Origin of the sequence: Ramlibacter alkalitolerans (assembly GCF_016722765.1) — a bacterium.
Taxonomy (GTDB): domain Bacteria; phylum Pseudomonadota; class Gammaproteobacteria; order Burkholderiales; family Burkholderiaceae_C; genus Ramlibacter; species Ramlibacter alkalitolerans.
In genome coordinates this window covers 1-56,279 of the sequence record NZ_JAEQND010000001.1, presented here as the reverse complement: position 1 = coordinate 56,279, position 56,279 = coordinate 1, and the positions used below count along the sequence as shown (strand labels likewise).

General features: G+C 71.4%; 52 protein-coding genes and 1 pseudogene (1 of these 53 running past the window's edge). 35 read left to right on the top strand and 18 right to left on the bottom strand.

From position 1 onward, the window contains the following. The 4 genes from JI746_RS00270 to JI746_RS00255 form a co-directional block, all read left to right on the top strand. Positions 1-408: the 3' portion of a LeuD/DmdB family oxidoreductase small subunit gene (locus JI746_RS00270; protein ID WP_201686780.1), read on the top strand. Its footprint begins 126 nt before the window's first position; 408 of the gene's 534 nt are visible here — the last part of the coding sequence; its start codon lies off the left edge, out of view; its stop codon occupies positions 406-408. A gap of 636 nt (positions 409-1,044) precedes the next feature. Continuing rightward, a complete protein-coding gene (locus tag JI746_RS00265; RefSeq protein WP_201686779.1) occupies positions 1,045-4,989 on the top strand; it encodes a CHASE domain-containing hybrid sensor histidine kinase/response regulator in 3,945 nt (1,314 codons plus the stop codon). Beyond that, on the top strand, positions 4,986-5,807 hold the full coding sequence (locus JI746_RS00260; protein ID WP_201686778.1) for a YhjD/YihY/BrkB family envelope integrity protein: 822 nt from the start codon (positions 4,986-4,988) through the stop codon (positions 5,805-5,807). The genes JI746_RS00265 and JI746_RS00260 overlap by 4 nt, the downstream gene beginning before the upstream one ends. A gap of 158 nt (positions 5,808-5,965) precedes the next feature. Beyond that, a complete protein-coding gene (locus JI746_RS00255) occupies positions 5,966-6,277 on the top strand; it encodes a hypothetical protein (RefSeq protein WP_201686777.1) in 312 nt (103 codons plus the stop codon). Here the strand turns inward: JI746_RS00255 and JI746_RS00250 are convergent. The 4 genes from JI746_RS00250 to JI746_RS00235 all read right to left on the bottom strand — a co-directional run bounded on the left by JI746_RS00250 (position 6,264) and on the right by JI746_RS00235 (position 8,811). Beyond that, a complete protein-coding gene (locus JI746_RS00250; RefSeq protein ID WP_201686776.1) occupies positions 6,264-7,019 on the bottom strand; it encodes a spermine/spermidine synthase domain-containing protein in 756 nt (251 codons plus the stop codon). The genes JI746_RS00255 and JI746_RS00250 overlap by 14 nt on opposite strands. A gap of 29 nt (positions 7,020-7,048) precedes the next feature. After that, positions 7,049-7,507, bottom strand: coding sequence for a hypothetical protein (locus JI746_RS00245; RefSeq protein WP_201686775.1), 459 nt, complete (start codon positions 7,505-7,507; stop codon positions 7,049-7,051). A 225-nt stretch (positions 7,508-7,732) separates the two neighbouring features. Further along, complete coding sequence (locus tag JI746_RS00240) at positions 7,733-8,506, bottom strand: YecA/YgfB family protein (protein ID WP_408004071.1); 774 nt, start codon at positions 8,504-8,506, stop codon at positions 7,733-7,735. Between the two features lie 98 nt (positions 8,507-8,604). After that, complete coding sequence (locus JI746_RS00235) at positions 8,605-8,811, bottom strand: hypothetical protein (RefSeq protein WP_201686774.1); 207 nt, start codon at positions 8,809-8,811, stop codon at positions 8,605-8,607. 229 nt (positions 8,812-9,040) lie between these two features. Between JI746_RS00235 and JI746_RS00230 the strand changes: the two genes are divergently transcribed. Next, a complete protein-coding gene (locus tag JI746_RS00230; RefSeq protein ID WP_201686773.1) occupies positions 9,041-9,415 on the top strand; it encodes a response regulator in 375 nt (124 codons plus the stop codon). Positions 9,416-9,437: 22 nt separating this feature from the next. Here the strand turns inward: JI746_RS00230 and JI746_RS00225 are convergent, their stop codons facing one another. Continuing rightward, positions 9,438-10,949: a protein adenylyltransferase SelO gene (locus JI746_RS00225; protein ID WP_201686772.1), complete on the bottom strand. Its 1,512-nt coding sequence runs from the start codon at positions 10,947-10,949 to the stop codon at positions 9,438-9,440. A 146-nt stretch (positions 10,950-11,095) separates the two neighbouring features. Here JI746_RS00225 and JI746_RS00220 point away from each other — a divergent pair, with 146 nt between their 5' ends. Then, a complete protein-coding gene (locus tag JI746_RS00220; protein ID WP_201686771.1) occupies positions 11,096-11,344 on the top strand; it encodes a hypothetical protein in 249 nt (82 codons plus the stop codon). Positions 11,345-11,363: 19 nt separating this feature from the next. On the opposite strand, the gene JI746_RS00215 is transcribed toward JI746_RS00220, so the two are convergent. Continuing rightward, positions 11,364-12,170: an N-acyl homoserine lactonase family protein gene (locus tag JI746_RS00215; protein ID WP_201686770.1), complete on the bottom strand. Its 807-nt coding sequence runs from the start codon at positions 12,168-12,170 to the stop codon at positions 11,364-11,366. Between the two features lie 103 nt (positions 12,171-12,273). On the opposite strand from JI746_RS00215, the gene JI746_RS00210 reads away from it, so the two are divergent. Then, a complete protein-coding gene (locus JI746_RS00210; protein WP_201686769.1) occupies positions 12,274-13,491 on the top strand; it encodes a helix-turn-helix domain-containing protein in 1,218 nt (405 codons plus the stop codon). 49 nt (positions 13,492-13,540) lie between these two features. Continuing rightward, a complete protein-coding gene (locus tag JI746_RS00205) occupies positions 13,541-14,242 on the top strand; it encodes a Vgb family protein (RefSeq protein ID WP_201686768.1) in 702 nt (233 codons plus the stop codon). Positions 14,243-14,531: 289 nt separating this feature from the next. On the opposite strand, the gene JI746_RS00200 is transcribed toward JI746_RS00205, so the two are convergent. Continuing rightward, positions 14,532-14,957: a YciI family protein gene (locus tag JI746_RS00200; protein WP_201686767.1), complete on the bottom strand. Its 426-nt coding sequence runs from the start codon at positions 14,955-14,957 to the stop codon at positions 14,532-14,534. A 282-nt stretch (positions 14,958-15,239) separates the two neighbouring features. Here JI746_RS00200 and JI746_RS00195 point away from each other — a divergent pair, with 282 nt between their 5' ends. From JI746_RS00195 to JI746_RS00180, 4 genes are read left to right on the top strand one after another with little or no spacing between them, the layout of a single operon-like run. Continuing rightward, entirely contained in the window at positions 15,240-15,539 is a 300-nt protein-coding gene (locus JI746_RS00195; RefSeq protein WP_201686766.1) for a hypothetical protein, read from the top strand. Beyond that, positions 15,536-16,516 (top strand): DUF2272 domain-containing protein, encoded by a 981-nt coding sequence (locus JI746_RS00190; RefSeq protein WP_201686765.1) that lies wholly within the window; start codon positions 15,536-15,538, stop codon positions 16,514-16,516. The genes JI746_RS00195 and JI746_RS00190 overlap by 4 nt, the downstream gene beginning before the upstream one ends. A 49-nt stretch (positions 16,517-16,565) precedes the next feature. Then, positions 16,566-17,045: a VOC family protein gene (locus JI746_RS00185; RefSeq protein WP_201686764.1), complete on the top strand. Its 480-nt coding sequence runs from the start codon at positions 16,566-16,568 to the stop codon at positions 17,043-17,045. Between the two features lie 41 nt (positions 17,046-17,086). Then, positions 17,087-17,800, top strand: a complete 714-nt coding sequence (locus JI746_RS00180; RefSeq protein ID WP_201686763.1) for an SOS response-associated peptidase — start codon at positions 17,087-17,089, stop codon at positions 17,798-17,800. Here JI746_RS00180 and JI746_RS00175 read toward each other — a convergent pair. The 4 genes from JI746_RS00175 to JI746_RS00160 form a co-directional block, all read right to left on the bottom strand. Continuing rightward, positions 17,797-18,534 (bottom strand): RNA pseudouridine synthase, encoded by a 738-nt coding sequence (locus JI746_RS00175; RefSeq protein WP_201686762.1) that lies wholly within the window; start codon positions 18,532-18,534, stop codon positions 17,797-17,799. The genes JI746_RS00180 and JI746_RS00175 overlap by 4 nt on opposite strands. 73 nt (positions 18,535-18,607) lie before the next feature. Beyond that, a complete protein-coding gene (locus JI746_RS00170) occupies positions 18,608-19,996 on the bottom strand; it encodes an MATE family efflux transporter (RefSeq protein WP_201686761.1) in 1,389 nt (462 codons plus the stop codon). Then, the gene (locus tag JI746_RS00165; protein ID WP_201686760.1) at positions 19,993-20,694 is read right to left on the bottom strand and encodes an SDR family oxidoreductase; all 702 of its coding nucleotides are present in this window, start codon (positions 20,692-20,694) and stop codon (positions 19,993-19,995) included. Before JI746_RS00165 ends, JI746_RS00170 begins: the two co-directional genes overlap by 4 nt. Positions 20,695-20,767: 73 nt before the next feature. After that, entirely contained in the window at positions 20,768-21,364 is a 597-nt protein-coding gene (locus JI746_RS00160) for a TetR/AcrR family transcriptional regulator (protein WP_201686759.1), read from the bottom strand. A 211-nt stretch (positions 21,365-21,575) separates the two neighbouring features. On the opposite strand from JI746_RS00160, the gene JI746_RS00155 reads away from it, so the two are divergent. The 3 genes from JI746_RS00155 (at position 21,576) to JI746_RS00145 (ending at position 24,513) form a co-directional block, all read left to right on the top strand. Next, positions 21,576-23,267 (top strand): AMP-binding protein, encoded by a 1,692-nt coding sequence (locus tag JI746_RS00155; RefSeq protein ID WP_201686758.1) that lies wholly within the window; start codon positions 21,576-21,578, stop codon positions 23,265-23,267. 109 nt (positions 23,268-23,376) lie between these two features. Beyond that, positions 23,377-24,054 carry a DUF2306 domain-containing protein gene (locus JI746_RS00150; RefSeq protein WP_201686757.1) on the top strand — a complete coding sequence of 226 codons (678 nt, stop codon included), beginning with the start codon at positions 23,377-23,379 and terminating at the stop codon, positions 24,052-24,054. A gap of 99 nt (positions 24,055-24,153) precedes the next feature. Continuing rightward, complete coding sequence (locus JI746_RS00145) at positions 24,154-24,513, top strand: hypothetical protein (protein WP_201686756.1); 360 nt, start codon at positions 24,154-24,156, stop codon at positions 24,511-24,513. 40 nt (positions 24,514-24,553) lie between these two features. On the opposite strand, the pseudogene JI746_RS00140 reads toward JI746_RS00145, so the two are convergent. Next, positions 24,554-24,853 (bottom strand): annotated as a pseudogene (locus JI746_RS00140) (DUF2277 domain-containing protein). A 210-nt stretch (positions 24,854-25,063) separates the two neighbouring features. On the opposite strand from JI746_RS00140, the gene JI746_RS00135 reads away from it, so the two are divergent. After that, positions 25,064-25,348 carry an HU family DNA-binding protein gene (locus JI746_RS00135; protein ID WP_201686755.1) on the top strand — a complete coding sequence of 95 codons (285 nt, stop codon included), beginning with the start codon at positions 25,064-25,066 and terminating at the stop codon, positions 25,346-25,348. Positions 25,349-25,606: 258 nt separating this feature from the next. Here the strand turns inward: JI746_RS00135 and JI746_RS00125 are convergent, their stop codons facing one another. From JI746_RS00125 to JI746_RS00115, 3 genes are all read right to left on the bottom strand, one after another. Then, positions 25,607-26,380, bottom strand: coding sequence for a ParA family protein (locus JI746_RS00125; RefSeq protein ID WP_201686753.1), 774 nt, complete (start codon positions 26,378-26,380; stop codon positions 25,607-25,609). A 65-nt stretch (positions 26,381-26,445) separates the two neighbouring features. Continuing rightward, on the bottom strand, positions 26,446-27,975 hold the full coding sequence (locus JI746_RS00120) for a PAS domain S-box protein (protein ID WP_201686752.1): 1,530 nt from the start codon (positions 27,973-27,975) through the stop codon (positions 26,446-26,448). Positions 27,976-28,099: 124 nt separating this feature from the next. Beyond that, the gene (locus JI746_RS00115) at positions 28,100-29,188 is read right to left on the bottom strand and encodes a hypothetical protein (protein WP_201686751.1); all 1,089 of its coding nucleotides are present in this window, start codon (positions 29,186-29,188) and stop codon (positions 28,100-28,102) included. A 317-nt stretch (positions 29,189-29,505) separates the two neighbouring features. Between JI746_RS00115 and JI746_RS00110 the strand changes: the two genes are divergently transcribed. From JI746_RS00110 to JI746_RS00045, 14 genes are all read left to right on the top strand, one after another. After that, a complete protein-coding gene (locus JI746_RS00110; RefSeq protein WP_201686750.1) occupies positions 29,506-30,336 on the top strand; it encodes a cytochrome c3 family protein in 831 nt (276 codons plus the stop codon). Positions 30,337-30,606: 270 nt separating this feature from the next. Then, a complete protein-coding gene (locus JI746_RS00105; RefSeq protein ID WP_201686749.1) occupies positions 30,607-31,875 on the top strand; it encodes a glycosyltransferase family protein in 1,269 nt (422 codons plus the stop codon). Positions 31,876-31,890: 15 nt separating this feature from the next. Beyond that, complete coding sequence (locus JI746_RS00100; RefSeq protein ID WP_201686748.1) at positions 31,891-33,138, top strand: glycosyltransferase; 1,248 nt, start codon at positions 31,891-31,893, stop codon at positions 33,136-33,138. Further along, complete coding sequence (locus tag JI746_RS00095; protein ID WP_201686747.1) at positions 33,135-34,490, top strand: glycosyltransferase family 4 protein; 1,356 nt, start codon at positions 33,135-33,137, stop codon at positions 34,488-34,490. Before JI746_RS00100 ends, JI746_RS00095 begins: the two co-directional genes overlap by 4 nt. Then, a complete protein-coding gene (locus JI746_RS00090; protein WP_201686746.1) occupies positions 34,487-36,550 on the top strand; it encodes a heparinase II/III domain-containing protein in 2,064 nt (687 codons plus the stop codon). Before JI746_RS00095 ends, JI746_RS00090 begins: the two co-directional genes overlap by 4 nt. Continuing rightward, positions 36,547-37,908, top strand: coding sequence for a phosphotransferase (locus tag JI746_RS00085; protein WP_201686745.1), 1,362 nt, complete (start codon positions 36,547-36,549; stop codon positions 37,906-37,908). Before JI746_RS00090 ends, JI746_RS00085 begins: the two co-directional genes overlap by 4 nt. Next, positions 37,902-39,158 carry an aminoglycoside phosphotransferase family protein gene (locus tag JI746_RS00080; protein ID WP_201686744.1) on the top strand — a complete coding sequence of 419 codons (1,257 nt, stop codon included), beginning with the start codon at positions 37,902-37,904 and terminating at the stop codon, positions 39,156-39,158. The genes JI746_RS00085 and JI746_RS00080 overlap by 7 nt, the downstream gene beginning before the upstream one ends. Continuing rightward, positions 39,155-40,906 (top strand): ABC transporter ATP-binding protein, encoded by a 1,752-nt coding sequence (locus tag JI746_RS00075; protein ID WP_201686743.1) that lies wholly within the window; start codon positions 39,155-39,157, stop codon positions 40,904-40,906. Before JI746_RS00080 ends, JI746_RS00075 begins: the two co-directional genes overlap by 4 nt. Further along, on the top strand, positions 40,903-42,093 hold the full coding sequence (locus JI746_RS00070) for a glycosyltransferase family protein (protein WP_201686742.1): 1,191 nt from the start codon (positions 40,903-40,905) through the stop codon (positions 42,091-42,093). Before JI746_RS00075 ends, JI746_RS00070 begins: the two co-directional genes overlap by 4 nt. Then, on the top strand, positions 42,078-42,845 hold the full coding sequence (locus JI746_RS00065; protein WP_201686741.1) for a polysaccharide deacetylase family protein: 768 nt from the start codon (positions 42,078-42,080) through the stop codon (positions 42,843-42,845). The genes JI746_RS00070 and JI746_RS00065 overlap by 16 nt, the downstream gene beginning before the upstream one ends. Continuing rightward, positions 42,827-44,251, top strand: coding sequence for an alginate export family protein (locus JI746_RS00060; protein WP_201686740.1), 1,425 nt, complete (start codon positions 42,827-42,829; stop codon positions 44,249-44,251). Before JI746_RS00065 ends, JI746_RS00060 begins: the two co-directional genes overlap by 19 nt. Before the next feature lie 15 nt (positions 44,252-44,266). Next, a complete protein-coding gene (locus JI746_RS00055) occupies positions 44,267-45,631 on the top strand; it encodes a UDP-glucose dehydrogenase family protein (protein ID WP_201686739.1) in 1,365 nt (454 codons plus the stop codon). Continuing rightward, complete coding sequence (locus JI746_RS00050) at positions 45,628-46,653, top strand: SDR family NAD(P)-dependent oxidoreductase (RefSeq protein ID WP_201686738.1); 1,026 nt, start codon at positions 45,628-45,630, stop codon at positions 46,651-46,653. The genes JI746_RS00055 and JI746_RS00050 overlap by 4 nt, the downstream gene beginning before the upstream one ends. Beyond that, positions 46,643-47,920, top strand: coding sequence for a nucleotide sugar dehydrogenase (locus JI746_RS00045; RefSeq protein ID WP_201686737.1), 1,278 nt, complete (start codon positions 46,643-46,645; stop codon positions 47,918-47,920). The genes JI746_RS00050 and JI746_RS00045 overlap by 11 nt, the downstream gene beginning before the upstream one ends. A 13-nt stretch (positions 47,921-47,933) precedes the next feature. On the opposite strand, the gene JI746_RS00040 is transcribed toward JI746_RS00045, so the two are convergent. The 3 genes from JI746_RS00040 to JI746_RS00030 form a co-directional block, all read right to left on the bottom strand. After that, positions 47,934-48,680 carry a response regulator gene (locus JI746_RS00040; protein ID WP_201686736.1) on the bottom strand — a complete coding sequence of 249 codons (747 nt, stop codon included), beginning with the start codon at positions 48,678-48,680 and terminating at the stop codon, positions 47,934-47,936. 81 nt (positions 48,681-48,761) lie between these two features. Next, a complete protein-coding gene (locus JI746_RS00035) occupies positions 48,762-51,068 on the bottom strand; it encodes a hybrid sensor histidine kinase/response regulator (RefSeq protein WP_201686735.1) in 2,307 nt (768 codons plus the stop codon). Between the two features lie 99 nt (positions 51,069-51,167). Then, on the bottom strand, positions 51,168-51,560 hold the full coding sequence (locus JI746_RS00030) for a hypothetical protein (RefSeq protein ID WP_201686734.1): 393 nt from the start codon (positions 51,558-51,560) through the stop codon (positions 51,168-51,170). Between the two features lie 374 nt (positions 51,561-51,934). Here JI746_RS00030 and JI746_RS00025 point away from each other — a divergent pair, with 374 nt between their 5' ends. The 5 genes from JI746_RS00025 (at position 51,935) to JI746_RS00005 (ending at position 55,983) form a co-directional block, all read left to right on the top strand. Continuing rightward, positions 51,935-52,207, top strand: a complete 273-nt coding sequence (locus JI746_RS00025) for a DUF4242 domain-containing protein (protein ID WP_201686733.1) — start codon at positions 51,935-51,937, stop codon at positions 52,205-52,207. Between the two features lie 110 nt (positions 52,208-52,317). Continuing rightward, positions 52,318-53,061 (top strand): glutathione peroxidase, encoded by a 744-nt coding sequence (locus JI746_RS00020; protein ID WP_201686732.1) that lies wholly within the window; start codon positions 52,318-52,320, stop codon positions 53,059-53,061. Between the two features lie 41 nt (positions 53,062-53,102). Beyond that, on the top strand, positions 53,103-53,891 hold the full coding sequence (locus JI746_RS00015) for a creatininase family protein (RefSeq protein ID WP_330892663.1): 789 nt from the start codon (positions 53,103-53,105) through the stop codon (positions 53,889-53,891). 20 nt (positions 53,892-53,911) lie between these two features. Continuing rightward, the gene (locus JI746_RS00010) at positions 53,912-55,183 is read left to right on the top strand and encodes a YncE family protein (RefSeq protein WP_408004067.1); all 1,272 of its coding nucleotides are present in this window, start codon (positions 53,912-53,914) and stop codon (positions 55,181-55,183) included. 101 nt (positions 55,184-55,284) lie between these two features. Beyond that, positions 55,285-55,983, top strand: a complete 699-nt coding sequence (locus JI746_RS00005) for a DUF1294 domain-containing protein (RefSeq protein WP_236599458.1) — start codon at positions 55,285-55,287, stop codon at positions 55,981-55,983. The last annotated feature ends 296 nt before the right edge of the window (positions 55,984-56,279 follow it).

Here is a 56,279-nt window from a genome sequence, read left to right as displayed (position 1 = left end):
GCCGACCTCGATCCCTCCTTCTCCGCCCGTTCGCTGGCCGGCGAGTACGGCATCGTGGTCGCCGGGGTGAACTTCGGCGGTGGCGGCAAGACGGTGGAAGGGCCGGTGTTCGCGCTGCGCGGGGCCGGCGTGAAGCTGGTGATCGCCGAATCGTTCGCCCGCTACTTCCTGCGCAACGCGATCAACAACGGCTTCCCCATCCTGGTGTGCGCGGGCATCGCGCAGGCAGTGCAGACCGGCCAGCAACTCTCGGTGGACCTGGGCGCGGCCCGCATCACCAACCTGGCGACCGGCCAGGTGCTGCAGGCCACGCCGCTGTCGTCCACGGCGCTGGAAATCCTGGCCGTCGGCGGCCTCGTGCCGTATGCCCGGCGCAAGCTGGCGCAGCGGGCGGTCGAGGCCGCGTAGTCCTCACGCCCACCGGGTCGGTTTCGCGGCCCAGGTTTGGAAACCCTGCGCCCGCTTCGAAGTGCGGGGTCCGTCGCGGCAGGCGCTGCGCGGTGCGGGCCCGCGGAGCATCGGTCGGCGGCTTCGCGCGCCGACTTCCCTGAAAGGATGCTGCCGGCGGCGTCGCGCACCACAACTCGCCTGAAGTCGGACCGCTCGCGGTCCGACTTCAGACTCAGACAAGTGGTGCGAAAAGCTAGAGACGTACGCGGGCTCGCATCGCTGCGCTGCGTAGCCCGCTCCGCCGCCGGCAGCATCCGTTCAGGCGAAAAGCTCCTGATCGCGGGCCCACACCGCGCAGCGCCTGCCTCGACGCGCAAGCGTGCGGCTCCTGCGACGCTCGCAGGGGGCGGCCGTCTCCCGCCCGCACGCCGCAGGACCAGGACGGGTCCCTGTCCGACTCGGCGACATAAAGGCGGAGGCGCGGGCGCGGCGCCAGCACGGGCCACGCGGCTCACCCGCGCCGGGGGACAGTCGCTGAGGCGGAAAGGGACCCGTCCTGGGCCGGCCCGGAGGCACCGGACATCTCCTGCGACGCGTGCGGTCGACGTCCGGCAGGGGAATCCCGAAGTGCTACGCTCCGGTGCTCCAAGCCGCATGTCGTCCCTCCCGATTCCTGACAACGCGCCGCCGCCGGGCCGCACCGATGCGCCCGCCGTCGAGGCGCCGCCGCCTGCCGAGGCGCCGCACAAGCTGCTGCGGCCCTTCGGCCTGGTCACGCTGGTCATGGTGGTGGGGCTGCTGGTCACGCTGCTGTCGTGGGACGTGGCGCGCGACCTGTCGCGGCGGGCCGAAGCGCGTCGCTTCGAATACCGCACCAGCCGCATCCTGACCGACCTCCGGCACGGCCTGCAGGCCGACGAGATCCTGCTGCGCTCGGTGGCGGGCCTGTTCAGCGTCGGCGGCGGCATCGCGCGCCAGCAATGGCTCGACTACTTCGACGCGATGGAAAGCGGCACCCGCTCGCCGGGGCGCCTCTGGCTGGGCTTCGCGCAACGCGTTCCGGCACGCGAGCGGGAGGCGCACGAACGGCAGGTCCGATCCGAGGGAGTGCCCGCCTACGGGGTGCGCGCCACACAGGAGCGGGCGTTCTACTATCCGCTGGCGTACTATCGTGCCTTCGGCACGCCGGACCGCCGGCCGCTGGGCCTGGACCTGCAGGAGGATCCGCTGGCGCAGGAAGCGATGAACCGCGCCGTGCAGGCCGGCAGCATGACCGTGACCGGGCCGCTGACGCTGCCCACGCCCAAGGGCCACGGCGGCCAGGTCTGGGCGATGCTGGTGCCGGTGTATGCCGGCGGTGCCGTGCCCGGGACGGCGGTGGCCCGGCAGCAGTCCGTGCTGGGCTTCCTGGTCGAGGCCTTCGACACCATGCAGCTGGTGGAAGGCGCGCTCGGGCCCGACGCCGGCGTCCTCGCCGTCCGCGTGCGCGATGGGACCGTGCCGGTCTTCACCAGCCCCGAACTGGCGGCGAACGGGCTCGTGAAGTCCGGCATGCAGCGCAGCGCCGAACTCGATTTCGGCCTGCGCCGCTGGAACCTGGAATTCGCGGCCCTGCCACGCTTCGAGGCCAGCGTCGGGGGCGACCAGTCCTGGGTGATCCTGGTGCTGGGCGTCGTGATCAGCGGCCTGATGGCGGGCCTGCTGGGCCTGCAGGCGAGCCTGCGGGCCCGGGCGCTGGCGCAGGTGGAGCAGCGCACGGCGGCCTTGCGCAGCGCGCTGACCCAGCGCGCGGAGAGCGAGGCACGCCTGCGCGCCGTGTTCGACCACGCGCTCGACGCCATCATCACCATCGACAGCCGCGGCACGATCCAGAGCTTCAATCCGGCGGCCGAGAGGATCTTCGGCTGGCGCGGGGACGAGGTGATCGGCCAGAACGTGCGCATGCTGATGCCCTCGCCGGACCGGGACCGGCACGACTCCTACCTCGACAACTACCTGCGGGGCGGCGCGCCCAAGATCATCGGCATCGGCCGCCTGGTGACCGGGCTGCGCAAGGACGGCAGCACCTTCCCGCTGGACCTGGGCGTCAGCGAGATGCCGGTCGACGGCCAGCGCCTGTTCTGCGGCATCGTGCGCGACGTGACCGAGCGCCTGGCCAGCGAGGACGCGCTGCGCCAGAGCGAGCGCAAGCTGCGTTCCTACATCGAGCAGTCGCTGGACGGCGTGGCGGTGGTGGATGGCCAGGGCCACTACCTGGAGGTGAATCCGGCCGGGGCGCAGATGCTCGGTTATTCCGAACGCGAACTGCTGCACATGGCGATCCCCGACGTGCTTTCGAGCGTCGATGCCGAGCGCCGCCAGGGGCTGGCGCACTTCGAGCAGGTGCAGCGCGAGGGCCGCGGCAGCGGTGAGGTGGTGCTGCGGCGGCGGGACGGCGAGACGCTGATCGCCGAGATCAACGCGGTCGACCTCGGCGGCGATCGCTACCTGAGCCTGTTCCGCGACGTCACCCAGCGCCGGCGGGCCGAGCAGGCGCTGCAGCAGGAGCGCGCGATGCTGGAGCAACGCGTGGCCGAACGCACCGCGGTGCTGACCGAGACCAACGCCGCCTTGCAGGAGGAGATCGTCGAGCGCAAGCGCATCGAATCGGAGCTGGTGGCCGCGCGCGAGCAGGCGCTGCAGGCGGCCGAGGCGAAGGCCTCGTTCCTGGCCAACATGAGCCACGAGATCCGCACGCCGATGAACGCGGTGATCGGCATGACGGCGCTGCTGGAGGACACGCAGCTCGATGGCGAGCAGCGCTCCTACGTGCAGACCATCCACACCAGCGGCGACGCGCTGCTCTCCACCATCAACGACATCCTCGATTTCTCCAAGGCCGAATCGGGCATGCTCGAACTGGAGCGGCGGCCGTTCGAGATCGGCGTGTGCATCGAGGAAGCCTTCGACATGCTGGCGCCGCGCGCGGCCGACAAGGGCATCGACCTGCTGTACGAGATCACGGACAACGTGCCGCACTGGCTGGAGGGCGATTCGACGCGGCTGCGCCAGGTGCTGGTCAACCTGCTGTCGAATGCCGTCAAGTTCACCGACAAGGGAGAGGTCTGCCTCACCGCCAGCGTGCTGCGGCGCGACGCCGAGGAGGTGCAACTGCGCTTCGCCGTGCGCGACACCGGCATCGGCATCCCGCCGCAGCACATGGAAAGCCTGTTCAAGGCCTTCTCGCAGGGCGATACGTCGACCACGCGCAAGTACGGCGGCACCGGCCTGGGCCTGGCGATCAGCGCCCGGCTGGTGCGCATGATGGGCGGCGACATCAAGGTCGAGAGCGAGGAGCACCACGGCTCCACCTTCTCCTTCACCATGCGCGCCGGCATCGCGCAGAACGTGCCGACCGCGCAGTACCGCACCGGCCGCTCGCCCGAACTGGCCGGGCGCAAGGTGCTGCTGGTGGACGACAACCCGACCAACCTGCACATCCTCAAGACGCAGTGCACGCGCTGGGGCATGGAGGTGGAATGCGCGACGCGCGGCACGCACGCACTGGCGCTGCTGGAAGCGGAGGGGCCGTTCGACGTCGCGGTGCTGGACCTGCACATGCCCAACATGGACGGCCTGCAGCTGGCGCGCGCGATCGTGGCGCAAAGGGGCGCCGCCGCGCCGCCGCTGGTGCTGCTGTCGTCCTCGCCGGGGCGCAGCCGCGACTTCTCGGCGATGAAGCTGTTCGCCGCCACGCTGGCCAAGCCGGTGAAGCATTCCAAGCTGTTCGCCGTGCTCGACGAGGTGATCCACGACCGGCGCGCACCGCCGCCCGCGGCCGCCGCGCAGATGATCGACCACACCCTGGCCCGGCGGCTGCCGATGCAGATCCTCGTCGTGGAGGACAGCGACATCAACCGCAAGCTGGCGCTGGGCATGCTGCGCAAGTTCGGCTACGCGCCCGACGTGGCGCAGGACGGCGCCGAGGCGGTGGAGATGGTGCGGCACCAGCGCTACGACCTCGTCTTCATGGACCTGCAGATGCCCGTGATGGACGGCCTGGAGGCGACGCGGCAGATCGCCGCCATGCTGCCCCCGCAGCGCCGCCCGCGCATCGTCGCGATGACCGCCAACGCGCTGCCGGCGGACCGCCAGCGCTGCATCGATGCGGGCATGGACGACTACATCGCCAAGCCGATCCTGCCGGTCTCGGTGCAGCAGCTGATCGAGCGCTGGGCGCCGCAGCGCGGCGCGGCGGCGGGCGAGGTCGCGGACACGCTGATCGACGACGCGATCCTCAAGGAGCTCTCCGCGCTCGACGAGCCGGGATCGCCGTCCGTCGTGCGCGGGTTGATCACCGACTACCTGAACGAGGCGCCCGCGGCGCTCAGCGCAATGAAGCAGCACCTGCACCACGCGGACATGGACGAACTGCGCCGCCGCGCCCACAAGCTCGCGGGCACCAGCGCCAGCCTGGGCGCCAAGGGCGTGGCGGAGGTCTGCTACCGCATCGAGCACAGCGTGGCCGCGGGCGAGACCTCGGTGCTGCCCGGCCTGGTGGAGGAGGTCGAGATGTGCTTCACGCGCACGCGCTCCCTGATGCAGCAGCGGCTGGGATGAGCGGCTTCGTCGGTGTCGTCCTGCGGCGCGGCCGCGAGGAACGCCTGGCCCAGGGCGCCGGTGGCCTGACCTTCACCACGCTGCTGTCGCTGGTCCCCCTGCTGGTGGTGAGCTTCGCGCTCTTCACCCGCATTCCCGCGCTGCGCACCGCGGGCGAAACGGTGCGCGAGCACCTCCTGCGCGGCCTGCTGCCGCCCGAGATCGCCCGCACGGTGGCCAGGTACCTGGCCCGCTTCGCCTTCAATGCCGGCGGCCTCACGCTGGCCGGTTCGCTGTTCCTGGTGGTGTCGGCGCTGGCGCTCGTGCTGAGCGTGGAGAACGCGCTCAACCGGATCTGGCAGGTGAAGAAGCCGCGTCCGATCCCGCACCGGCTGGCCCTGTGCGCGGCGCTGCTGCTGGCCGGGCCGGTGGCCCTGGGCGCCAGCCTGTGGGCCACCTCGCTGCTGCTGGCCGCCACCGGTCCGCTGGTGGCCACGAGCCCGCCCTGGATGCGCCACGCGATCGAGGCCGCGCCGGTGGTGCTGGGCGCCGTCTCCTTCGCCTGCCTGTTCCGCTTCGTGCCGCATGCGCCCGTGCGGCGGCGCGACGCGATCGCCGGCGGCCTGCTGGCCGCGCTCGCATTCGAACTGGGCAAGCGCGGCTTCGCGATGTACCTGGCGCACGTGCCGACCTACCGCACGGTGTACGGCGCCTTCGCCCCGCTGCTCGCCTTCCTGGTGTGGGTCTACTACTCGTGGTGGGTGACGCTGGCGGCGGCGCTGGTCAGCGCCAGCCTGTCGCCGGGCGGCAAGTCCCGGGCGCGCCGGCTGGCCGGCTGATCCGGCGCCCGTTTGCCGTCCCGTACCCCGGCCGCGCGACGCTGCTGGCCTGGGACCAAGCCGAAAGAGCGGATGAGCGTGTCGACTTGTGGGGCGGACGGGCCCAACTCCGCGCCGCGCGACGGCCGGGCGTGCTAGCCTCTGCCGAGGAGAACGCCATGTTGCAATTCATGCGTGTGAAGGCCGACGCCCAGGACGGCCTGCTCGAGAAGTACGCGGCCAATGTCGATTACGGAAGCGAGGAAATGGTGCTGGCGGAGGCCGACGCGCTGCAGCAATGGGTGCGCGCCAACTGTGCCGGCATCGCGTGGGTCGAGTTGATCCGGCACGTCGAGTACCGCGCCCTGAAGGACGCCGGCTTCGCCGCGGACGAAGAGGACTGGGAGCTCTCGATCCTCTTCAACGATCCCGCCGATGCGGAGAAGTTCGGGCAGGCCTTCACCGTGGTCGACAGGTTCAGCGCCGAATAGCCTCCGGCGGGGAGTGGCCCGGTGAGCGCCGGGCCATCGCCAGCCACGACGGCGCGGGCAGCTCCCAGCGCGCCTCGATCGCGCTCGCGCGCGCCGCCAGCACGTCTTCCGGCGGCAGCCCGCCGCAGTGCGCGACCACGACCACGTTGCCGGCCTGCGTCGGCGGGAACTGCCAGATCGCCCGCGGCTGCAGGCCTGCGCGCAGCCGCGCCACGCTGGCGCGCACGTCGAGCGCACGGCCGATGAGGTTCGCCGCCAGCGTGCCGCCTTCGCGCAGGCAGCTGCGGCAGTCGGCATAGAACGCTTGCGAGTCCAGCGCCGGCCGTTCCACCGACGCGTCGTACGCGTCCACCTGCAGCACGTCGCAGCTGCGCGCGTTGGCAGGGTCGGCGACGAATGCGGCTGCGTCCGCGTGCACGATGCGCAGGCCGTCACCATCGCGCGGCAGCAGGAAGTGCGTGCGGCAGGCGTCGATCACGCGCGCGTCGATCTCCACCGCGGTCGTCCGCATCCCGAGCACGCGGTGCGCGAAACGGGTGAGGGAGCCCGCCCCCAGCCCCAGCGTCACCAGGTGCTTGCCCGCCAGGCCGGCGCTGTCGTGGAACAGCAGCCAGGCGAACATGCGCACGGCATACGCGAGCTCCAGCCGGTCCGGGTCGGCCATGCGCATCGCGCCCTGGCACCAGGAGGTGCCGAACTGCAGCAGGCGCAGGCCCTCGGCCTCGGTGATGACGATGTCCATCCGCGCCAGCCTAACGCAGCCGGCCGCGCTCACTGGACCAGGGATTCGGCGATCTCGAAGCGGCCCCAGGCGTGCGCCATCGCGTGGAACAGGAAGGCCTGGCGCTGCTCGTAGGCGAAGGGGCTTTCGCCGGGCGCCGGCTCCATGCCCGTCAGCGCCTTCTCGAAGGCTCCGTGGTATTCGCGCAGGGCGGCCACGCAGGAGCCGTCGTCGAGGCTGCGCAGGGCGGCTTCGAACTGGGGGGAGACGACGCTGTAGGCCTGGACGACGCAGGCACGGTACTGGCCGATCGCGCGCGCCGGGGTCACCGGGGGCCGCTGCGGCGCGAAGGGGCTGCCGCAGGCGATCAGCGCGTGCTGCGTGGTGCTGCGGTAGGTGTGCAGCGGCCGCGGCAGGCCATCCGCCTCCCGTACCACCGCCTGTGCCAGTGCCGGACCCGCGCACAGGCAGGCCAGGAACATGGCCGTCGCTCCCAGTCTCATTGTCATGGTGCCCATCCCCAACGCCCCGCACTGCTCCCCTTGCATCGCAAGGCGGCGTGCTGTCGTGGGCCCGTGGGATCGCCGCAGGCGATCGCCGGGCGTGGTCGCACTTGCCGCCATGCCGATCGGCACCCTTGAAGGTGCCAGCTCGAGCATGGTGGCGCGGCAGAGCTTGGACCGGAAGGCACCTTGGTGCCAGTTTGCTGGCACGCGGGTCGGTTTCTCAGTCGCTCAGCCGGCGCCGTGGCACTTCTTGTATTTCTTCCCGCTGCCGCAGGGACAGGGATCGTTGCGCCCGGGCTCGGGCTCCTTGCGCAGCGGTTCGGTGCGCGGCCCGATGCTGCGCCAGGCCTGGCGCAAGGCATAGACGCCCCAGATGGCAGCGGCCACGGCGTCGAGGCGCTCGTTGCTCACGCTGGCCGGGCCATCCTCGCTGTACATGGAAATCGCCGGCTCGCCGGCATCGGCTTGCGCGAGGGCGGCGATGTCCTCCAGCGCGGCCTCGATCATCTCGGCCGCCTCGGGGTCGCGCGGCGGCTGCCAGTCTTCGGGCCAGCTCTCCACGGCGGCCAGGAAGCCGATCGCCCACAGCTGCGCGTAGGCGGGCAGGTTCTCGAGGTCGCCGTCGAGGCGATCTTCCGGCGGCAGCGCCAGGATGGCGCCGCGCGCGTCGAGCGCCTCGGGATGGTAGGTGCGCTCGTCCTCCAGCAGTTCCACCGGCTGGTCGAGGGCGAAGGCGATCTCCTCCCAGCGGCGCCGCCAGCGCCAGACGAACTCCATGTGCGCCATCGGCCGGAAGTCCGGGCCCAGCAGCACGGGCCAGTATTCCTCCGGCGCCACGGCGCGGCGCATGCACACCAGGGCCGCGAGAAAGCCCTCGCAGAACTCCCACTCGGGAATCTCCTCGTCCTGCTCGCGCATCAGGTCGAGTTCGGCCTCGAGCGCGTCGAAGTCTTCGGGGGTGAGCGGGCCGGGTGGGGCGGCGGGAGTGTGGGTCAAGGCGATGCCGGGAGAGGAGGGGATCGGGAGCGGGGATTATCCGCCGCACCGAACGAGCGGCCTTCGGCCCGAGCCCGCTGTCCGGCCGGTGGCCGCCACCCCGGTCACGGGGCCGGGTCCTGCCTCCTGCGCCGTTCCTCGATCTCCTTCTGGATGGCCATGCGCTTGTTGCGCAGCTCCTCGACGCGCCGCATCACGTCGGCATAGTCCGGGTAGCTCGCGCGGGATGCGACCAGCCGCGCCGCCTCCTGCAGGGCCTGCGCCTCTTCGCGGAGCGCCTGGTCCAGCTGGGGCCTGAGGGATTGCGGCACGGCGACTTTCCTTGGGGAGGGCGCAGTCTAGGGGGACGACCGCGCTCCCTGCGCAGAGGTCATCCATCAGGAGGATCCATCCGGCGCCGGCCGGGCCTGGATTCAAGTAGGCCGGAACGGCTTGAGTGCGGGCGTGCCGCCGCACGGTTGCGTAGGGAGCGTTTGTGATTTCCAATGGTCGAGCCCCGCGCTGCCGGACAATGAAGGCGCGGGACGAGACGGAGTCAGCGTGGAATTGCGGGTATTCGTATGCGAGGATGCCGAGGGGGTCCAGTACTTCCTGAGGGACCTCTTCGAATCCATCGGCGGGCTGGAGCCGGTCGGCTTCGCGTCCAGCGAAGCCGCCGCGAAATCCTGGCTCGCGCTCAACCATGCCGACTGGGACCTGGCCATCGTCGACCTCGTGCTCGAGGAGGGCTCGGGCTTCGCCGTGATTCCCGCGGCCAAGCAGACGCACCCGCAGGGGCGGGTCGTGGTGTTCACCATGTTCGCCAGCCCCGTGGTCGCCGCGCACTGCCAGGCCCTCGGCGCCGACGCGGTCTTCGCCAAGTCCGACGCGACCGGGCTGGCGGCGTGGCTCGCTGCGCAATCCGGCGCGCGCTGAAGGTCCCGCCCAGCGTGGCGGCTCAGGTGCCGCAGAAGGTCTGGTAGCAGGCCGTGAGGGCCGCGGGTGCAGCTTGCGCGTAGGCCGCGCGCTCCGGATCCTCCTGGTACGGTTCGCGCAAGGCCGCGAGCAGGCGCTCGAACGGACCGAGGTCCTCGTGCTCCGAAGCCGCCGCCAGGGCTTCCTCGACGCGGTGGTTGCGCGGGATGATCCAGGGATTGACGCGACGCATCGCCTGCGCGCGCTGCTGCGGCGCCACGCCGTCGGCCGCGCACCGTTCGCGCCAGCGCGCCAGCCAGTCCTGCAGGGCCTGCGCGTCGGCGATCAGCGCCTGCAGCGGGCCCGCGTCCCCTGTCGCCGCGTCGGCCAGCCCGCGCCAGGCGAGCGTGAAGTCGGCGCCATTCGCGTGCAGCAAGGCGAGCCAGTCGTTCGCCAGCTTGGCATCCGCCGCGTCGTCGGCGGTGCCCTCGGCCAGGCCGAGTTTCGCCCGTTGCCCGCGCAGCAGGCAGGCCTCGTACACCCCGGGGAATTCCTCGATCACCCGCGTGGCCTGTGCCACCGCCTGTTCGGCCGCTGCTTCGCCCTCGTCGGCGACCACCAGCGGCAGCAAGGCCTCCGCGAAGCGGGCCAGGTTCCAGCGGGCGATGAGCGGCTGGTTGCCGTAGGCGTAGCGGCCCTGCTGGTCGATCGAGCTGAACACCGTCTGCGGGTCATACGCCTCCAGGAAGGCGCAGGGACCGTAGTCGATCGTTTCGCCCGAGAGGGTCATGTTGTCGGTGTTCATCACGCCGTGGATGAAGCCGACGTTCATCCATTGCGCGATCAGCGCGGCCTGCCGTTGGGCCACCCGCGCCAGCAAGGCGAGGTAGCGCCCGGGCGTGCCCGCCAGCTCGGGATCGTGGCGCGCGATGGCGTATTCGGCCAGCTGCCGCAGCTTGTCGATCTCGCCGCGGGCGGCGAAGAACTGGAAGGTGCCCACCCGCAGGTGGCTCGCCGCCACGCGGGCCAGCACGGCGCCGGGCAGCAGCCGTTCGCGCACCACCGGCTCGCCGGTGCTCGCCACGGCCAGGGCGCGCGTGGTCGGAATGCCCAGCGCATGCATCGCCTCGCCGATCAGCACCTCGCGCAGCATCGGGCCGACGGCGGCCTTGCCGTCGCCGCCGCGCGAAAACGGCGTGCGGCCGGAACCCTTGAACGCGATGTCGCGCCGGCGGCCGTGCCGGTCGACCACTTCGCCCAGCAGCAAGGCGCGCCCGTCGCCCAGCTGGGGCGAAAAGCCGCCGAACTGGTGCCCCGCATAGGCCTGGGCGAGCGGCTCGGCGCCTTCGGGCACGCTGTTGCCGGCGAAGATGGCCGCGCCTTCCTGGCCGCGAAGGGAGTCGGCGTCGAGGCCCAGCTCTTCGGCCAGGGGCTCGTTCAGGAACAGCAGGCGCGGGGCCGGAACCTCGGCCGGCTTCCAGGGAACGTAGAGGCCCGGAAGCTCGCGCGCATAGCTGTTGTCGAAGCGGAACAGGGAGGTGCCGGCTGAGTGCATGCCGCTAGTGTGACAAGGCCGGCGTGCCGCGATGTGAGCAAAAGTCGATGGCCCCATGCGGCGCGCGCCGATGCGCGGCGGCCACCGCACCCGCGCCGCTTGCCTTATCCTGCCTCGTTCGAATCGCATCCGACAAAGGCACGGCCATGCAGGAAAAAACCTCCGATCCGCATCCGCTGAGCGACCTGGCGTACGACTGGATCACGCTGATCCAGAACAAGGCGCAGGCCCTGAACGCGTACGACCAGTACATCAAGGACGCGGAAGCCGCGAAATCCCCGGAGTGCGCGGCCTTCTTCCGCAAGGTCCACGACGCCGACAAGGCGCACCTGGCCGAGGCCAAGGAGCACCTGGTGAAGGTGCTCCAGGGCCAGATGGGCTCGGGCGGGCGCTGACGCGCGCTGCGCGCGGCGGCTACCTTGCTGCCGCGGGGAACGCCGGCAGCTTGCCGATGTCGCGCGGGTCGTGCTGGATGATGACGGTCGCCTTCAGGTTCTTCTCGATCTGCTTGAGCCGGTCCAGCGAAGCGAGCGTTTCCGCGCGGTCGTAGTTGAAGCCCGGAACGCCGTTGTTCTGGTAGTTCTCGTGGAAGTGCGCCGCGTCGCCGATCAGGAGCACGGGGCCTTTCTCCTTCAGCCGCACCAGCAGCGCCTGGTGGCCCGGGGTGTGGCCCGGCGTGCGCAGGACGACGACCGTGCCGTCGCCGAACACGTCCTTGTCCGCCGCCTGCGTTTCCAGCTTGCCGCCGCCGCTGATCCAGTGCGTGAAGCCGGCCACGTTGGCGCCGGCCATCGGCTTGGGCGCCGTGAGCGCGGCCCATTCGCGCTCGCCGATCAGCAGCGTCGCGTTCGGCACGGTATTGAGCTGGCCGGTGTGGTCGGCATGGAAGTGGCTGATGCCGACGAACTTCACCTGCTCGGGCTTGACCTTGAGCTGCGTGAGCTGGTCCAGCAGCGTCACGGTCGGCGCGTTGGGGTTGGAACCCGGCAGGTAGCCCGTGTCCCAGAGCATGTATTCGTCGCCATGCCGGATCAGGTAGCAGCTGAAGGTGAAGGGCACGCGCGGCTCGGTATAGGCGAAGGTGTCGCTGAAGCGGCGCTGGTCGTTGAAGCCGTTGCCGCATTCGAGGCGCGTCAGCGTCAGCTCGGCGGCTGGCTGGGCCGCAGCGGAAAGAGCGCCGAAGGCACTGGCGATCACCAAGGCGTGAAGCGTCTGTCGCATCGAGATCTCCTGGGGACGTGAGAGGAATGCGGATCGGGCGCGAGTGTGCCTCATCCTTCCTTTCGCGTCATGGGCCTGCGCGCGGCAGGGTAGGCTTGGCGCGATGGATGCCCTGATCGCCGCTTCGGCGCGCGCGCTCGCCGCCGGCGACGCGCTGGTCGCGCTCAAGCACGTGGCGCTGCGCGACGATCCGCCGGCGCTGGCCTTGCGCGGCATCGCGATGGCACGGCTGGGTGAACTGGCGCGCTCGCGCGAACTGCTGCGGCGTGCGGCGCGCGCCTTCGGCCACGAGGAGCTCGCGCGTGCGCGCTGCGTGCTCGCGGACGCCGAGGTGGCGCTGGCCATGCGCGATCTCGCGGGCCCGGCGCGCACGCTGGCCGCGGCCTGCGCCACCTTCGAGAAGCACGGCGACCGCGCCAACGCACTGCACGCCAGATTGATCGCGGCCCGGCGCCTGCTGTTGCTCGGGCGGCTGGCCGACGCCGCCGCCACGCTGGGGAGCATCGCTCCCGCGGGGCTGCCGGCAAGCTCCGTCGCCGTCGCGGAGCTCACCGCCGCGGAACTGGCGCTGCGTTCGCTGCGCTGCGGCCCGGCCGCAGCGGCGCTGGCGCGCGCCGACCAGGCCGCGTACCGGGCGGGCATTCCGGCACTGATCGCCGAGGTCGCCGAGGCGCGTGCGGCGCTCGAGCGGCCGGCGGCGCGGCGCATCGCGGCGGGCCGTGTGCAATCGCTGCGCCTGCACGAGGTGGAGGCCTGCCTCGCCTCGGGCGCGCTGGTGCTCGATGCCTGCAGGCGCGGGCTGGCCGGTGCCGGCACGTGGCAGCCCCTGGCGCGCCGGCCGATCCTGTTCGCGCTGGCGCGCATGCTGGCGGAGGCGTGGCCGCAGGACGTGGAGCGCGATGCGCTGATCGCGACCGCCTTTCGCACCCGCCGGCCGGACGAAACGCACCGCGCGCGCCTGCGGGTGGAGATCGGCCGCCTGCGCCGGCTGCTGCAGGCGCTGGCAGCGATCGAGGCGACGCCGCGCGGCTTCGTGCTGCAGCCGCGCGATGGCCGCGAAGTGGTGGTGCTGGCGCCGCCCGTCGACGGCGAGCAGGCCTCGCTGCTGGCCCTGCTGTCCGATGGCGCCGCGTGGTCGACCTCCGCATTGGCGCTGGCGCTCGGTGCCAGCCAGCGCACGGTGCAGCGCGCCGTCTCGGCGCTCGAGACCTCGGGCCAGTTGCGCGGGATCGGCCAGGCGCGCGCGCGCCGCTGGCTCGCCGCGCCGCTGGTGGGTTTCACGACAATCTTGTTACTCCCCGCTTCGCTGCCGGCTGCGTAGAGTCCTTTCACCGCGCCGCTCCAGGCGCAATTCGAAAGGAAGCGTTCCCATGACGACCAGGATCGGCGAGCGGCCCACGGCCGCGGCCAGCGGGGCGGAGATCGTGCGCGAGTTCGGCCCCTTCGCCCCCGGCGGCCAGGTGCACGGGGTGAGCTACGACGGCGAGCGCGTCTGGGCCGCCACCGGCGCGCAGCTGCTGGCGCTCGACCCGCGCAGCGGAGAGGTCACGCGCAGCCTGCCGCACGCCTGCGATGCCGGCACCGCCTTCGACGGCAGGCATCTGTGGCAGATCGCCGAGTCGCGCATCGACAAGATCGATCCGGCCTCAGGCGAAGTGCTGGCCTCCATTCCGGCACCGGGCGCCGGCAGCGACTCCGGCCTGGCCTGGGCCGAGGGCAGCCTGTGGGTCGGCAACTACCGCGGCCGCAGGATCCACCAGATCGATCCCGCCACCGGTGCGATCCGCCGCACCATCGAATCGAACCGCTTCGTCACCGGCGTCACCTGGGTGGAGGGCGAGCTGTGGCACGGCACCTGGGAGGCCGACGAGAGCGAGCTGCGCCGCATCGATGCGCGCACGGGCGAGGTGCTGGCGCGCCTGGAGATGCCGCCCGGCACGGGCGTGAGCGGGCTCGAGTCCGACGGCGCCGATCTCCTGTACTGCGGCGGCGGCAGCAGCGGCAAGGTGCGCGCCGTGCGGCGCCCTCGGGCCCAGGGCAAGTCGGCCTCCGTCGCGCGGAGCACACCATGACCCATCCGACCCGACGGCGCCGCCTCGCAGGCTGGCGGTGAGCCGCGCAGCGCGCGAACGCGGGCGTTGAAGTCGGACCTTGAAGTCGGACCACCAGAACGCAAAAGCCGCAAAGGCTACGCAAAAGCCGCAAAAGGACATCCACCTGGAAGTGGGTCCCTTTTGCGGGTCTTGCGCTTCTTTCGCGGCTTTTGCGTTTGGCTGTCTTCTGCTGCGTCGGCTGCGGCGCGTGAGCCGGGATCACGTCTTCGACGCGGCCGAGGGAAAGCATGGACCGGGCGCCGCGCCGTCAGCCCTTGCCGGCCAGCTCCGCGCGCAGCCGGTCCTCCTGCTGCCGCAGTTCCGGCGTCATGGCCTCGCCGAAGTCCTCGGCGGAGAACACCTGGCGGATCTCGATCTCGGATTCGCCGGGCATCGGGTTCGGGCAGCGCTTGACCCAGTCGATCGCCTCCTGCAGCGAAGCGCATTGCCAGAGCCAGAAGCCCGCGACCAGCTCGCCGGTCTGCGGGAACGGACCGGGCGTGACGGTGCGGTCGGCGCCGGAGAAGCGCACGCGGGCGCCCTTCGCGCTGGGATGCAGGCCCTCGCCGGCCTGCATCACGCCGGCCTTGACCAGTTCCTCGTTGAAGCGGCCCATCTCGGCCAGCAACTGCTCGCTCGGCATCACGCCGGCCTCGCTCTCGCGCGTGGCTTTCACCAGGATCATGAATCGCATGCGGGACTCCTTGGGTTGGTTGCGGAAGCTTGACGCCTCATCCCCATGACGAACCGGCGGCGCCGGAATCGACATCGTGCCGGCGCGCAAAGCGTACGCACCGCCCGCTAAATGGGGACCGGCCCGTGCCCTATACTGTACGCATGAACAGTGATTCGATGCGGTTCACCCACCGGCTCCACCTCCGCTCGAATCGCTCCCGCGCGTAGCCCGGCGCCGTGCTGGTCACCGTGTTTCGCACGCGGCACCGGGGCATCCGCCTGCCGGCGGCCGGCGGCCGGCGTGCGGGGGCAGTTGCAGCTGGGGCTCTGGCGCGTGCGCTATACGCGCCAGCTGGCAGCCAGGCTCGCGAGCGAGGACGACCCCGCGGCCTTGCTGCTGCCCGAGCTGCTGCCCGCGAGCGTGGAGCGCATCACCTGCAAGGGCATCGTGATCGCCGGCACGGAAGTCGTTGCGCGGCGGGCGGCCGCCAAGTCGGGTGCCGATCGCTACCCGCAGACGTGGTGGTGCCTGGTGCACGGCGAGCCGCTCCACGCGGACGCCGAGGGTCGCCTGCACGGCGCGGGCAGAATGGCCCGATGACGCCCTCCCTGCTCCGCTGGATCGGCAGCGCGGTGCTCTGTGCCTGCGCCGGCCTGGTGTCGACTGCGGCTGCCGCCGGCAGCTCCGCCTGTGCCGAAGGCGCGCGGCGCCCGATCGGCGATGCGCGCATCCACCTGGCGATCGACGAGGCACGGCGGCAGCACCAGTTGTTCGGCGGCCAGACGATAGAGCGCAACGGCGGCCTGTTCCATGTCGGCTATCACGAGGCGGAGTGGGACCGGCCGCCGGGCGAGGGCACCCCCACCTGGGAGCGCGTGGCGACGTTCTGGCGGGCGCTGTCGGACTCCGAGCCGCCGCGGCTGATGACGAGCGTCGGGCGGGTGGCACGCGCGGAAGCCGCCCGCGATGCCGCAGCGGGTGGCATCGCGCCGCGGGCGGAGGTGGCGGTGCGCGAGGCGCTGCTGCGCACCGCGATCGTCGATACGCCGTGGTCCGCCGCGTTCATCAGCTACCTGATGAAGACCGCGGGCTTCTCGGGCGCCGAATTCGCGTTCTCCGACAGCCATGCCGACTACGTGCAGGCGGCGCTCGAAACCTCGGCTGCGGAAGCCGCCGGCCAGCCGGCGACGCATGCCTTTCGCGCCTGCGACGTCGCCACGACGCGGCCGCGCGCCGGCGACCTGCTCTGTGCCACGCGCGGCAGCACCGCGGGCGTGGCCAGCCTGGCCGCGCTAGCCGCCGCCTTCGCCGAGCGCCGACGCGGCCAGGACTTCCCCATGCATTGCGAACTCGTCGTGCGCGCCGACCAGGCAGGAGACGCCAAGCTCGAAACCATCGGCGGCAACGTGGTGCAGTCCGTGACGCTGTCGCGCATGACGCTGAACGCCGACAAGGTGCTGAGCGGCGGCTACTTCGGCAGCGCCGCGCCACGCCCCGACTGTTCGCGCGCCGGGCCGCCGTGCCGCGGGCACCTGGGCCGCCGTCCCTGGGTGGTGCTGCTGCAGTCCAGGAACTGAATCCGTGGCAGACTCTCCCGCGCCCCCTGTCACCCGCTGGAGGACCACCATGGCGAGCAAGAACACCATCTGTCTCTGGTACGACGGCACGGCCCTGGAGGCCGCGCAGTTCTATGCCCGGACGTTTCCCGACAGCGCCGTGCAGGCCGTGCATCGCGCGCCTGGCGACTACCCCGCCGGCAAGGAGGGCGATGTGCTGACCGTGGAATTCACCGTGATGGGCATCCCGTGCCTCGGCTTGAACGGCGGCCCCGAGTTCCGGCACAACGAGGCCTTCTCGTTCCAGGTCGCAACCGAGGACCAGGCCGAGACCGATCGCCTGTGGAACGCGATCGTCGGCAACTGCGGCCAGGAAAGCGCCTGCGGCTGGTGCAAGGACCGCTGGGGCCTGTCGTGGCAGATCACGCCGCGGGCGCTCACGGACGCGATCACCGATCCCGACCCTGCCGCGGCCAGGCGCGCCTTCGAAGCGATGATGCAGATGGGGAAGATCGACATCGCTGCCATCGAAGCGGCACGGCGCGGCTGAGGCCTCGCGGCGCTGCGGTCCGGCCACGGGAGCATCCGCGCGTGTGCAGCAACTACCAACCCGTCACGCGCAAGGACCGGCTCCTGGGCTTCTTCGGCGTGGAGCGGGAGCGCGACGACGCCCCCGTGGACACCTGGCCCACCGGCCTGGCCCCCTTCATCCGGCTGGCGCAGGAGGGCTCGGGCCACCGCCGCATCGTGCACGACGGGATCTTCGGCCTGCTCCCCGCGTTCGCCAAGGAACTGGCCTTCGGCCGCCGCACGTACAACGCCCGCAGCGAAACGGTGCACCAGTTGCCCAGCTTCCGCGACAGCTGGCGCAAGGGCTTGCGCTGCATCATCCCGGCGGAGGTGATCTACGAGCCCTTCTTCGCCCACGATGCCGCGCGGGCCGAGCGCTGGGCCATCTACCAGCCGGGGGCCGTGCCGATGGGCATCGCCGGCATCTACGCGCAGTGGCGGCATCCCGAAGGGCACGAGCTGTTCTCGTTCGCGATGCTCACCGTCAACGCCGACGAACATCCGTTCTATCGCCGCTTCCATCGCCCCGGCGACGAGAAGCGCATGCCGATCATCCTCGCACCGCAGGACTACGACGCCTGGCTCGCTTGCCCGGTGCAGGAGGCGCCGGCTTTCTTCCGTGCCTGGACCGGAGAACTCCTGGCCGAAGCAGCGCCGCTGCCGCCGCGCGCGCCGCGGGCCAGCAGCGTCCGCACCAGCCGGCCGCCGCCGCCCGAGCAGGAAGGCCTGTTCTAGAAGCGCTCGCCCGCTGCGAGGTAGCGCCACTGGCCCGGCGGCAGGCCGGCCATGGGCACGCGGCCGATGCGCAGGCGGCGCAGCGCCGTGAGCTTCAGGCCCACCTGCGCGCACATCCACGGCACCATCTCCGGAGCGATGCCCTTGACGGCGAAGCGCAGCCGCGCCTCGCTCTGCCAGCTCACGCGGGCCGGCGGCAGCGGGCGGCCTTCGAACACCAGGCCTGCGCACAGCCGCGACAAGCCGCCGGGGACCAGGGTGCCGGTGACCTCGGCGACGAGTTCCTGCTCGATCACGTTGGCGTCCTCGCGCAGCTTGCGCACGATCCTCGCGTCCTGGCTGAAGACGGACAGGCCCTCCGCCGGCTTGGGCAGCGCCAGCAGCGCGGCGAGGCCGACGGCGTGGCTCTTGACCCGGCGGATGCCGGACGTGTCGCCTTGCCAGTGCGTCGCCGCGCCAAGCAGGGCCTGCGCATCTTCGGTGCGCGTGCCCGGCGGCTTGTGCAGCAGGAAGGTCGCGGGTGTCGCGGGTTGCAGGTTGGCGCGCGCGTCGATCTCGACCTTCTCGCCGGACACGCGGAACTGCGGTTCTTCCACCACCTTGCCGTTCACGCGCACCCAGCCTTCGGCGATGTACTGCTCAGCCTCGCGGCGCGAGCAGGGCACCAGGGCGGCGACGACTTTCGACAGGCGCTTCGGTTCTTCGGGCAGGTGGGCCGGTGCCGGCGCCGTCATCGGACTGACCTCGAGTGCGGGGGAGGCTCATCATAGCTGCGGGCTCCTGCGTCATGAGCGCTGCGATCCCGCATCACGCCGGCTGCCGCGGCCCCCAGTCGGCCAGGTAGGTCGCGAGGCACAGCGTCAGCCCCATCACCGCGAGGCTGGCTGCGATCACGCCATGGAGCGACTCGGGCGGGGCGCCGGCGACGCGCACGGCAAACCACCCGCCCAGTGCGACCACGAGCAGGCGCGCGGTGCTCGCCACCAGCGCCCAGCGCATGCGGCCCGCGCCCTGGGAAGCGAAGAACAGCGCGAGCCCGAGGCCGAAGAAGCCGTAGCAGCCGCCCACGATGCGCAGGTAGGCGCTGCCGGCCGCCTGCACCGCGGCGTCGGCGGTGAAGAGCGCCATCCACAGCTGCGGCCGGAGCGCGGCGACGAGGCCGATCGCACCCGTGACCGCCCAGACGAGGCCCGCGCCCGCCCACGTGACGCGCTTGGCGCGTTGCGGCTGCCGCGCGCCGAGGTTGGTTGCGACCATGGCCGTGAGCGCGCTGCCGAAGCCGAAGGCGATCGGCACCAGGATGTATTCGAGCCTGGCCGCGATGCCGTACGCGGCGACCGCCAGGCTGCCGAAGGTGGCGACGTAGGAAGTCGCCAGTGCGATGGAGCCGTTGCTCAGCATCGGGTTGATGGAGGAGGGCAGGGCGACGTCCAGGATGCGGCGGAAGGCGGATCGCTGCAGCTGCCAGCGCGGGCCGACGATGCGGACCGCGCGGCCGGGACGCGACAGCCATGCGAGCAGTCCGAGGGCCGCGATGGCATTGCAGGTCACCGTGCTGGCCGCTGCGCCGGCCACGCCGAGCGGCGGGACCATGCCGCCGCCGAACACCAGCCAGGGGCACAGCATCAGGTGCATGGCGGTGGTGGCCACCAGGGCCAGGGCCGCCGGCAGCATGTTGCCGGTGCCGCGTGCGACGCCGGCGAGCACATTGACCGACCACACGGCCGCGGCGCCCGGGAACAGCACGCCGGCATAGCTGCTCGCCTGCGCCAGCACGCCGTCGCGCGCGCCCATCGCGGCGTAGAGGGCCGGGCTGGCCGCGAGCAGCGTGAAGAGCAGCGACGCGGCCAGCCCCAGGAGCAGCGCGTGTTGCGCGAGGCGTGTCGCCTGCGGAGCGTCACCCGCCCCGAGCGCACGCGCGACGGCGGCCGTGGTGCTGCCACCGAGCCCGCCGGCCGACATCTGCAGCATCAGCATCGCCAGCGGCAGGACCACGGCGACGCCGGCGAGGGCGTCGGGGCCCAGCCGGCCCACGATGTAGCCGTCGAAGCCGATCACGACCGTGTTGGCGAACAGCCCCAGCACGTTCGGCGTCGCCAGGCCCAGCAAGGTGGGCAGCACGGGGCCGCGCAGCATCCTGTGCGTGGCCGACGTGGCAGCCGTGGCCGCCGCCGCGGGCAGGGTGGCCGTGCTCACGCGGCCTCCAGGTAGGCCGCGGCAGCGCCGGAGAGCGACTGCTTGACCTGCCGCGTGAGCGCGTCGGCCATCACTTCGCCGGCGCCCGCTTCCAGGCCGTCGAAGGCCAGGCGAACGATGTCTTCGGGCGCGGATTTCGGCGCCGCGATGCCTTGCGCCAGGCGCGTGTCGACGAAACCCATGTGCAAGGCCGTGACCTGCGTGCCCTGCGCGCGCAGTTCGTGGCGCAGCCCGTTGGTCAGGGCCCAGGCGGCCGACTTGGTGGCGCCGTAGGTGCCCAGCAGCGGTCGGTTGACCCAGCTGGCGACCGAGAGCACGTTCAGCAGCGCGCCGCCGCCGTTGCGCGCGAGCACGGGCGCGAAGGCCTGCGCCATGCGCAGCATGCCGAAGAAGTTGGTCTCCATCTGCCAGCGCGTGGACCCGAGCGTCGGGTCCTCCAGGAAGCCGCCGGGGGTCGCCACGCCTGCGTTGTTGATCACGAGCGTGACGTCGCCGCAATCGCGGGCGGCACGCGCGACCTGGTCGGCGTCGGTCACATCGAGCTGCACCGGAAGCACGCCCGCGAGCTGCACGCTGGCGGGGTCGCGCGCGGCGGCATACACGCGGCGGGCGCCGCGCTGGAGGGCTTCGCGGGCGAAAGCCAGGCCGATGCCGCGATTGGCACCGGTGATGAGGACGACGGCATTGGCGAGTTGCATGGGGGCTCCTGGTTCATATGACGACCGTCATATTGGCGGCCGCGGGGAAGCGCGCCGGGTGGCGCGCACGCTTTCAGCGGCCTTCGGGCCGCGGGGATTCGAACTGGTCCAGCAGGAACTGCCGTGCCGCGGCAAGCTGGCGCCGGCCGCTGGCGTTGTCGCCGAGTGCGCGGGCGATCTGCAGCGCGCCGATCAGCTGCGCGGCGACCACGCCGGCCGTACCCGCGGCCTGCCCGGGCGGCAGCGCGGCTTCGACGGCAGCCAGCAGGGAATCGATGCGGCCCTGCGCCGCCTCGCGCACCGCCTCGCCCTGGCGCGGCATTTCGGAGGCCAGTGCGGCCACCGGGCAGCCGCTGTCCACCGACTTCAGGTGCGGCTCGGACAGGTAGCTCTCGACCAGCGCGCGGAAGCGGCTCGCGCCCCTGGCCTCGCGCGCGGCGATCGAGCGGTCGAGCCGCACGCGGCTGTCCTGACCGGCGCGCTCCAGGGCTTCGGCCAGCAGCGCCTCGCGCGAGGGGAAGTGGGCGTAGAAGCCGCCGTGGGTGAGGCCGGCGCGCTTCATGATGTCGGCCACGCCGACGCCGTAGAAGCCGGTCTCGCGCAGCACGCGCGCGGCCGTGTCGACGATGCGGTCGTGCGTCAGCTGCTTGCGGGTGGGGGCGGTTTCCATGGCGACAGGGGGAGTGGATGGCGTGCAGCATAGGGCGAATATGATGACCATCATTTCGACAGGGGCGGGCGCCTGCTCTGCGGTCCGGTGCCCGGGTGGAAACCCCCTTCGGCCGCCGCCCGCCGGGCGATCATGATGCGCAGCAAGACTGCGCAGGGGCGCGGTCGCTGCGAATGGCGGCCGCGGCGAGCGGCGGCCAAGGAGGAAAGCCATGAGTGATGCAAGCCCGTTCCTGCGTGCCCGCGACTTCCTGCTGGCGCACCGCACGGACTACGACACGGCGTACCGCGACTTCCGCTGGCCCGCGCTGGACGCGTTCAACTGGGCGCTCGATCACTTCGATGCCCTGGCCGCCGGCAACGACGCACCGGCGCTGTGGATCGTCGAAGAGGACGGCAGCCAGCAGAAGCTGTCCTTCCGCGAGATGGCGGCGCGCTCGAACCGGACGGCCAACTTCCTGCGCGAGCAGGGCGTGCGCCGCGGCGACCGCATCCTGCTGATGCTGGGCAACGAAGTCGCACTCTGGGAGATCATGCTGGCGGCGATGAAGCTCGGCGCGGTGCTCATCCCGGCCACCACGCTGCTCACTCCGCAGGACGTGCTCGATCGGGTGCAGCGCGGGCACGTGAAGTTCGCGATCACCGCGGCGGCGGCCAGCGCGGAGAAGTTCGCGCTGCTGCCGCAAGGCTGCGGGCGCATCTCCGTCGGCGGCGCCGCACCGGGATGCACCGAGTACGCTCCCGCGTCGCAGCCGGAGCGGTTCGAGCCGGATGGCATCACGAAGGCAACCGACCCGCTGCTGCTGTACTTCACCTCCGGCACGACGGCGCAACCGAAGCTGGTCCTGCACTCGCACCAGAGCTATCCGGTGGGCCATCTCTCCACGATGTACTGGCTGGGCCTGCAACCGGGCGACGTGCACCTGAACATCTCCTCGCCGGGCTGGGCCAAGCACGCGTGGAGCTGCTTCTTCGCGCCCTGGAACGCCGGCGCCTGCATCTTCATCTCGAACTACCGCCGCTTCCAGGCCGCGGCCCTGCTCGATGTGCTGTCCACGTACGGCGTGACCTCCCTGTGCGCGCCGCCCACCGTCTGGCGCATGTTGATCCAGGAGGACCTCGCCGCGCATGCGGGCCGGCTGCGACTGCGCGAGGTGATCGGGGCCGGCGAGCCGCTGAACCCGGAGATCATCGAGCGGGTGCGCGCGGCCTGGGGCCTGGCCCTGCGCGACGGCTTCGGGCAGACCGAGACGACCGCGCAGGTGGGCAATTCGCCGGGCCAGCCGCTCAAGCCCGGCTCGATGGGGCGGCCGCTCCCCGGCTACCGGGTGGTGCTCCTCGACGTCAATGGGCAGGAGAGCGACCAGGGGGAACTGTGCCTGCCGCTGGATGCGCGGCCCCTGGGGCTGATGGACGGCTACATCGACAGCCCGGAGCGCACGGCCGATGCCATGCGCGACGACGCGTACCACACCGGCGACATCGCGACGCGCGACGCCGACGGCTACATCACCTACGTCGGCCGCACCGACGACGTGTTCAAGGCCTCCGACTACCGCATCAGCCCGTTCGAGCTGGAAAGCGTGCTGATCGAGCATCCCGCGGTGGCCGAAGCGGCCGTCGTGCCGAGTCCCGACCCGGTGCGCCTGGCGGTGCCGAAAGCGTTCGTCGTGCTCGTTCCGGGGCGCGCAGCGGGCGCCGACGTGGCGCGCGAGCTGTTCGCCTTCCTGCGCCAGCAACTGCCTGCCTACAAGCGCATTCGCCGGCTCGAATTCGCCGAACTGCCCAAGACGATCTCCGGGAAGATCCGCCGGGTGGAACTGCGCGGCAAGGAGGCGGAGCGGCGCGCCAGCGGCGACCGGGGCGCCATGGAGTTCTTCGAGGAGGACTTCCCGGCGACGTGAACGCGCCGGCCCTCGTTCAAATGGGGGTGCACTTTGTGACAGAGCTTGCCAGCCTGGATTCGCCTTCCCAGAATGTTCTTGCATGCATCCTGGCATGGAGGGAGGCGATATGCGCTACGCGACGGAAGCCCACGTCATCGAAGGCCACGCCGGTCACCCTCTGCCGAGGTGGCCCTCCTCCTTCCTGCTCCTGGCCCTGGGCGTGCTCGCCGGGATGACCGCGCTGGTCTTCCTCGTCGTGGAACTGCCCTTGCTGCTCGGAAGGAACCCCGCCTGGTCGGCCCGCATCGGCCCCTATGCCGGCATCCTCCATGTCCATGCAGCCTGTGGCGTGCTGGCCTTGTTCAGCGGGCCGCTCCAGTTCGTGCCCTGGGTGCGGCAGGCGCATCCGGCGCTGCATCGCGCCCTGGGCCATGCCTATCTCGCGGCGATCGCCGTGGCCGGGCCGCTGGCCGTCTGGGTCGCCGTGTTCCATGCCGACCCCCAGGAAGGCCTGGCAGCCACCGTCCAGGGCGTGCTCTGGATGTGCACGTCGGCGACGGCCCTGATGGCCGTGCGCAGGCGCGACCTCGCCACGCACCGCCTGTGGATGGCCCGCAGCTATGCGTTGACCTTCACCTTCGTGCTGCACCGGTACGTGATCGAGATCCTGGGCCTGCGCCTGCCTGCCGACCTCGGCGGAACGGCGGCCTTCATCTGGCTGCTCACGATCGGGGTGATCTTCGTCTCCGACTCCATCGTCGCCTTCTACCGGCCTGCGAAACAGCCCCTGACGACCGCTGGCTGAGCCGCTGTCGCGGAAAGAGGGTGGCGCCGCGGCGCGCGCTGGCCTACAGTGCCCCTTCCGCACCACGGAGAACGTCCCATGCCGATTCGTACTGCATCGATGACCAGGAAGATCGCGGCCAATGGCCAGGCCCTGCACCGCGCGATGATGAGCCGGGTGCAAACCGGCGGGGCCGACAACGAGCCCTCCGAAGCCGAAGCAGCCCTGATCGCGGAGCGCAAGATGCTGCGCGAGGAGCGCGACAAGCGCAAGGCGCAGGCCCTGGAGCCCAAGCCGAGCGCCGTCGACCGGCTGGTGCGCACGCATCACCCCGTGGCCAGGGAAAAGGCCCGCAAGGAAACGCAGGAAGCGAAGGACACGAAGAAGCCGAAGGCGCGCAAGAGCCGCGCCGAGAAGCACGCCGAAAAGGCGGCGGCACTGGACGCCGCGCGCCGGGCGCCGAAGAAGCCGGCGAAGTGATCCGGCCGGCTGGCGTGCTGCGAGAGCACGCCGGCCCCGGCTAGCGGATCTCGTCGACGCGCACGCGGACGCGCTCGCCGAAGCGCGCGGCGGAGCGCTCGCGCGCCTTGGCGGCTTCCACCTCGCGCGTGCGCGGCTGCGCGCTGGTGACCAGCGACTGGATCAGGGTCCGCGCCGAGGCGGCGACTTCCTCCACCGCCCGCTCGAAAGCCTCTTCATTGGCCCGGGAGGGCACGCTGAAGCCACTCAGCTTGCGCACGAACTGCAGCGACGCATCGCGAATCTCGAGTTCCGTCGCGGGCGGCTAGAAGTTGAAGAGGGTCTTGATGTTCCGGCACATGGGTTTGCTTTCCGCTGCTACGGCTGACGGCATGGTACGCAAGCGCAGCCGCGGCTGGGCCGAAAGTAGCAGCCGTAGCTCAGCGCCCGCCCCGGCCGGAAACCTCGGCGTTTCGCTGTTACCGACAGACGGCCGATTTCGGCGGGCCAGGGCAACTTGAGGCCGCTTGGCTCCCCTACACTCGGCGCGTTCGAGCACTCACCCCCGACCATGAACAAAACCGAACTCGTGCAGTCCCTGGCCAACGCCACCGAACAATCCCAGGCTGCGGCTTCCAGGAGCCTGGACGCCCTCATCGGCATCGTGACCGAAGAACTCGCGAAGGGCGGCGAGGTGGTGATCCCGGGCTTCGGCAGCTTCAAGCGGGCGGAGCGCGCAGAGCGCTCCGGTCGCAATCCGCAGACCGGCGAGGCGATCACCATCGCGGCGTCCACCGTCGTGAAGTTCGTGCCCGGCGCGTCGCTGAAGGCCGCCGTGAACGCCAAGGGCGACTGAGCTGGCCTGCTCAGGGAACGCGGGACGAGCGTTCCACCTGGCACTCGATGCTCGCCTCCACGGCGCAGGGGCCGCCGCGAGCGGTCGTCACGAGGCCGGAGCAGCCGGACAGATGCAGGAGAGCCCACAAGGACAGTGCGGCGAAGAGGGTACGCACGGTGCTTCCTTTCGCAAGGGCAGGGAGATGCCCACTGTACGCCCGATGCGCCCGCCACGCCCGCCGGCGGATCCGGCGGGTCGGCGGCGGCGTTCTGCCGGCTACGCCGGCCGGGCGACTTCCTCGTGCAGCGCCAGGAACTCCTGCGTGAGCTTGTGGCGCGCATCCATGTGGATCATGGGGCGCGCCAGTTCGTGCGATTCCTTGATCTTCACCGAGGCGCTCAGGTAGGGCTGCAGCACCGGCAGGCCCTCGGCGATCAGTTCCTGCACCAGGCGCTGCGGCAGGTTCGCGCGCGGCTGGAACTGGTTGACGACGATGCCGCCGACTTCGAGCCCGCGGTTGTGGTCGGCCTGGATCTCCTGCACGTTCTCCATCAGCGTGTAGAGCGCGCGGCGCGAGAAATCGTCGCAGTCGAAGGGGATCAGGCAGCGCTGTGCCGCGATCAGCGCGGAGCGCGTGTAGAAGTTCAGTGCCGGCGGCGTGTCGATGTACACGTCGTCGTACGAGGATTCGAGTTGCGCCAGCGCGTCGCGCAGCTTGTAGATCTTGTAGCGCGATTCCAGCTTGCCGTGCAGTTCCTCGAGTTCCGCGCTCGCAGGCATGATGTGCAGCCCTTCCCAGGGCGTCTCCATGATGAACTCCGCGCTGTCCTTCGGGCGCACGGTGAACTTCAGGGACTCGCCGAAGAAGCCGGCGGCACCTTCGACGGCCGCATCGGCGTCGGCCCCCAGCAGGTAGCGCGTCGAGTTCCCCTGTCCATCCAGGTCCACCACCAGCGTGCGCCGTCCCTGCTGCGCGCTGATGGCCGCCAGGTTGCAGGTGATCGTGGACTTGCCCACGCCGCCCTTCTGGTTGAACACGACGTATCTCATGCCGCCCCTCGCTTTACCGGATGCAAAGGGTCTATTGTGCACCGCACCAATGCGGCGCCGCCGTTTCATCCCGGCCTGGCTTCGAGCGGGAAGTGCGCCGTCACGCGCGTCCCGCGTCCGGGCGCCGAATCGATGGAGAGCCGGGCGCCCACCAGCCCGGCGCGTTCCTCCATCGACACCAGGCCGAAGTGCGTCGCCCGTTCCTCGGGGGTCTGGTAGTGTTCGACGTCGAAGCCGCGGCCGTTGTCGGCGACCTGCAGAACCAGCTCTTCGCCTCCGATCGCCAGCGACACGCGGACCTCGCTGGCGTCCGCATAGCGCGCCGCGTTGGTGAGCGCCTCCTGGGCGATGCGGAAGCACGCGGTCTCCACTTCGTCGGCGAAGCGCCGCTCACCCAGCGCGCCATCGTAGGTGGCCGACCATCCGGTCAGCGCCGCCTGCTGTTCCACCATGGATTCGAGCGCGGCCTCCAGCCCGAGGTCGTCGAGTGCGATCGGGCGCAGGATCAGGCCCAGTCGCCGCGTGTGGTCGATGACCTGCTTGACCAGTTCGGTGCTGGGCTGCACCCGCGCCTCGCCGACGTCCCGCGACAGGTCGGCCAGGCGCATGCGCAGCAGGGCGAGGAACTGGCCGGTGCCGTCGTGGAAATCGCGGGCGATGCGGCCGCGCTCCTGCTCGTGGGCGCGGATCAGCCGCGCCGACAGTTCCCGCAGCCGCTCCCTGGTCTCCAGGAGATCCGTGTTGGCGCGGGTGAGGTCCGCGGTGCGGGCAGCAACCTCGGCCTCCAGGCGCTCGTTCAGGGCATGCAGTTGCTCCTGCGCGCGCATGCGCTCGTGCACCTCGGCGCGCAAGCCGTCGTCCGCGCTCTTGCGCTCCGAGAGGTCGCGGGTGACCTTCACGAAACCCTGCAGCCTGCCGTCGGAATCGTGCAGGGGCGCCACCGAGACGCTGGCCCAGAACCGGGAGCCGTCGCGGCGCACGCGCCAGCCTTCCTCCTCGTAGCGCCCGGATTCGGCGGCCAGCGCCAGCACCCGCGCGGGGCGCCCTGCGGCAGCGTCCTCCGGCAGGTAGAACACCGACGATGAGCGGCCGACGATCTCCTCGGGGGTGTAGCCCTTGATGCGCTGCGCGCCGGCGTTCCAGCTGCGCACGTGGCCAGCCGGATCCAGCAGGACGATCGCGTAGTCGAGGACGCTCTGCGCCATCAGCTCGTCGAGCTTGCGCTGCGTGATGTCGTTGAACAGGACGCCCACCAGGCCCTGTTGCGACTCGCCCCAGCGAAAGGCATGCACTTCGTACCATTTGCCCGCGGTCGCCGCGCGCTGCTCGAAGCGGGCCGGCTGGCCGGTGCGCGCCACGCCGCCGAAGGCCTGGATCCAGGCATCCTGCAGATCGGGCGCGAGCTCGCTGATGCGGCGGCCCACGGCCTGCACGCGCCCCGTCTGCAGTTCGTAGGCCCGGTTCACTTCCCGCAGGATGCCGTCCTGCGGCTTGCCGTCCGCATCGAACAGGACTTCGACCACGCAGAAGCCTTCGGACATGGCGTCGCGCAGCAGGCGGTACCTGGACTCGAACCGACTTTCCTCATCCCGCAACTTCGTGTCTCCTCGGGTGGACGGAGAACCGGAGGCCGGTTCCGCCCGGGCATTCCAGCACGCCTGGAACGGCGCCATTCTCACCCCGCTGCACGCCGCGCCGCCTCGCGCGCCGGCCAGGCGCTCACGAAGCCCAGGCCTGCAGCAGCGGCGCCGGCCACAGCGGGGCAGGCAGGAGCAGCACCACGCCCGGGTGGGCCTTGCTGGTCACGACCGGGAAGGAACGCTGGGCCAGCATCCCGCCGGGCAGGTGACGGTGCGCCATCCAGGTCGCGGCGATCTTCAGGGGGTAGGGGCTGATCACGGCGGGCACGTCGAGCCCGCACGCCGCCGGCCCGGCGCCGGCCAGCCAGGCCGAGAACTCCGGCAGGCCGGGCTCCGCGACCGGGCGCGCCTGCAGCGCGGAGAGCACCTGCGCCACTTCGTCGAGCGCCGCCGCCGGCGCCCGGCCGCGCGGGTCGTACACGACGTCCGCCAGGCCGCCACCCTCGGCGCGCGGGCGGGCCAGCGTCTCGTCGGCCTGCACCACCGCGCCCCAGGCGGGCCGTCCGCAGCGCAGCACCTCGGGCGCGGCGGCGAAGGACGAGGGCAGGGCCTGCCGTGCCGCCGGCGCCGGCGGCACCGGCTCCAGGTCGGCGCGCTGCTGCGGGCTGCAGCGCGCGAGCGCATCCTGCAGGCGCAGCGGGTAGCCGAAGGCCGGGGCGCCAGCCAGCGGCCGGGTGCTGCCACGCAGCGCCGCGGGCAGCAGCGCGCCGGCGCGCGCGGCCACGCCGTCGTCGCGGCGCGTGCCGAACAGGCGGTCGCAGATCGGCGCCAGGGGCGCGTACTCGCCGGGCGGGATCGCGGCCCCCGGAAAGCTGCACGCCAGGCTTTGCTCGAAGCCCTGCGCCGGGTGCTGCCCGGACGCGCTGGCGACCGGCTCCCGCGACTGCCACTCCGGCGCGCAGCGCAGCGCGCGCCCGATCACGTCGCCGACGTGGAAGGCCAGCAGGTCCAGCAGGTTGAGGCTGGCGCGCTCGGCGAGGAAGACCTCGCGCTGCGGCCTCCTCGCAGTGCGCAGCGCATCGAGGAAGGTGTCGATGCGCGCCAGGCTCGCCGGGGAATGGTCCAGCGCGATGCGGCGCAGCAGTCGCTCGAAGGCGATGCCGCCGGGGATGGCGGCGCCTTGCTCCCACGCCTGCAGGCAACAGAGCGCGGCGAGGGAAGGGCTCACGTGCCGCGCGCGCGCGGGGATCGATGCATGGGGCGCTCCTGGAGTGATCGCTACGGGCGTCCACTATGGCGGCTGCCCGCGCCTGCCTTTATAGGAGTTCACTGATTGGGGCACTCGGCGGATTCCGAATCGCGCCCGTGCGACCTGCGAGCCCGCCATGCCCGGCGCCGCCAGCTGACGCGATCCTTGCGCGTCCGGCGCCGCAGGGGGCTGCGATTTGCGGGACAGACGACATTCCTCAAACCTTTGGTCGCGCTTTCGGTGTCTGCTGCATCCTGGAGGCGATATGCTCCAAAGGTTCTCACAGGCTCCCCCCCATGCATCCCCCGATTCCCGGCCAGAGCGTGCCCTGCCGACTTGCGCTCCTGCTGCAGGCGCTGTTCCTGCTGGTCCTGCTGGCGGGGCCGGCCGGGGCGCAGATCCGGGAGACCAAGCACAACCTGACCATCAGCGGCACGGGCGTCAACACCTTCTCCGGCACCGAGGAAGTCTGCGTCTTCTGCCACACGCCGCAGGGCCTGGACGTGAGTGCGGCGGTCCCCCTGTGGAACCGGCTCATGCCTTCGCCGGCCAGCTACCAGACCTACGACACGCTCGGCACCGCGCTGGTCGGCAAGGTCGCGCCGGTCGGCTCCGTATCGCTGGCCTGCCTGTCCTGCCACGACGGCACGTCCGCCATGAGCGCGGTGGTCAACGTGCCGGCGCCGAGCGGGACGCTCACCTGGGAATCGGGCACCTGGAGCGGCGCCAACCAGAGCGGCGGCAAGCTCCGTGCGGGCCTGATCACGAACATCGGGACGGACCTGCGCAACGACCATCCCATCGGCGTGCAGTACGGACGCGGCATCTTCGCCGCGATCCCGGCGCACGTGACGGCCGGCACCAACGACTTCGTGCGGCCGCAGAGCGCGATGATCAACGAGACGCGGGTCTGGTGGATCGACACGGAAATCGCGCCGAATGGCTCGCGCCAGAAGACCGACGTGATCCTCTACACGCGCTCCACTGCGGAAGGCTATGCGGGCCAGGGCGAAGAGGAGCCCTTCGTGGAGTGCGCCAGCTGCCACGATCCGCACAGCGCGCAGCCGCTGTTCCTGCGGCAATCGAACGCCGGCAGCGCGCTGTGCCTGGCCTGCCACATCCGCTAGCAACCTGAGCGGCGAGCCTGCGAGGCTCATCGCCTGCGGCCGGGAACGAAGGTGTGGGTGTGGAGCACTTTCGTGCCGGTCCGGTGGGTGACCCAAGACCCACGAGGGGGAAAAGACCCAGCGCCTGCGTACACGTGCAACGAGCAGTTGCCATCCGCCGTTCGGATGAGCATTTGCACACACGCACCAACGATCCGCAATGCCGAAACGGTGGCATGCGTGTTGCCTAGTACTGGGACCGCGAAAGCATTCCACCCAGCAGGCACACCCTTGAAAAGAGTTCTGATCTACTCGCATGACACCTTCGGCCTCGGCAACGTGCGCCGCATGCTCGAAGTGGCCCGGCACCTGGTGCAGACCTCTCCGGAGGTGACCGTGCTGTTGCTCACCGGCAGCCCGATGCTGCATGCGTTCCGCATCCCGCCGCGCATCGACTACATCAAGCTGCCGTGCCTGGCGCGCGATACCACGGGCCACTACAGCTCGCGTTCGCTGCCGCTCGATCTTCCCGACCTGGTGCGCCTGCGCGCCAACCTGATCCGGAGTGCGATCGTCGACTTCGCGCCCGACCTGGTGCTGGTCGACAAGAAGCCTTTCGGCGTACAGGACGAACTGGCCGGTGCGCTGGAGTCCTTCTCGCGCATGCGGCGCCGCCCGCGCCTCGTGCTGCTGCTGCGCGACATCCTCGACAGCGCGGCCGCGACGCAGGGCGTGTGGCAGAAGAACGGCTACTACGAGGCCGTGGCCACGCACTACGACCAGGTGCTCGTGGTCGGCAGCCCCGAGATCTTCGACCTGCGGCGCGAGTACGCCTTCCCGCCCTTCGCCGCGGCCAAGGTGCGCTACTGCGGCTACATCGCCCGCGAAGCCGCGAGCCGTCCGCGGGCGCACGTGCGCGCCTCACTGAACGTGGCGCCCCACGAGCCGCTGGTGCTCGTCACGCCGGGCGGCGGCGAGGACGGCTATCACCTGGTCGCCACCGCCCTGGAGGGGCTGGCGCGCACGCCTGCGCACCGGCGGCCGCGCACGCACATCGTGTGCGGGCCGGAGATGCCGGAGCACCAGCAGGCGGCCGTCGGCTCCGCCGCGGCGTGCCTGCCGGAGGTCAGCGTGCAGACCTTCTGCGACGACATGATGTCGCTGATCGGCTCGGCCGACGTGGCCGTCACCATGGGTGGCTACAACACGGTCTGCGAGCTGCTCACCAGCGGCCGGCGCGGCGTGGTCGTGCCGCGCGTCAAGCCGGGCCACGAGCAGCTGATTCGCGCCGAACGCATGGCCCGTCACGGCCTGCTGCGCATGCTGCCGCCGGAGGCTGCTTCGCCCGCGGCGCTGATGGCGGAGGTGCAGCACCAGCTGGATGCGCTGGCTCGCTCGGAGCCCTTGCCGCGCCTGACGACGATGCAGGGACTCGAGGGCGTGGCCCGCTCGCTGCGCGAGCTGATCGGCCTCGAGGACGATGCCGAGGCGTCCGAGCTCGAAGCGTCGATGCTGGTCGCGCCGCCCGCCAGGGCGGCGTCGGTGTCGCTCGCTTCCTGATCCCCGGACCGCCGCATGAATTCGCTCGTTCCCGCGCCGCTGGGCGTGCTGGTCCGCGTCTGGCCCAAGCTGTCGGAGACCTTCATCCTGGAGGAAGTCCTGGGGCTGGAGCGCAAGGGCGTGGGGCTGCGCCTGTATGCCCTGGACGCGCCCACCGATGCCATTGCGCACGACGCGGTCGCGCGCGTGCGTTCCCCGCTGCAGCGGGTGGCGGCCGCCGTCGCCACGCGCGAGATGGTGGCGCGGCATGCGCGCCTGGCCGCGGCCGGGCCGATCGGCTACCTGGGCGCACTCGCGACGGCCCTGCGCCGCGGCCGCGCCGGCTGGCGCGATTTCGTGCGCGCCGGCTGGCTGGCCGCGCAGTTGCGCGACGACGGCGTGCGGCACCTGCACGTGCACTTCATCAGCGCTCCGGCCGACATCGCGCAGCTGGCGGCGCACATCGCCGGCATCCCGTTTTCCATTTCGGCGCATGCCAAGGACATCTACCTGTCGCGCCCGCTCGACCTGCGGCGCAAGCTGCAGGCCGCGCGCTTCACCGTGACCTGCACCGAGGCCAACCGCGCCACGCTCGCAGCCATCGCACCGCAGGCGCCCGTGCGGCTCATGTACCACGGCATCGACCGCGAAGTGTTCCATCCCTCGCGGCGCACCGGCGCACCGGCGCAGGAGGCACCGCTGATCGTGGCCGTGGGCCGCCTGCGCGCGAAGAAGGGACTGGACACGCTGATCGACGCCTGCCGCCTGCTGCACGAACGCGGCGAGCGGGTGCGCTGCGAGATCGTCGGCTACGGCGAGGAGCACGACGCGCTGGCGCGGCACATCGCCAGCGCCGGCCTGGCCGACCACGTGCGCCTGGCCGGCAAGCTGCCGCGCGACCAGGTGCTCGAATGTTATGCGCGGGCCGCCGTCTTCGTGCAGCCGTCGCGCATCGCCGCCGACGGCGACCGCGACGGCATTCCCAACGTGCTGCTCGAGGCCATGGCCATGGGGCTGCCGGTGGTGGCCTCGCGCGTCTCCGGCATTCCCGAACTCGTGCAGGACGGCGTCAACGGACTGCTGGTGGAACCCGACGCCGCGCCCGCGCTGGCGAACGCGATCTCGCAGCTGCTGCGGCAGCCGCAGCAGGCCGCGGCCTTCGGCGAGAGGGCCCGCGCCACGGTCGCCGGAGCCTTCGACAACGACGTCAACCTGGGCACGCTGGTGGGCCTGCTGGCGACTTCGCATGTGTGTGGCGCCCAGTGCGCCCTGGTGGGGGGATGAGGATGCAGCAAGGCAAGGTCGCCTACGTGATGAACGGATTTCCGCGCCTGTCGGAAACCTTCATCGCCCACGAGATCCATCAACTCGAACGCCTCGGGCTGGAGCTGCGCCTCTACTCGGTGAAGAACGAGCGCGAACCCATGGTGCATCCGGTGGTCGGCGCGATCCGCGCTCCCCTGACCTACCTGCCCGAGGCAAGCTCGCTCTCGGGCACGACGCTGCGCCGCTGGCTGGTCGACAACGTGCCCACCTTCTGGCGTGCCCACGCCGCCGTCCTGCGCCGCCGCCCGGCCGCCTGGCTGGCGACGTTGGGCAGCGCGCTGGCGCTGGCGTGGAAGCATCGCCCTCGCGGCGACGGCGCGGGCTTCACCTTGAAGAAGGTCTTCCTCAAGGAGTTCCTGCAGGCCGGCTGGATCGCGCAGGCCGTCGTGCGCGCAGGCGACGTGTCGCACCTGCATGGCCACTTCTGCCACGGCGTGGCGACCATCACCTGGTTCGCCAGCCGCCTGTCCGGCCTTCCGTTCAGCTTCACGGCCCATGCCAAGGACATCTACCAGGCCGAACTCAATCCCGGCCGGCTGCTCGAGCGCAAGCTCGGCGCGGCGCGCTTCGTCGCCACCTGCACCTGCGCCAACGCCAGCGTGCTCAAGGCGCGCCATCCGCGTCCCGCCGAAGTGCATGCGATCTACCACGGCCTCGACACCGGATGGTTCTCGCCCCAGCCCGGCGCGCCCGGCAGGGAGGCGCCGCTGCTGCTGTCGGTCGGCCGCCTGGTGGAGAAGAAGGGATTCGACCGGCTGGTCGACGCCTGCGCGCTGCTGCAGCGCCTGGGCGTGCCGTTTCGCTGCGTGATCGTTGGCGAGGAAGGCAGTGCGGGCCCGGCCCTGCGGGCGCAGATCGCGGCCCTGGGCCTGGCCGGCCGGGTGCAGCTGCACGGGCCCGTGGCCCAGGACCGCCTGCGCGAGATCTACCGCGGCGCGTCCGTGTTCGCGCTGCCGTGCCGGGTGATGGAGGACGGCGACCGCGACGGTTTCCCGAACGTGCTGGCCGAAGCGATGGCCATGGGCGTGCCGGTCGTCTCGACGCCGATTTCGGGCATCCCGGAAATGATCGACGACGGCGTGCACGGCCTGCTGGTGGCCGGCGGCGCCGAATCGCTGGCCGACGCCATCGCCCGCGTACTCACCGACGCGGGCCTGCACGCGCGGCTGGCGGCGGCCGCGCGCGAGCGCATCTGCGAGCGCTTCGATTCGCGCCAGACCACCGCTGCCCTGCGCGACCTGTTCCTGCAGCAGCTGCCGCATTCCGCAGGCGCCCCGGCGCCCGCCGCTTCGCGGGAGGCGGCCGCGTGAGCACGACCCTCCTTTCGCGCGCCCCGGCTACCGCCAACACGCCGGTCGACGCGCTGTTGCGCGCGCCGTGGAACCGGCTCGACGACGCGGCGCTGCTGGCGCACTTCCGCGGTGATCGCGGGATCCGCTTCACGCCGGTGGTCGATGCGCAGGAGTGCCGGCCGGAGAAGCTGGCCGGCGTGATGGCGCGCCGTTTCGAGTTCAACGGCGAGACGCACCGGCTCCCCGATCCGATCGACTGGCTGACCAACCCCAGCCCCGACGTCGAGTGGCACATCCTGCTGCACAAGTTCTACTACGCCGTCGGCCTGGGCCTGGCCTGGCAGGACCGTGGCGACCGCGAAGCGCTGCGCCACTGGGTCACGCTGGTCGACGGCTGGATGCGCGTCACGCCGCCCGGCTTCATCGCCGCGGACGTGACGGGCCGCCGGGTGCAGAACTGGATCTACAGCCTGCACGCGCTGGTGCTGGATGCGGCGCGCCCGGCGCCGCTGGATCCCGCCTTCTTTCGCCGGCTGCTGCACTCGCTGCACGCGCAGGTGGAGCACCTGTGCGCACACCTCACGCCCAAGCGCAACCACCGCACGCTCGAACTGCTGGCGATCTTCCTGGCCGGCGTGGTGTTCCCCGAGTTCGAGCGGGCGGCGGCCTGGCGTGAGCTCGCGCTGGCCGAAACGCTGGCCAACGTGCAGGCCGACCTGATGGCCGATGGCGTGCACTGCGAGCTGTCGACGGACTACCACCACCTGGCCGTGCGCAACTGGCTGCAGGTGCGCCACCTCGCTGCCGACAACGGCCACCCGGTGCCGGCCGCCCTCGACCGGGCGCTGGAAGCCGCGCTCGTCTTCAGCCTGCACGTGCACCAGCCCTCCGGCGCCGCGCCGAGCTTTTCCGACGGCGACGTGCGCGGCTTCCTGCCGCTGCTGGCGCAGGGCGCCGCGCTGTTCGGCCGCGAAGACATGCGCTTCGTCGCCAGCGGTGGGCGTGAAGGTACGCCGCCGCAGGCGCGCGTCGCGCATTTCCCGGCCAGCGGCTACCACGTCGTGCGCAGCGACTGGGCCGGCAGCGACGCCCAGCACCTCGTGTTCGACTGCGGGCCGCTCGGCGAAGGCAACCACGGCCACTTCGACGCCCTGTCCTTCGAGCTGGCCGCGTTCGGCGAGCCGCTGGTCGTGGACCCCGGCCGCTACACCTACAGCGAGGCCACCACGCCGGAAGATCCCTGCAACTGGCGCGTGCACTTCCGCGGCACCGCGGCGCACAACACGGTCTGCGTCGACGGCCGCAACCAGACGCGCTACGAGCCCAGGCCCATCAAGGATGGCACGCGCCACGGCCCGGGCCAGGTGCGGCACCGGATCGCCGGGCCCGCCCCGGACACGCGCCTGCTGGAAGCCTGCAGCGGCGAGCGCCTGGACCTGCTGCACGGCCGCTGCGCCAGCCAGGCCTACGACGCGGTCCACGAGCGCTGCATCGTGTTCGTCGACCGCGGCTACTGGATCGTGGCCGACTGGCTCGAGGCGACGGAGGAACACCAGTACGCCCTGAAGTTCCAGCTGGCAGCCCGGGCCCACGACCTCGCTGCCCTGCGCGCCGACGACGGCTGCGTGCGGCTGGCCAGCCCGGGGCTGGTGGCCGCGCAAGCGCGGCGCCCCGGGCACCGCGCCGAGCTGCAGGCCGGCTGGGTGTCGAAGGACTACGGCCACAAGCAGCCCGCACCGGCGCTGGTCACGACGGCACACGCGCGCAGCGCCGCGTTCGACACGGTGCTGCTGCCGTGCCGGGACGCGGCGCCGGACCTGCGCGTCGCCGACCTCGCGGTGCGCGGCGCCAGCGGCGCGGCGGCCACGGCGCTGCGGATCGTCATCGGCGAACGCCAGGACGGCTGGTTCCACGCGCACGGTGCGACCGAGGCGCACTGGCAGATCGGCGACTGGCAGTTCAGCGGCCGCTGGCTGCACTGGCGCAGCGATCCGGAGGGCCGCCTGCTGCGCGCCGTCTCGCATGCCGGCGCCACGCTGCGCACCCCGAACGGGCCGGTGGAGGTACTTTGCGCATGAACCCGCTGCCCCGCGACGCCGTGCTGCCCCAGCTGGCGGTGGCCCTCGATCCGGCGGCGATGGCCGAGGCCTTCGCCGACGTGCTGCGCCCGCACGGCGTGCACGTCGATGCCTGCCGCGTGGAGCGCGTGAAGTACCGCCCCGGCCGCAACGCCACGCTCGCCTACCTTCTTTCGCTGCGCGACGGCGGCAGCCAGGCTTTCGAGCAGCACGTGGCCGCGCGCCTGTGCGCCGAGGGCGACGCGCAGCGCACCGTGCGCGCGAGCGCCGCGGCCCTCGGGCCGTCGCAGGCCGGACCGGCGCTGCACTGGCTGCCGGCGCTGGGCATGCTCACCTGGTGGTGGCCCAACGACCGCAAGTTGCGCGCACCCCGCGCCATGTGCGATCCGGCGGTGCTGCGCGAGCAGGTGCTGCCGGCGCTGATGCCGGCGCTCGGCGCGCAGGCCGCGGACGTGACCGCGTGCGAGCTGGCCGTCGTGCAGTACGTGCCGGAGCTTCGCCTGTGCACGCGTGTCGATCTGTCCTGGCGGGTCGGCGCCGAGGCGCACGCGCGGCGCGTCTACGGCAAGGCCAGCCGCGAGCAGCATGGGGCGATCGCGCACGGGCTGCTCGCGCAGCTGCAGGCATCGCCCGCGTGGCGGGAAGGGCGCCTGCGCACGCCGCGCGCGCTCCTGTGGCACGAGCCGACCGAAACGGGCTGGCAGGAAGGCCTTCCGGGCGAGCCGCTGCTGGATGCGCCGGCGCCGCTGCAGGCCGCTTGCGCGGCCGCCCTCGGCGCCCAGCTGGCCGCCTTGCACGCCACTCCCACGAGCACGCCGCGGGAGACCACGCCCGAAGGCCTGCGCGAGCGCCTGGAGGAGGTCGTGCGCGTGCTGTGGCCGCTGCTTGGCAGCGCCCCGGCCGCCGCCGCCCAGGCCCTGCTGGCGACCTGGCCGGCGCTGGGGGAGGACGCCAGCACGCTGCATGGCGACTTCCACGGCCGCAACATCCTGGTGGAGGACCGGCCGGGTGCACCGCGCGTGGCACTGATCGATCTCGACGGCCTCTGCCGAGGACCGGCGGTGCTGGAGCTCGGGGCCTGGATCGCCGATGCGATCTACCGGGCCCTGCTCGAGGATGCGCCGGCCGGCCGCGACCAGGTGGCGTGGCGCGAGCTCATCGCTGCGTATGTCGATGCCGGCGGTGCGCCCCCCGATCCGGACACGTTGCGCTGGGCCGTGGCCTGGCAGCTGCTGACGCAGCGCGCGTGGCGCTGCGTCGTCAACCTCAAGCCGGGGCGCTACGCGCTCGCCCCGCGCCTGATCCAGCTGGCGACCGACCTGGCGCAGCCCGGCGCCGCCGCGGAGTTCGCATGCTGAACGTCGACGTCGATCGCGCCATCGAGACCTGCCTGGATGCGCACGCGCTGCGCACGCACCTGCAGCCGCTGCTGGCCGCGCGCGGCACCATCGAGGCGGTCCGCATCGCCAAGGCGCACCGCAGCGCCTCGCGCCGGCGCGATCCGCACCCGCTCGTCGCCCTGTACGAAGTGGACCTGCGCGATCGGCAGTCGGCCTCGCACACGCTGCGCTGCTACGGCAAGGTCTGCCGCGCCGGTGTCGAAGCGCATGCCGCGCTGGCGGCGGCGAGCGGCGCCATGGCACTGCCCGCGCTCGCGCTGCTGCTGTGGGCGTGGCCGGACGACGCCGGCCTGCCGCAGCTCGCGGGCCTGCTGGCTCCCGACGCCGCCCGCCCGTTCTGGGGCGAGCCGGCGCGCGCGGTCGACATCGTCCGCTACGAGCCGGAATGCCGCGCCACCGTGCGCTACACGGGCGCCCGGGGCGATGCCCTGTACGCGAAGACCTTCAGCGACGACCGCGGCGCCGCGATTCACGCCCGCTTCGCCTGGTTCTGGGAGCGCTCGCACCAGGACGCGCGCGCGCCGCTCGTGGCGCGCCCGCTGCAGTACGCGGCCGCCGGGCGCACGCTGTGGCAGGAATCGGCTTGCGGCACGCCGCTGGCCGACTGGATCGCGCGCGGCGCCAGCGGCGCCTGGGTGCTGCCGCTGGCGCACGCGATCGCCACGGTCCATGCGGCGCCGCATCACCTCGCCGGCCCGGCCACGCAGGACACGGCGCACTGGCTGCTCGAAGCGGCGCGGCGGCGCCAGAAGATCGCGCGCGCCCTGCCGCCGCTGGCGGGGCGTGCCGATGCAACCCTGGCCGCCATCGACCAGTCCGCCGCGAGCCTGCCGCCGTACGCGCCGGTGACGATCCACGGCGACTTCCACGTCGACCAGGCCTGGTTCGACGGCGAACGCATCGTGCTGTTCGACTTTGACGAATTCGCACTCGGCGACCCGATGCAGGACCTGGCGGCCTTCCTCGTGCGCCTGCCGGGCGAGGAACTGCTGCAGCCGCTGGCCAATCCCTGGGTCGCGGCCTACGCACAGATCGCGCCCCAGCACTTCTGCGGCGTGCGCCTGGCCTGGCACCTGGCCGTGCAGCAGCTGCTGCGCGCCAGCCGCGCCTTCATCTTCCAGCTCCCCGGCTGGCAAGAGGAACTGGAGCGCCGCCTGGCCGGCGCGCAAGCCTTGGCGCTGCAGGCGCAAGAGGAGTGCGCCGCATGACGCGCCGCCTGCGCAACCTGATCGCCGAGTGCCTGATCGAGCAGCGCCTGTCGCTGGTGCTGGCCGCTCTGGCGCTGCTGGGCGTGGTGCTGTGCGACCTGCTCGTGCCCTGGCCGATGAAGCTGATCTTCGACCACATCCTGCTGGCCAAGCCGCTGCCGCCCTCGCTGCATGCGTTGCAGCCCTTGCTGGACCTGGGCTCCTGGACGGCGCTGGTGGTGTGCGCGCTGGCCATCGCAGCGATCGCGCTCGCATCGGGCGTGCTGGCGTACCTGCAGCTCTATACCAGCGCGCGCGTCGGCCACCGCATCACCTGGCGGCTGCGCGGCGAACTGTTCGCGCACCTGCAGCGCCTGTCGCTGGCGCACCACCGCACCACGCGCGTCGGCGAGCTGATCACCAAGGTGGCGGGCGACACCAATCTGCTGCGCGACATGTTCTCCGACTGGCTGCTGACCTTCGGACACCACGCGGTGACGCTGGTGGCGATGCTGGCGGTGATGTTCTGGCTCAACCCGTCGCTGGCGCTCGTCGTCGCGGCCACGCTGCCGCCGCTGCTGGCGGTGATCTTCCTGCTCAATCGCCGCATCAAGGCCGCGGCCCGCGAGCAGCGCAAGCACGAGGGCCGCATGGCCTCGCGCCTGAACGAGGTGCTGAGCCAGATCGCGCTGGTGCAGGCCTTCGGCCGCCACGAGGAGGAGGAGGAGCGCTTCCGCCGCGAGATCGCCGCCAACTACGAAAGCGGCATGAAGAGCGCGCGCATCAACGGCGCGATCGTGCGGGCCATCGCCGTCGTCAGCGCGGTCGGCACGGCGATCACGGTGCTGCTCGGCGCGCGCGAAGTGCTGGCCGGCCGCCTGAGCCCCGGCGAACTGCTGGTGTTCGTGACCTACGTCGCCGCGCTCTACAAGCCGGTGCGCGACCTCGGCAAGCTGGCCGGCAAGTTCTCCCGCGCCGGCATCAGCGCCGAGCGCGTGGCGCAGATCCTGGACATCGCGCCCGATGCCGACGACGCGCCCGATGCCCTCGAACTCACCCAGACGCTCGGCGAGCTCACCTTCGAGAACGTGAGCTTCGAATACCAGCCGGGCAAGCCGGTGCTCGATCGCCTGAACCTGCGCATCGCCGCCGGCGAGCGCGTCGCCCTGATCGGCTCCTCGGGCGCGGGCAAGTCCACGCTCATGAACCTGCTGCTGCGGCTGGCGGAACCGAGCGCCGGCCGCATCCTGATCGACGGCGTCGACATCCGGCGCTACACGCGCGCCAGCCTGCGCCGCGCACTGGGCGTGGTGCCGCAGGAGCCGATGCTGTTCGCCGTCTCGGTGCGCGAGAACATCGCCTATGGCCGGCCGGAGGCGACGATGGAGGAGATCGAGGCCGCCGCCCGCGCCGCCCGGGCCCACGAATTCATCATCGACCTGCCCCACGGCTACGACACCGAACTGATGGAGCGGGCGACCAACCTCTCCGGCGGCCAGCGCCAGCGCCTGTGCCTGGCGCGCGCGCTGGTCAAGCAGCCGGCGATCCTGCTGATGGACGAACCCACGGCGGCGGTGGACGAGCGTTCGGCCAACCTGATCCACGAGGCCGTGGGGCGCGTGCACCGCGACCGCACGCTGATCGTGATCACGCACGACACCGCCTCGCTGGCCGGATACGACCGGGTGCTGACGCTCGAGAGCGGCCGGCTCGCCCATGCCCCCGGGCCCAAGCCCGCGACCCTTTCCCTCGTGAAACCTGCGCCATGACCGATCGAGACCTCCCGACCCTCCTGTTCTATTGCCAGCATTCGCTGGGCATCGGCCACCTGACGCGCAGCTTCGCGCTGGCGCGGGCGCTGCGCAGCCGCTTCCAGGTGGTGTTCCTCAATGGCGGGCGGCTGCCGCAGGGGGTCGCGGTGCCGACCGGCGTTCGCTGCATCGACCTGCCGCCGCTCGGGATGGACGACGGCCATACGGTGATCAGCCGCGATGCCGGCTTCGACCTCGCCGCGGCGCGCGCCGAGCGCAGCCGCCTGATCGCGCAGGCCGTCGCCAGCACGCGGCCGGCGCTGCTGCTGGTTGAACTGTTCCCCTTCGGGCGCAAGAAATTCGCCGGCGAGATCCTGCCGATGATCCGCGCAGCGCGCCGGCAGGGCGCCCGCGTGGCCTGCAGCCTGCGCGACATCCTCGTCGACGGCCGGCCGGACCAGCAGCACCACGACGACCGCGCCTGCTGGCTCGTCAACCGCTACTTCGACGCGGTGCTGGTGCATTCCGATCCCGCCTTCGCGCGGCTGGAAGACAGCTTCAAGCCGCGGCGCGCGCTGCGCACGCCCGTGTGGCACAGCGGCTTCGTCGTGCCGCAGCGCAGCGTCGACGTCAACGCGTCGCGCGGCGAGCACCTGATCGTCTCCGCGGGCGGCGGCATCGTCGGCAACGACCTGTTCCGCGCCGCCCTGGCGGCACATCGCCTGACCGGCGTTCCCATGCAGATCGTCGCCGGCCCCTTCCTGCCCGAGCCGCAGTGGCAGGCCTTGCAGGGCGAGGCCGCCGGCCTGCCGGGCGTGCAGCTGCTGCGCCACGTCCCCGACCTGGCCGCGCAGATGGCGGCCGCGCGCGCCTCCATCAGCCAGTGCGGCTACAACACGGCGCTCGATCTCGTCGTGTCCCAGGTGCCGGCGCTGGTGGTGCCCTATGCCACCGCGACCGAGAACGAGCAGCAGCAACGGGCGTGCCGCCTCGCCTCGCTGGGCGCACTGCAATGCCTGGAGCCGGAACGCCTGGACGGCCCGGCGCTGGCTGCCGCGATCCCGGAGCTGCTGCAATTCCGCCCCCGTGCGGCGGCGCTGGCCCTCGACGGCGCGCAGCGCAGCACGGAACTGCTGGCGCAGCTGGTGGGATCGCATCAGGGTGCGCCAGCCGCGCGCGAGGAGCTCGCATGCGCGACGTGCTGATGCCCGTGCTCGATGCGCTGCCGGCCACCGTGCAGGTGTTCGTCCGCGACGACGATGCCGGCTGGGAGGACGACCGCCTGCTCGCGCTGCTGGACGTGACCCAGCGTGCCGGCGTCGCGATCGACCTGGCGGCGATTCCGGCCGCCATCGGGCCGGAACTGGCGGCCGAATTGCGCACCCGCATCGACGCAGCCCCCGCCCTCGTCGCCGTGCACCAGCACGGCCTGGTCCACGCCAACCACGAGCCCGAGGGGCGCAAGAGCGAGTTCGGCGCCGCGCGCACGGCCGCCGCCCAGCGCGAAGACCTGGAACTGGGCCGCGCCTTGCTCGCCGACTGGCTGGGCGCGCGCGTGCAGCCCTGGTTCACGCCGCCGTGGAACCGGTGCAGCGCGTTGACCGCGGCACTGCTCGCGGCCGCGGGCTTCCAGGCCCTTTCGCGCGACCGCGGTGCGAAGCCGCTGCAGTCCGAACTGCCGGAGCTGCCGGTGGACGTCGACTGGTCCCGGCACTGGCGCGAAGGCGGGCCCGCAGCCGTGGCCGCTGCACTGGCGCAGGCGTTGCGCGCGCGCGCAGCCGACGGCGCGGCGCTGGGCCTGATGCTGCACCACGGCGTGATGGTGCGCGAAGAACGGGACTGCCTGGCAGCGCTGCTCGCCGACGCAGCGCGCCATCCGCGCCTGCGCTGGCGCGCCATGCGCGAGCTCCTGCCGTCCCCCGCACCGAGGATCGCCGCTTGCGCGCAGTTCGCCTGATCCCCGCCCTGCTCGCGGCACCGATGCTCGCCTGGGGCGGCGAGGCCGCGCCGCTGCCGCCGACGTCCGCCGAAGCGCAGCTCAGGGCCCGCGACGAGCGCCGCCCCGAGCAGCCCATCACGCTCGACGTGGCGGGTCACCCGGTGCAGGTGGGCGGCAGCTGGGAGTACACGCACGAGTGGCGCGACAACTTCGACCTCGACGAACAGCGGGCGCGCAACCGCCGCGTGCAGGAGCACGAGGTCCAGCTCGAAGCGCGCAGCCGCTTCGGCGACCGCACCGAAGTCTTCCTCCAGCTGGTGGGCCTGCACGACACGCGGCGCACGCAGGGCACCCCCGGCAAGCAGGTGAACCGTTCGCTGGAGCGCGGGCCCATGTGGCTGCAGCGCGAGCGCCTGGGCGGCACGCCGTGGCTGCTCCAGTTCGGGCGCGTGACCCTGCTCGATCGCCGAGCCTGGTGGTGGGACGAGGACCTCGATGGCGTCCGCGTGCGCTACCTGGGCAAGAAGTGGCGGCTGGACACCGGCATCGCGCACGAGGCCGCCCGCAAGTCATCCGACGAGCGCGGCGTCGCGCCCGACATGCGCGGCGTCACGCGCTGGTTCGGCCAGGCGAGCTGGCTCTGGGCGCGGCGCCACTCCGTGGAGGCCTTCTGGCTGCTGCAGCGCGATCGCTCGGCGCAGCCGCAGCCGGGCGCGGTCTTTGCCGACGAGGACAGCATCGACGAGCGCGACCTCGATGCCCGCTGGGTCGGGGCGCGCGCCAGCGGCGAGTGGCGCAACAAGGGCGTGCTGCACCGTCTCAACTACTGGGGTGACCTGGCCTGGTTCGCGGGCCGCGAGCGCGTGAGCGCGTTCGAGGAACGCGCCGCCGACGGCCGCTTCGTCGCGCTCGGCACGCGCAGCCAGCGCCTGCGCGGCCATGCCCTCGATCTCGGCGCCAGTGCCTCCTTCGACCTGCCGCTGCGGCCCCTGCTCACGCTCGGCTACGCGCGCGGCTCCGAGCAGTTCCGCCAGACCGGACTGCAGGAAAACAAGATGCGCTTCGCCGGCGTCAAGCGCTGGCAGCGTTACGGCGAGCTGCTGCAGCCGGAGCTGTCGAACCTCCAGGTGATCACCGCCGGCACCGGTGTGCGCTTCGGCCGCAACTCCTCGCTCGAACTGCTGCTGCACGACTACCGGCAGGTGCGGCCGTCCACCGTGGTGGAAGGCTCGCGGCTGTCCGCCGACCCGGGCGGCACCAGCCGCTCGCTCGGGCGCGAGGTGGACCTGCTGCTGGCGATCCGCGAATCGCGCCGGGTGGAGTTCACCGCCAAGGCTTCGTACTTCCGGCCGGGTGCGGCCTTCGGGCCCGCGCGGCGGGATCCGGCGCGCTCCATCGAGCTGGGAATGACTGTCAACTTCTAGACGGAAAGCTTCATCATGAAACTCACCATCGTCGGTACCGGCTACGTCGGACTCGTCACCGGAGCCTGCTTCGCCGAAATGGGCAACGACGTGCTGTGCGTCGACCTCGACGCCGGCAAGATCGAGCGCCTGCGCCAGGGCGAACTGCCGATCTTCGAGCCCGGACTCAAGGAGATCGTGCTGCGCAACGTGGCCGAGGGGCGCCTGCACTTCACCACCGACGTGCGCGAAGGCGTGCGCTTCGGCACGATGCAGTTCATCGCGGTGGGCACGCCGCCCGGCGAGGACGGCTCGGCCGACATGCAGCACGTGCTGGCCGCCGCGCGCGCCATCGGCCGCCACATGAACGACTACAAGCTCGTGATCGACAAGAGCACGGTGCCGGTCGGCACGGCCGATGCCGTGCAGGCGGAAATCGCCGCCGCGCTGGCCGAGCGCGGCATGGCCAAGGTGCCGTTCTCGGTGGTGTCGAACCCCGAGTTCCTGAAGGAAGGCGCGGCGGTCGAGGATTTCATGCGGCCCGACCGCATCGTGGTCGGCGTCGACGACGAGCGCGCAGCCTTGCTGATGCGCGCGTTGTACGCGCCCTTCCAGCGCCAGCGCGACAAGCTGGTGGTGATGGACGTGCGCTCGGCCGAACTCACCAAGTACGCGGCCAACGCGATGCTGGCGACGCGCATCAGCTTCATGAACGAGATGGCGCTGGTGGCCGAGAAACTGGGCGCGGACATCGAGCAGGTGCGCCGCGGCATCGGCAGCGATGCGCGCATCGGCCCGCAGTTCCTCTATGCCGGCTGCGGCTACGGCGGCTCCTGCTTCCCCAAGGACGTGAAGGCGCTGCTGCGCAGTGCTGCCGAAGTGGGCGAGCCGCTGCACGTGCTGAGCGCGGTGGAACGCGCCAACGAGCGCCAGAAGCACGTGCTGGTGGACCGGGTGCTGCGGCGCTTCGGGCCCGATCTCTCCGGCCTGCGCTTCGCGCTGTGGGGCCTGGCCTTCAAGCCCGACACCGACGACGTGCGCGAGGCGCCGAGCCTGGTGGTGGTGCGGGAACTGCTGGCGCGCGGCGCCCGCGTCGTGGCGCACGACCCGGAGGCGATGGAGCGGGCGCGCGAGGCGCTCGGCGCGGCGGGAGCGATCGAGTACGCCGACGCGCCGATGGCGGCCCTGGAGCGCGCCGATGCGCTGATCGTCGTCACCGAGTGGAAAGCCTACCGCGCGCCCGACTTCGACCGCGTGCGCACCCTGCTGCGTCAGCCGGTCGTGATCGACGGCCGCAACCTGTACGACGGCGAACTGCTGCGCGGCTACGGCATCGAATACCACCCGCTCGGCCGCGCGCCGGTGCTGGGCACGCCGGCGCCGCTGGCGCTTGCGGCATGAGCAGCATCCTGGTCACCGGGGCGGCGGGCTTCATCGGCATGCATGTGTGCCGGGCGCTGCTGGCACGCGGCGACGAGGTGCTGGGCGTCGACAACCTGAACGACTACTACGATCCCGCGCTGAAGCAGGCCCGCCTCGCGCAACTGCACGGGCAGCCGGGCTTCTCCTTCGAAAAGCTCGACATCGCGGACACCGCGGCCGTCGAAGCCTTGTTCGCGCGGCGCAGCTTCGACCGTGTCGTGCACCTGGCCGCGCAGGCCGGCGTGCGCCATTCGCTGACGCATCCCCATGCCTACGTGCAGGCCAACCTGGTCGGATTCGTCAACGTGCTGGAAGGCTGCCGCGCCCAGCGCACCGCGCACCTGGTGTACGCCAGCAGTTCCAGCGTGTACGGCGGCAACACCAAGCTGCCGTTCTCCGAGGACGACCGCGTCGACAGCCCGGTGAGCCTGTATGCCGCCACCAAGAAAGCGAACGAGCTGATGGCGCACAGCTACGCCCACCTGTACGGCATGCCGTGCACCGGGCTGCGCTTCTTCACCGTGTATGGCCCGTGGGGCCGCCCGGACATGGCGTGCTGGAAATTCGCCCGCGCCATGCTTGCCGGCGAGCCGGTGCCCGTGTTCAACCACGGCGACCTGTTGCGCGACTTCACCTACATAGACGACATCGTGGCGGGCGTGCTGGCCGTGCTCGATGAAGCGCCGGCGGGCCCGGTGCCGCAGCGGGTGCTGAACATCGGCGGCGGGCAGCCGGTGCAGTTGCTGGAATTCATCCGGCTGCTGGAAGCGGCGCTCGGCGTGCCGGCGCAGCTGCAGATGCTGCCGATGCAGCCCGGCGACGTGCCCGCGACCTTTGCCGATGCGTCGCGGGTGAAGGCCTTGCCCGCCGCGCCGCGCGAGTTCACCCCGGTGGCGGTGGGCCTGCGGCACTTCGCCGACTGGTACCGGACCTACCACGACATCCCGGCGCCCGCGGCGCCCACTCCAGGAAGCGAAAAGGAAGCGGCTCATGATGCTTGAAGACAAGACCCTGGCCATCATCGGGCTGGGCTACGTGGGGCTGCCCCTGGCGGTCGAATTCGGCAAGCGGCGGCCGGTGATCGGCTTCGACATCAGCCCGCATCGCGTGGCCGAACTCCAGGGCGGCGACGACCACACGCTCGAATGCAGCCGCGCGGAGCTGAAGCAGGCCGCGCACCTGCGCTACAGCGCGGACCCCGCGGAACTGCAGCAGGCGCAGGTGTTCATCGTGACGGTGCCGACGCCGGTGGACGCGGCCAACCGCCCCGACATGCGCCCGCTGGTGACGGCCAGCGAGACCGTCGGACGCGCGCTCAAGGCCGGCGACGTCGTCGTGTACGAATCGACGGTGTATCCGGGAGCGACCGAGGAGGTCTGCGTGCCGGTGCTGGAACGGGTCAGCGGCCTCGTCTTCAACCAGGACTTCTTCTGCGGCTACAGCCCCGAGCGCATCAATCCCGGCGACAAGGAACACCGCCTGACCTCGATCCGCAAGGTGACCAGCGGCAGCACGCCGGAGGTGGCCGACGCGGTGGACGCCCTGTACGCCCAGATCATCACGGCGGGCACGCACCGGGCGAGCAGCATCAAGGTGGCCGAGGCCGCCAAGGTGATCGAGAACACGCAGCGCGACGTGAACATCGCGCTGATGAACGAACTGAGCCTGATCTTCCGCCGCCTCGGCATCGAGACGCTCGAAGTGCTGGAGGCCGCCGGCACGAAATGGAATTTCCTGCCCTTCCGCCCGGGCCTGGTCGGCGGCCACTGCATCGGCGTGGATCCGTACTACCTCACGCACAAGGCGCAGGAGCTGGGCTACCACCCCGAGGTGATCCTGGCCGGGCGCCGCATCAACGACAGCATGTCGCGGCACGTGGCGGATGAGACGGTCAAGCTGATGCTGCGCAAGGGCCTGCCGGTCCTGGGCAGCAAGGTGCTGGTGCTCGGTCTCACGTTCAAGGAGAACTGCCCCGACGTGCGCAACACGAAGGTGGTCGACATCGTGCGGACGCTGCAGGGCTACAACGTGCAGGTCGACGTCTACGATCCGTGGGTCGACACGAAGGCAGCGGAGCACGAGTACGGACTGCGCTGCCTTGAACATCCGCCGGAGGGCGGCGGCTATGCGGCCGTCGTGGTCGCCGTCGGCCATCGCGAATTCCTGGAACTCGGCGCCGCCGGCATCCAGGCCTATGGCCATCCCGGCGCCGTGATCTTCGATGTCAAGGGCATCCTGCCCAGCGCCGCGGCGGACGGGCGGCTCTGACCGCCGCCAAGGCTCACGCCGGGTCCGTCGGCACGAACATGTAGCCCGCGTTGCGCACCGTGCGGATCACGCGCGGCTCGCCGCCGGGATCGGGCTCGACCTTGCGGCGCAGCCGCCCGATGCGGATGTCGATCGAGCGGTCGAACGGCCCCCACTCGCGGTTGCGCGATTTCATCAGCAGCTGGTCGCGCGTCAGCACGCGGTTCGGGCTGTCGAGGAAGGCGGAGACCAGCTCGAACTCCATCGCGGTGATGGTCACTTCGGCGCCGCCGACCTCGAACATGCGGTGGGCCGCGATGTCGACCTCGCAGCGCCCGAAGCGCAGCCGCCCGGGCGGTGGCTGCGTTTGCCCGCCGGGTGCGGCGCGGGCGGGCGCCGTCGGCCCGCGGGCCTGCACCCTGCGCAGGACGCTCCGGATGCGGGCCAGCAGTTCGCGCAGGTCGAAGGGCTTGGCGATGTAGTCGTCGGCGCCGACTTCCAGCCCCACCACGCGCTCGATCACGTCGCCGGAGGCGGTGACCATGAGGATGCCGAGCTCGTAGTGCTCGCGCAGGTAGCGCGCCAGCACCAGGCCGTCTTCGCCCGGCAGGCGCACGTCGAGGAGGACGGCGTCCGGCAACTCGCGCTCGATCTCCTGGCGCATCTGGGTGCCGTCGGCCGCCTCGGAGACGCCGAAGCCGTGGTTCTCCAGGTAATCGCGCAGCAGCGAACGTACCGACGCGTCGTCGTCGACCACCAGCAGGCGGGTGCGTGCGTTCATGCGGCGGATTGTGCCGTCGGCCTCCCGCGCTGGCGAGCGCCGATACAAAACCGCTACACAGTCGCCGCGAGGGGCGTGATTTCAGCCCTGGCCCAGCAGTTTCGCGAGCAGCGGACGCAGGACGGCACATTCGATGGGCTTGAGCAGCAGGCTGCTCACGCCATGCTCCGACAGATCCTTCTCGCTGAGGTCGACGGCGTTGCCGGTATAGAGCAGCACCGGCAAGGAAGGCCGGTGCGCGCGCGCATGGCGGGCCAGGGCCAGGCCTGTCATGCCGGGCATGGTGTGGTCGGTCAGCAGCAGCGCGAACGACTCCTGCGGCACGGCGAGCTGGCGGGCGGCAGCGAGCGGATCGGTCTGGAGCACGACCTCCAGGCCCCAGGCGCGCAGCAGGTCCTGCATGAAGCCGCTGACGATCGCCTCGTCCTCGACCAGCAGCACGCGGCCGTGCAGCTTCGGTACCGCGAGGGCGGCGGCCGGCCGGGCCGCGCCGGACGCCGCGTCGCATTCGTCCGCCGTCACCGGCAACAGCACCCGGAAGGTCGACCCGGCGCCGGGTGAAGTCGTGACCTGCAGGTGGCCCCCGTGGTCGTGCACGATGCCGTGGACCATCGCCAGGCCCATGCCGGTGCCGCGCCCGACTTCCTTGGTGGTGAAGAAAGGTTCGAACATGCGGTCGACCACTTCGGGCGCGATGCCGCGGCCGTTGTCCTCCACCTCGAAGCACACCCAGCGCACGCCGTGCAGCGCATGGCTGCAGGAGGCGCAGTGGCCGCGCACCGCGCGCTGCGTGATGCGCAGGCGGAGGGTGCCGTGCTCGCCGATCGCGTCGCGCGCGTTCAGGCACAGATTGAGCAGCACTTGCTGGAACTGCACCGGATCCGCCAGCACCGCGGGCACGTCTGCAATCGACCCGCAGGTCGTATCGGCTTCCACGGCGACGGAGGAGGGCAGGTTGGGGCGCAGCAGGTGCAGCACGTCGGCCAGGATGTGCGCGGCCGACAGCAGCCGCCGCTCGCCCCGGCGCGGACGCGAGAAGGCCAGCAGCTGGGCGACGTGCTCGCGGGCGCGCTCCGCCGCCAGGCGCGCCTGGCCCAGGTCGCGCGCCAGCGCGGGGTCCGCCTCGGTGGCGGGCCGCTCGCGCGCCATGTCGATGTAGCCCAGCACGCTGGTCAGGATGTTGTTGAAGTCGTGCGCGAGCCCGCCGGTGAGCTGGCCGATCGCTTCCATCTTCTGCGCCTGGCGCAACTGGCGCTCGAGCTCGGCCCGGCGCTGTTCCGCCGCCAGCCGCTCGCTGATGTCGCGCAGCGCATAGAGCACATGGGGCTCGCCTCCGTACGTCATCGGCGTGGCCCGCACCTCCACCTGCAGCGCCGAGCCGTCCTTGTGCCGGCCGGCGATCTCGAAGCGCAGTTCCTTGCCGGCCAGGGCCTCCAGGTGATCGGCGCGCAGGCGCGTGCGCGCGTCCTCGTCGGCGACCGTGAGCGAGCCGTCGGCGTCCATCACTTCCTCGCGCGCATAGCCGCTCATCGCCAGGTAGGCCGGGTTCACCTCCACGGCGCGAAAGCGTGCGTCGCGCAGCACCAGGGCATCGGCCGACGCATGGAAGATGGCGCGGTACTGCTCCTCGCTGGCGCGCCGCGCCTGCTCGGCCCGCTTGGCCTGGGTGATGTCGCGGCCGATGTACAGCACGTGCGGCTGCCCGCGGTGCTGGATGGGCACGCCGCGCAATTCCAGCTCGTAGTAGCTGCCGTCGCGCCGCCGCAGCTGCGTTTCCAGTCGAACGGTGGCCCCGGCCAGCGCCTGCTGGTGCAAGGCACGGATCTCCGCCGCGACCTCCGGCGGGTTGGCCAGCACGCGCGCCTCGCCCAGCACCTCGGCGCGCCGCAGGCCCGTCCAGGCTTCGTAGGTGGCATTGACGTCCACGATGCTGAAGTCGGCGTCGCGCAGCACCATCGCATCGAGCGAGGCATTGAAGATCGTGCGGTACTGTTCCTCGCTGGCCAGCAGCTCGCGCTCGCGCTGGCGCCGCTCGCCGATGTCGCGCAGCACGGCGAGCGCGTGCGGGCGGCCGTCCTGCACGAAGGGCATCACCCGCAGGTCGGCTTCGAAGCTGCTGCCGTTGGGGCGCAGGACGGTCGTCTCGATGTGGGTGGTCTGGCCCGCCAGGGCGCGCCGGATCATGTCGACGCGCTCGCGGACGTAGCCTTCCGGCATGGTGGAGGGATAGGTGTTGCCGATCAGGTCTTCGCGCCTGTAGCCGTAAAGGGCGAGGCCGGCCGGATTGACGTCGACGATGCGCAGCTGCTCGTTCCACAGGAACAGGCCGTCCTGCGAGCCTTCGAAGATGGCCCGGTACTGCCCGCCGGTGGGGACTTGCGTGCGCATGGAGCAGTCTAGGTCGGGACGGCCCGTTCCGCACGGCTCGTTTCCGCGCGGAACCACCCCGGATACCCTGCGGCTGCAAAGGCATCCGGGGCGCCGCGTTCAGCGCATGCCGTTGCCGGCGATGACGGTGACCCGCGCCTGGCGGCCGGCGCTGGCAAGGTAGGCCGCGCCGCCGTCCTCGCCGTTCATGGCGCGCACCTGCTCGCGTGAGGCGATGTACTCGGCGCGCACTTGCGCCCGGGTGGTGCTGCTGCCGGCCATCAGGGTCTCACCCTGCTGCAGCCGCCACTCGGACGCAGCGCTCGTGAGCTGCGCGGGATGCGCCATCAGCGCGCTGCGGACTTCGGCGCGGCTCAGCGTGCCGGTGAAGGCCGGCAGCACCTCGATGGGGCCTTCGGCCCGCGCCTCGCCGGTCATGAAGGCGGCCGCCGCGAGGGTGGCCGCCGCGACACTGCCGAGATAGGCGAAGGTGGATGCAAGGGAAGCTTTCATGCTGTTCTCCGTGAGCGAGGGGAGGGGGTGGCTGGCGGTCCTCGCTCTCTGCCGCCTGCCGTGGGGGGATGCATGCAAGTCTGGCGGGCGGACGTATTGGCGCTGTTTCGGTGGCGCGCGGTCTTGTCGTCGATTCGTATCGCCCGCGGGCGGCTTCGCACGCGGTCGGGCCGGGCGCAACGCGCGGAATACAAGACGGTGCGCCGGCCGCTACAAAGCGGCGGCGGGCAGCCAATGGCGGGATACCTGCGGGCGCCACGCTTGGCGCTGGTTCGAAAGCGCGCTGTCGCCGACGGGCCGACGACGCCGGCCGGCCGCTGAACCCGCAGCGCGGCCCCGGTGACCTCCCGCTGCGGGTTTCAGTGAGAACTTCCATGAAACGCTACCTGATCGAACGCGAGATCGCCGGTGTCGGCAAGCTGAACGGCGAACAACTCAAGGGCGCCGCCGAGACCTCGAATGCCGCACTCGCGCACCTGGCCGGCAAGGTGCAATGGGTCCAGTCCTTCGTGGCCGACGACAAGACCTTCTGCATCTACCTGGCCGATGGCGAGGCGGCGGTGCACGAGCACGCCAGGATCAGCGGCTTCCCCGCCTCCCGCGTGACCGAACTGCGCGGGGTCATCGATCCCATGACGGGAGCCTGAAAACGACGGCAGCGGCGCGGCCCTCCGGAGGGCTGCGCCGGGCGGGGGCAACACGGCTTGCCGCATCCGGCGCAAGATACGCAGATCGTCCATTGCCGGAGAGTCACGCCATGCCACAGCCGACCCGCGAAGGCCAGTCGGTCCCCCAGGTCAAGTTCCGCTACCGCGCCGACAACGACTGGAAGGAGATCACCTCCGACGCCCTGTTCAAGGGGCGCACCGTGGCGGTGTTCTCGCTGCCCGGCGCCTTCACTCCCACCTGTTCCAGCACCCACCTGCCGCGCTTCAACGAGCTGGCGCCCACGTTCAGGGAGAACGGGGTGGACCAGGTGGTCTGCATCGCCGTCAACGACCCGTTCGTGATGGAGGAGTGGGCGAAGAGCCAGGAGAGCGACAACATCTTCATGCTGCCCGATGGCAACGGCGCCTTCACCGAGCAGATGGGCATGCTCGTGGACAAGAGCGACCTGAACTTCGGCAAGCGCTCCTGGCGCTATTCGATGCTGGTGCGCGACGGCATCGTCGAGAAGATGTTCGTCGAGCCCGAGGAGCCGGGCGATCCGTTCAAGGTGTCGGACGCCGACACGCTGCTGCACTACGTCAACAAGGACGCACGCGGGCCGGACCAGGTGGCACTGCTCACGCGCGAAGGCTGTGCCTTCTGCGCCAAGGCCAAGAAGGTGCTCGACGAGGCCGGCATCACCTACGCGGAGGTGCCGCTGCCGCACAGCATCCGCACCCGTGCGCTGGGTGCGATCGCCAAGGCGCAGACCGTGCCGCAGATGTTCGTCAACGGCGAGCTGGTCGGAGGCAGCGACGCCGTCGAGGCCTGGGTGAAGCAGCGCCGGCGATGAGGAATGCGCAGGCTCGCGGGCCTCGTGCACAATTCCGTCGGGTGACCTGGACCGCCGCCACTGCCCGCATGCTGATCGTCCTGCTGCTGGCAGGCGGGGCCTGGCCTTCGGCTGCGGCGCAGCTCCAGCTCGACGCCCTGACGTGGCCGGAAGTGCGCGACGCGCTGCGCGGCGGCAGCACGACCATCCTGATCCCCGTCGGCGGCACGGAACAGAACGGTCCGCACATGGCGCTGGGCAAGCACAACGTGCGGGCCGCCCGGCTGGCCGAGCGCATCGCCACGCAACTGGGGCACACCCTGGTCGCCCCGGTGGTGGCCTACGTTCCCGAGTCCGCGGGGCACATGCGTTTTCCCGGCACGATCTCGGTCTCGGGCGAGGCCTTCAGCGGCATCGTCACCGGCGCCGCGCGCAGCCTGCGCCAGCACGGCTTTCGCGACATCGTGCTGCTGGGCGACTCGGGCGACTACCAGCCCCTGCTGCGGCAGGTGAGCGAACGCCTGAACCGCGAATGGGCCGGCAGCGGCACGCGCGTGCACTACATCGCCGCGTACTACCAGGCGGCGACGACGGGCTACGCCCGCTTGCTGCAGGAGGCCGGCTTCACGCCGGCGCAGATCGGCCCGCATGCCGGGCTGGCCGACACTTCCCTGATGCTGGCCGTCGATGCCTCGCTGGTGCGCAGCGATCGCCTGGGCGAGGCGTCGCCGCAGACCGGGGTCACGGGCGATCCGTCGCGCGCCTCCGCCGCACTGGGGCAGAAGGGCGTGGACCTCATCGTCGAACAAACCGTCGCCGCGATCCGCCAGGCCCTGGTGCGAACGCGGTGAGCACGCAAGGATCCATCCACTTGAAGCAACTCCGCGCTCTCTGTGCCGCTGCCGCCCTGGCGGCCGGACTCGCCGTCGCGCATGGGCAGATCGCCGCGCCCGTGCCGCTTGCGCCCGTCGTCACCGTGCCGGGCATGCCCGGCGTGCCCGACCCCAGGAACCTGTACAGCGAGACGGCAGCCGGCAAGCTGTCGCCGGCGGTGGCCGGACACCTGGAACGCGTCTACGTGCCCAATCGCGGCGACAACACGGTCTGGGTGATCGATCCGGTGACGCTGCGGGTGGTGGACCGCTTCCGCGTGGGCGTGAATCCGCAGCACATCGTGCCCTCGTGGAACCTGCAGGTGCTCTGGGTGGCGAACAACGCCGAGGGCCGCACCGACGGCAGCCTCACGCCCATCGATCCGCGCACCGGCAAGCCGGGCCCCTCGGTGCCCGTCGACGACCCGTACAACATGTACTGGTCGCCCGACGGCCGCTTCGCGATCGTGGTGGCGGAGGCCTACCGGCGGCTGGACTTCCGCGATCCCGTCACCATGCGCCTGCTGTACTCCATCGAGACACCGGACTGCGCCGGGATCAACCACGCGGATTTCTCCATCGACGGCAGCCATGCCCTGTTCACGTGCGAGTTCGATGGCGGCCTGACCAAGGTGGACCTGGTGAATCGCAGGGTCGTCGGCACCATCAAGCTGTCGCGCTATTTCGACCGTCCCGACGTGCTGGAGATCCTGGAGCGGCCCGGCCGCAAGCCGCGCCGGATGATCGACCCTGTGCTGCCGCGCTCCCTCGTCATCACCGGCACGCCGATGCCGCAGGACGTGCGCGCTTCGCCGGACGGCCGGCGCTTCTACGTCGCCGACATGGTCTCCGACGGCGTGCACGTGGTGGACTTCGCCACCTTCCGGCAGGTCGGCTTCATACCGACCGGCATCGGCACGCATGGCCTGTACCCGAGCCGCGACGGCACGAAGCTCTATGTGGCCAACCGTGGCAGCAACCACGTGCACGGACACCGGCGCGGCAAGGGCAGCGTCTCGGTGATCGACTTCGCGACCGAAAGAGTCGTGGCCGAGTGGCCCATTCCCGGCGGCGGCAGCCCGGACATGGGCAACGTGAGCGCGGACGGGCGCTACCTATGGCTCTCCGGCCGCTACGACAACGAGATCTACCGCTTCGACACCACCAACGGCAGCGTCGTGCGCGTGAAGGTCGGGCGCGAGCCGCACGGCCTCACCGTGTGGCCGCAGCCGGGCCGCTACAGCCTGGGGCACACGGGCAACCTGCGCTGAAGCCGGGGCGTGTCCTCGCGGCCACCACGGCCGCTCCGCCCGAAAGCGGACGCCTCTGCGCTGTTCGCTAAGATGTCGTTCCAGGGAGGGGCCAGGCTGGCTTGCGCGCATCGGCGCACGGCAGCGTGTTGCCGGGTTCGAGCATGCGCAGGGAAGGCACGATCGTCCGCTGGGACGAAGCGAGAGGGTTCGGATTCATCCGTAGCGGGTCGGTCGCACAGGACGTGTTCGTGCACGTGCGCGACTACCGCTCGCCGGATGGCGCCGCACCGCGGGAGGGCCTGCGTGTCACCTTCGAGGACATCCATGTCGGCGGCAAGGGCCCCCGCGCTGTCGCCGTGCTGCCGGTCGCCCTTGCACGCGGCAGCCATGCTGGCGCAGCACCCGAACGTCGATCCGCCTTGCCGCGCGAGCGGCGTGCCCGCCCGACCCAGCCGTCGCCGCAATCGGGCGCCTGGTTCGCCCTGCCGCTGATGGCCGCCTACGGTGTGGTGCTGGCCTGGCTCGTCTGGCACCGGCTGCTTCCCTGGTGGGTGCTCCCCGCATCCCTGTTGCTGAACCTGGCCACCTTCTTCGCCTACTGGCAGGACAAGTATGCGGCGCAGAAGCGTCGCTGGCGCATCAAGGAGGACACGCTGCACCTCTGGAGCCTGGCCGGTGGATGGGGCGGCGCATGGTTCGCGCAGCAGGTCCTGCGGCACAAGTCGGTGAAGGCGAGTTTCCGCACCGCGTACTGGGGCACGGTGGTGATCCACTGTGCTGCGATCCTGGCCGTCGGGTGGTTCTTGCAGCACCGGTGAGTCCACCCCGGCCCTTGTGGCCACCCGGGAAGGAGCCGTGATCGACCTTGGTCCAAGTTGATCGCTGCAACAGGATTTACCCTGGAGGTCCGCCCCTCGCCGACAGCAGTGCCTCGGGCCACGACGGACGGCAGCGGCTTCATCACGCCCGGACCACGCGCACGTGCCGCCAATGTCAAGCGACATCAGAATCTGACCCCCTGGCGACATCCAAAACTGACCCCCTGGTTTGTTTCCTAATGGGCTGTTTCTGCAGTTGAGAGTTGAGGATTGATCAACCCGGCCTTGCGCTTGGC

What these genes read in the sequence shown, in the direction of transcription:
- JI746_RS00200 (WP_201686767.1), bottom strand. Translation starts at nt 14,957, where the DNA reads ATGCGATTCATGATCCTGGTGAAAGCCACGCGCGAGAGCGAGGCCGGC.
- JI746_RS00255 (WP_201686777.1), top strand. Translation starts at nt 5,966, where the DNA reads ATGTTGCAATTCATGCGTGTGAAGGCCGACGCCCAGGACGGCCTGCTC.
- JI746_RS00250 (WP_201686776.1), bottom strand. Translation starts at nt 7,019, where the DNA reads ATGGACATCGTCATCACCGAGGCCGAGGGCCTGCGCCTGCTGCAGTTC.
- JI746_RS00110 (WP_201686750.1), top strand. Translation starts at nt 29,506, where the DNA reads ATGCATCCCCCGATTCCCGGCCAGAGCGTGCCCTGCCGACTTGCGCTC.
- JI746_RS00100 (WP_201686748.1), top strand. Translation starts at nt 31,891, where the DNA reads ATGAATTCGCTCGTTCCCGCGCCGCTGGGCGTGCTGGTCCGCGTCTGG.
- JI746_RS00175 (WP_201686762.1), bottom strand. Translation starts at nt 18,534, where the DNA reads ATGACGGCGCCGGCACCGGCCCACCTGCCCGAAGAACCGAAGCGCCTG.
- JI746_RS00260 (WP_201686778.1), top strand. Translation starts at nt 4,986, where the DNA reads ATGAGCGGCTTCGTCGGTGTCGTCCTGCGGCGCGGCCGCGAGGAACGC.
- JI746_RS00040 (WP_201686736.1), bottom strand. Translation starts at nt 48,680, where the DNA reads ATGAACGCACGCACCCGCCTGCTGGTGGTCGACGACGACGCGTCGGTA.
- JI746_RS00135 (WP_201686755.1), top strand. Translation starts at nt 25,064, where the DNA reads ATGAACAAAACCGAACTCGTGCAGTCCCTGGCCAACGCCACCGAACAA.
- JI746_RS00145 (WP_201686756.1), top strand. Translation starts at nt 24,154, where the DNA reads ATGACCAGGAAGATCGCGGCCAATGGCCAGGCCCTGCACCGCGCGATG.
- JI746_RS00220 (WP_201686771.1), top strand. Translation starts at nt 11,096, where the DNA reads ATGCAGGAAAAAACCTCCGATCCGCATCCGCTGAGCGACCTGGCGTAC.
- JI746_RS00125 (WP_201686753.1), bottom strand. Translation starts at nt 26,380, where the DNA reads ATGAGATACGTCGTGTTCAACCAGAAGGGCGGCGTGGGCAAGTCCACG.
- JI746_RS00165 (WP_201686760.1), bottom strand. Translation starts at nt 20,694, where the DNA reads ATGCAACTCGCCAATGCCGTCGTCCTCATCACCGGTGCCAATCGCGGC.
- JI746_RS00070 (WP_201686742.1), top strand. Translation starts at nt 40,903, where the DNA reads ATGACCGATCGAGACCTCCCGACCCTCCTGTTCTATTGCCAGCATTCG.
- JI746_RS00035 (WP_201686735.1), bottom strand. Translation starts at nt 51,068, where the DNA reads ATGCGCACGCAAGTCCCCACCGGCGGGCAGTACCGGGCCATCTTCGAA.
- JI746_RS00160 (WP_201686759.1), bottom strand. Translation starts at nt 21,364, where the DNA reads ATGGAAACCGCCCCCACCCGCAAGCAGCTGACGCACGACCGCATCGTC.
- JI746_RS00085 (WP_201686745.1), top strand. Translation starts at nt 36,547, where the DNA reads ATGAACCCGCTGCCCCGCGACGCCGTGCTGCCCCAGCTGGCGGTGGCC.
- JI746_RS00150 (WP_201686757.1), top strand. Translation starts at nt 23,377, where the DNA reads ATGCGCTACGCGACGGAAGCCCACGTCATCGAAGGCCACGCCGGTCAC.
- JI746_RS00190 (WP_201686765.1), top strand. Translation starts at nt 15,536, where the DNA reads ATGACGCCCTCCCTGCTCCGCTGGATCGGCAGCGCGGTGCTCTGTGCC.
- JI746_RS00225 (WP_201686772.1), bottom strand. Translation starts at nt 10,949, where the DNA reads ATGCACTCAGCCGGCACCTCCCTGTTCCGCTTCGACAACAGCTATGCG.
- JI746_RS00095 (WP_201686747.1), top strand. Translation starts at nt 33,135, where the DNA reads ATGAGGATGCAGCAAGGCAAGGTCGCCTACGTGATGAACGGATTTCCG.
- JI746_RS00075 (WP_201686743.1), top strand. Translation starts at nt 39,155, where the DNA reads ATGACGCGCCGCCTGCGCAACCTGATCGCCGAGTGCCTGATCGAGCAG.
- JI746_RS00080 (WP_201686744.1), top strand. Translation starts at nt 37,902, where the DNA reads ATGCTGAACGTCGACGTCGATCGCGCCATCGAGACCTGCCTGGATGCG.
- JI746_RS00210 (WP_201686769.1), top strand. Translation starts at nt 12,274, where the DNA reads ATGGATGCCCTGATCGCCGCTTCGGCGCGCGCGCTCGCCGCCGGCGAC.
- JI746_RS00030 (WP_201686734.1), bottom strand. Translation starts at nt 51,560, where the DNA reads ATGAAAGCTTCCCTTGCATCCACCTTCGCCTATCTCGGCAGTGTCGCG.
- JI746_RS00185 (WP_201686764.1), top strand. Translation starts at nt 16,566, where the DNA reads ATGGCGAGCAAGAACACCATCTGTCTCTGGTACGACGGCACGGCCCTG.
- JI746_RS00245 (WP_201686775.1), bottom strand. Translation starts at nt 7,507, where the DNA reads ATGACAATGAGACTGGGAGCGACGGCCATGTTCCTGGCCTGCCTGTGC.
- JI746_RS00265 (WP_201686779.1), top strand. Translation starts at nt 1,045, where the DNA reads ATGTCGTCCCTCCCGATTCCTGACAACGCGCCGCCGCCGGGCCGCACC.
- JI746_RS00025 (WP_201686733.1), top strand. Translation starts at nt 51,935, where the DNA reads ATGAAACGCTACCTGATCGAACGCGAGATCGCCGGTGTCGGCAAGCTG.
- JI746_RS00065 (WP_201686741.1), top strand. Translation starts at nt 42,078, where the DNA reads ATGCGCGACGTGCTGATGCCCGTGCTCGATGCGCTGCCGGCCACCGTG.
- JI746_RS00205 (WP_201686768.1), top strand. Translation starts at nt 13,541, where the DNA reads ATGACGACCAGGATCGGCGAGCGGCCCACGGCCGCGGCCAGCGGGGCG.
- JI746_RS00020 (WP_201686732.1), top strand. Translation starts at nt 52,318, where the DNA reads ATGCCACAGCCGACCCGCGAAGGCCAGTCGGTCCCCCAGGTCAAGTTC.
- JI746_RS00215 (WP_201686770.1), bottom strand. Translation starts at nt 12,170, where the DNA reads ATGCGACAGACGCTTCACGCCTTGGTGATCGCCAGTGCCTTCGGCGCT.
- JI746_RS00045 (WP_201686737.1), top strand. Translation starts at nt 46,643, where the DNA reads ATGATGCTTGAAGACAAGACCCTGGCCATCATCGGGCTGGGCTACGTG.
- JI746_RS00055 (WP_201686739.1), top strand. Translation starts at nt 44,267, where the DNA reads ATGAAACTCACCATCGTCGGTACCGGCTACGTCGGACTCGTCACCGGA.
- JI746_RS00155 (WP_201686758.1), top strand. Translation starts at nt 21,576, where the DNA reads ATGAGTGATGCAAGCCCGTTCCTGCGTGCCCGCGACTTCCTGCTGGCG.
- JI746_RS00050 (WP_201686738.1), top strand. Translation starts at nt 45,628, where the DNA reads ATGAGCAGCATCCTGGTCACCGGGGCGGCGGGCTTCATCGGCATGCAT.